At 57.9% G+C, this 57,671-nt stretch carries 54 protein-coding genes (1 of these 54 running past the window's edge); 30 read left to right on the top strand and 24 right to left on the bottom strand.

The window, feature by feature from the left end:
• Together F1529_RS04390 and F1529_RS04385 are read left to right on the top strand one after the other, a co-directional pair.
• On the top strand, positions 1–846 hold the 3' portion of the coding sequence (locus F1529_RS04390) for an alpha/beta hydrolase (RefSeq protein ID WP_155132395.1). 105 nt of this gene lie to the left of the window's left edge; only the last 846 of its 951 coding nucleotides appear in the window; its start codon lies beyond the left edge, outside the window; its stop codon occupies positions 844–846.
• A complete protein-coding gene (locus tag F1529_RS04385) occupies positions 843–1,601 on the top strand; it encodes an SDR family oxidoreductase (protein ID WP_155132393.1) in 759 nt (252 codons plus the stop codon). The genes F1529_RS04390 and F1529_RS04385 overlap by 4 nt, the downstream gene beginning before the upstream one ends.
• Before the next feature lie 6 nt (positions 1,602–1,607).
• Here F1529_RS04385 and F1529_RS04380 read toward each other — a convergent pair whose 3' ends face one another.
• Positions 1,608–2,054 (bottom strand): 3D domain-containing protein, encoded by a 447-nt coding sequence (locus F1529_RS04380; RefSeq protein ID WP_039926365.1) that lies wholly within the window; start codon positions 2,052–2,054, stop codon positions 1,608–1,610.
• Between the two features lie 54 nt (positions 2,055–2,108).
• Between F1529_RS04380 and F1529_RS04375 the strand changes: the two genes are divergently transcribed.
• Both F1529_RS04375 and F1529_RS04370 read left to right on the top strand, forming a co-directional pair.
• Positions 2,109–3,020 (top strand): alpha/beta fold hydrolase, encoded by a 912-nt coding sequence (locus F1529_RS04375; RefSeq protein WP_230457705.1) that lies wholly within the window; start codon positions 2,109–2,111, stop codon positions 3,018–3,020.
• Positions 3,021–3,060: 40 nt separating this feature from the next.
• Positions 3,061–3,894, top strand: coding sequence for an SDR family oxidoreductase (locus F1529_RS04370; protein WP_155132389.1), 834 nt, complete (start codon positions 3,061–3,063; stop codon positions 3,892–3,894).
• A gap of 178 nt (positions 3,895–4,072) precedes the next feature.
• On the opposite strand, the gene F1529_RS04365 is transcribed toward F1529_RS04370, so the two are convergent.
• From F1529_RS04365 to F1529_RS04355, 3 genes are read right to left on the bottom strand one after another with little or no spacing between them, the layout of a single operon-like run.
• Entirely contained in the window at positions 4,073–4,654 is a 582-nt protein-coding gene (locus F1529_RS04365; RefSeq protein WP_370456954.1) for an ACP phosphodiesterase, read from the bottom strand.
• Complete coding sequence (locus tag F1529_RS04360; RefSeq protein WP_230457704.1) at positions 4,651–5,277, bottom strand: GNAT family N-acetyltransferase; 627 nt, start codon at positions 5,275–5,277, stop codon at positions 4,651–4,653. Before F1529_RS04360 ends, F1529_RS04365 begins: the two co-directional genes overlap by 4 nt.
• A 49-nt stretch (positions 5,278–5,326) precedes the next feature.
• On the bottom strand, positions 5,327–5,665 hold the full coding sequence (locus F1529_RS04355) for a histidine triad nucleotide-binding protein (RefSeq protein ID WP_007151572.1): 339 nt from the start codon (positions 5,663–5,665) through the stop codon (positions 5,327–5,329).
• 216 nt (positions 5,666–5,881) lie between these two features.
• On the opposite strand from F1529_RS04355, the gene F1529_RS04350 reads away from it, so the two are divergent.
• Positions 5,882–6,790, top strand: a complete 909-nt coding sequence (locus tag F1529_RS04350; RefSeq protein ID WP_007151130.1) for a 6-carboxytetrahydropterin synthase — start codon at positions 5,882–5,884, stop codon at positions 6,788–6,790.
• Positions 6,791–7,057: 267 nt separating this feature from the next.
• Here F1529_RS04350 and F1529_RS04345 read toward each other — a convergent pair whose 3' ends face one another.
• The gene (locus tag F1529_RS04345) at positions 7,058–8,005 is read right to left on the bottom strand and encodes a LysR family transcriptional regulator (RefSeq protein ID WP_007150028.1); all 948 of its coding nucleotides are present in this window, start codon (positions 8,003–8,005) and stop codon (positions 7,058–7,060) included.
• Positions 8,006–8,311: 306 nt separating this feature from the next.
• Here F1529_RS04345 and F1529_RS04340 point away from each other — a divergent pair, with 306 nt between their 5' ends.
• Both F1529_RS04340 and F1529_RS04335 read left to right on the top strand, forming a co-directional pair.
• Positions 8,312–8,584 (top strand): Arc family DNA-binding protein, encoded by a 273-nt coding sequence (locus tag F1529_RS04340; RefSeq protein ID WP_155132385.1) that lies wholly within the window; start codon positions 8,312–8,314, stop codon positions 8,582–8,584.
• A gap of 160 nt (positions 8,585–8,744) precedes the next feature.
• Positions 8,745–9,974 (top strand): diguanylate cyclase, encoded by a 1,230-nt coding sequence (locus tag F1529_RS04335; RefSeq protein WP_290517857.1) that lies wholly within the window; start codon positions 8,745–8,747, stop codon positions 9,972–9,974.
• Positions 9,975–10,094: 120 nt separating this feature from the next.
• Here F1529_RS04335 and hmpA read toward each other — a convergent pair whose 3' ends face one another.
• Entirely contained in the window at positions 10,095–11,318 is a 1,224-nt protein-coding gene (hmpA, locus tag F1529_RS04330; protein ID WP_370456953.1) for an NO-inducible flavohemoprotein, read from the bottom strand.
• A gap of 90 nt (positions 11,319–11,408) precedes the next feature.
• Here hmpA and F1529_RS04325 point away from each other — a divergent pair, with 90 nt between their 5' ends.
• On the top strand, positions 11,409–11,840 hold the full coding sequence (locus F1529_RS04325; RefSeq protein WP_155132379.1) for an Rrf2 family transcriptional regulator: 432 nt from the start codon (positions 11,409–11,411) through the stop codon (positions 11,838–11,840).
• A gap of 197 nt (positions 11,841–12,037) precedes the next feature.
• Here F1529_RS04325 and F1529_RS04320 read toward each other — a convergent pair whose 3' ends face one another.
• Together F1529_RS04320 and F1529_RS04315 are read right to left on the bottom strand one after the other, a co-directional pair.
• Positions 12,038–12,424, bottom strand: coding sequence for a GreA/GreB family elongation factor (locus tag F1529_RS04320; RefSeq protein ID WP_007148972.1), 387 nt, complete (start codon positions 12,422–12,424; stop codon positions 12,038–12,040).
• Positions 12,425–12,891: 467 nt separating this feature from the next.
• Entirely contained in the window at positions 12,892–13,731 is an 840-nt protein-coding gene (locus tag F1529_RS04315) for a LysR family transcriptional regulator (RefSeq protein WP_155132377.1), read from the bottom strand.
• A 135-nt stretch (positions 13,732–13,866) separates the two neighbouring features.
• On the opposite strand from F1529_RS04315, the gene F1529_RS04310 reads away from it, so the two are divergent.
• The 8 genes from F1529_RS04310 to F1529_RS04275 are packed head-to-tail and all read left to right on the top strand — an operon-like array spanning position 13,867 to position 20,140.
• Positions 13,867–15,603, top strand: a complete 1,737-nt coding sequence (locus F1529_RS04310) for a sulfite reductase flavoprotein subunit alpha (RefSeq protein WP_196220368.1) — start codon at positions 13,867–13,869, stop codon at positions 15,601–15,603.
• Positions 15,604–15,617: 14 nt separating this feature from the next.
• Positions 15,618–17,357, top strand: a complete 1,740-nt coding sequence (locus tag F1529_RS04305; RefSeq protein WP_155132373.1) for an NADPH-dependent assimilatory sulfite reductase hemoprotein subunit — start codon at positions 15,618–15,620, stop codon at positions 17,355–17,357.
• A 13-nt stretch (positions 17,358–17,370) separates the two neighbouring features.
• A complete protein-coding gene (locus F1529_RS04300) occupies positions 17,371–17,697 on the top strand; it encodes a DsrE family protein (RefSeq protein WP_155132371.1) in 327 nt (108 codons plus the stop codon).
• A 15-nt stretch (positions 17,698–17,712) separates the two neighbouring features.
• Positions 17,713–18,126 (top strand): DsrE/DsrF/TusD sulfur relay family protein, encoded by a 414-nt coding sequence (locus F1529_RS04295; protein ID WP_155132369.1) that lies wholly within the window; start codon positions 17,713–17,715, stop codon positions 18,124–18,126.
• Between the two features lie 3 nt (positions 18,127–18,129).
• Positions 18,130–18,510: a DsrE family protein gene (locus F1529_RS04290; protein ID WP_155132367.1), complete on the top strand. Its 381-nt coding sequence runs from the start codon at positions 18,130–18,132 to the stop codon at positions 18,508–18,510.
• Complete coding sequence (locus F1529_RS04285; protein WP_155132365.1) at positions 18,504–19,505, top strand: nitronate monooxygenase family protein; 1,002 nt, start codon at positions 18,504–18,506, stop codon at positions 19,503–19,505. Before F1529_RS04290 ends, F1529_RS04285 begins: the two co-directional genes overlap by 7 nt.
• Positions 19,506–19,516: 11 nt before the next feature.
• Positions 19,517–19,711, top strand: a complete 195-nt coding sequence (locus F1529_RS04280) for a hypothetical protein (protein WP_155132363.1) — start codon at positions 19,517–19,519, stop codon at positions 19,709–19,711.
• A gap of 51 nt (positions 19,712–19,762) precedes the next feature.
• Complete coding sequence (locus F1529_RS04275; RefSeq protein ID WP_155132361.1) at positions 19,763–20,140, top strand: DUF488 domain-containing protein; 378 nt, start codon at positions 19,763–19,765, stop codon at positions 20,138–20,140.
• 49 nt (positions 20,141–20,189) lie between these two features.
• Here F1529_RS04275 and F1529_RS04270 read toward each other — a convergent pair whose 3' ends face one another.
• Both F1529_RS04270 and F1529_RS04265 read right to left on the bottom strand, forming a co-directional pair.
• The gene (locus tag F1529_RS04270) at positions 20,190–21,002 is read right to left on the bottom strand and encodes a M23 family metallopeptidase (RefSeq protein WP_370456952.1); all 813 of its coding nucleotides are present in this window, start codon (positions 21,000–21,002) and stop codon (positions 20,190–20,192) included.
• 63 nt (positions 21,003–21,065) lie between these two features.
• Positions 21,066–22,652 (bottom strand): HD domain-containing phosphohydrolase, encoded by a 1,587-nt coding sequence (locus F1529_RS04265; RefSeq protein ID WP_155132359.1) that lies wholly within the window; start codon positions 22,650–22,652, stop codon positions 21,066–21,068.
• A 253-nt stretch (positions 22,653–22,905) separates the two neighbouring features.
• On the opposite strand from F1529_RS04265, the gene thrS reads away from it, so the two are divergent.
• The 3 genes from thrS (at position 22,906) to cysS (ending at position 26,711) form a co-directional block, all read left to right on the top strand.
• Complete coding sequence (gene thrS, locus F1529_RS04260) at positions 22,906–24,822, top strand: threonine--tRNA ligase (protein WP_155132357.1); 1,917 nt, start codon at positions 22,906–22,908, stop codon at positions 24,820–24,822.
• A gap of 81 nt (positions 24,823–24,903) precedes the next feature.
• On the top strand, positions 24,904–25,332 hold the full coding sequence (gene hisI / locus F1529_RS04255; RefSeq protein WP_155132355.1) for a phosphoribosyl-AMP cyclohydrolase: 429 nt from the start codon (positions 24,904–24,906) through the stop codon (positions 25,330–25,332).
• Positions 25,329–26,711: a cysteine--tRNA ligase gene (gene cysS, locus F1529_RS04250; RefSeq protein WP_155132353.1), complete on the top strand. Its 1,383-nt coding sequence runs from the start codon at positions 25,329–25,331 to the stop codon at positions 26,709–26,711. Before hisI ends, cysS begins: the two co-directional genes overlap by 4 nt.
• Positions 26,712–26,921: 210 nt before the next feature.
• Here the strand turns inward: cysS and F1529_RS04245 are convergent, their stop codons facing one another.
• The 5 genes from F1529_RS04245 to F1529_RS04225 form a co-directional block, all read right to left on the bottom strand.
• Positions 26,922–27,905, bottom strand: a complete 984-nt coding sequence (locus F1529_RS04245; RefSeq protein WP_196220367.1) for a bile acid:sodium symporter family protein — start codon at positions 27,903–27,905, stop codon at positions 26,922–26,924.
• Complete coding sequence (locus tag F1529_RS04240; RefSeq protein ID WP_155132351.1) at positions 27,905–28,579, bottom strand: FadR/GntR family transcriptional regulator; 675 nt, start codon at positions 28,577–28,579, stop codon at positions 27,905–27,907. Before F1529_RS04240 ends, F1529_RS04245 begins: the two co-directional genes overlap by 1 nt.
• 78 nt (positions 28,580–28,657) lie before the next feature.
• Entirely contained in the window at positions 28,658–29,974 is a 1,317-nt protein-coding gene (locus F1529_RS04235; RefSeq protein WP_155132349.1) for a DUF2254 domain-containing protein, read from the bottom strand.
• A 65-nt stretch (positions 29,975–30,039) separates the two neighbouring features.
• Positions 30,040–30,711 carry an START domain-containing protein gene (locus tag F1529_RS04230; RefSeq protein ID WP_155136982.1) on the bottom strand — a complete coding sequence of 224 codons (672 nt, stop codon included), beginning with the start codon at positions 30,709–30,711 and terminating at the stop codon, positions 30,040–30,042.
• Positions 30,712–30,871: 160 nt separating this feature from the next.
• Positions 30,872–31,576, bottom strand: a complete 705-nt coding sequence (locus tag F1529_RS04225) for an START domain-containing protein (RefSeq protein WP_155132347.1) — start codon at positions 31,574–31,576, stop codon at positions 30,872–30,874.
• Positions 31,577–31,741: 165 nt separating this feature from the next.
• On the opposite strand from F1529_RS04225, the gene yidD reads away from it, so the two are divergent.
• From yidD to F1529_RS04200, 5 genes are all read left to right on the top strand, one after another.
• On the top strand, positions 31,742–32,023 hold the full coding sequence (gene yidD / locus F1529_RS04220) for a membrane protein insertion efficiency factor YidD (RefSeq protein WP_370456951.1): 282 nt from the start codon (positions 31,742–31,744) through the stop codon (positions 32,021–32,023).
• Positions 32,020–32,340, top strand: coding sequence for a DUF2946 family protein (locus tag F1529_RS04215; RefSeq protein WP_155132343.1), 321 nt, complete (start codon positions 32,020–32,022; stop codon positions 32,338–32,340). Before yidD ends, F1529_RS04215 begins: the two co-directional genes overlap by 4 nt.
• 198 nt (positions 32,341–32,538) lie before the next feature.
• Positions 32,539–34,605, top strand: coding sequence for a TonB-dependent receptor domain-containing protein (locus F1529_RS04210; protein ID WP_155132341.1), 2,067 nt, complete (start codon positions 32,539–32,541; stop codon positions 34,603–34,605).
• 58 nt (positions 34,606–34,663) lie between these two features.
• On the top strand, positions 34,664–36,010 hold the full coding sequence (locus tag F1529_RS04205; protein WP_155132339.1) for a hypothetical protein: 1,347 nt from the start codon (positions 34,664–34,666) through the stop codon (positions 36,008–36,010).
• Between the two features lie 165 nt (positions 36,011–36,175).
• On the top strand, positions 36,176–36,694 hold the full coding sequence (locus F1529_RS04200) for an outer membrane beta-barrel protein (protein WP_039926371.1): 519 nt from the start codon (positions 36,176–36,178) through the stop codon (positions 36,692–36,694).
• A 164-nt stretch (positions 36,695–36,858) separates the two neighbouring features.
• Here F1529_RS04200 and F1529_RS04195 read toward each other — a convergent pair whose 3' ends face one another.
• The 6 genes from F1529_RS04195 to F1529_RS04170 all read right to left on the bottom strand — a co-directional run bounded on the left by F1529_RS04195 (position 36,859) and on the right by F1529_RS04170 (position 47,364).
• Complete coding sequence (locus F1529_RS04195; RefSeq protein WP_155132337.1) at positions 36,859–38,439, bottom strand: P-loop ATPase, Sll1717 family; 1,581 nt, start codon at positions 38,437–38,439, stop codon at positions 36,859–36,861.
• A gap of 74 nt (positions 38,440–38,513) precedes the next feature.
• Positions 38,514–38,831 carry a hypothetical protein gene (locus F1529_RS04190; RefSeq protein ID WP_155132335.1) on the bottom strand — a complete coding sequence of 106 codons (318 nt, stop codon included), beginning with the start codon at positions 38,829–38,831 and terminating at the stop codon, positions 38,514–38,516.
• A gap of 366 nt (positions 38,832–39,197) precedes the next feature.
• Complete coding sequence (locus F1529_RS04185) at positions 39,198–41,945, bottom strand: peroxidase family protein (protein ID WP_196220366.1); 2,748 nt, start codon at positions 41,943–41,945, stop codon at positions 39,198–39,200.
• Between the two features lie 306 nt (positions 41,946–42,251).
• Positions 42,252–44,882, bottom strand: coding sequence for a LuxR C-terminal-related transcriptional regulator (locus F1529_RS04180; protein WP_196220365.1), 2,631 nt, complete (start codon positions 44,880–44,882; stop codon positions 42,252–42,254).
• 435 nt (positions 44,883–45,317) lie between these two features.
• A complete protein-coding gene (gene folE2 / locus F1529_RS04175; RefSeq protein ID WP_230457703.1) occupies positions 45,318–46,277 on the bottom strand; it encodes a GTP cyclohydrolase FolE2 in 960 nt (319 codons plus the stop codon).
• 175 nt (positions 46,278–46,452) lie between these two features.
• On the bottom strand, positions 46,453–47,364 hold the full coding sequence (locus tag F1529_RS04170; RefSeq protein ID WP_039926383.1) for a tetratricopeptide repeat protein: 912 nt from the start codon (positions 47,362–47,364) through the stop codon (positions 46,453–46,455).
• 205 nt (positions 47,365–47,569) lie between these two features.
• Between F1529_RS04170 and dctP the strand changes: the two genes are divergently transcribed.
• Positions 47,570–48,592: a TRAP transporter substrate-binding protein DctP gene (dctP, locus tag F1529_RS04165; RefSeq protein ID WP_039926384.1), complete on the top strand. Its 1,023-nt coding sequence runs from the start codon at positions 47,570–47,572 to the stop codon at positions 48,590–48,592.
• Positions 48,593–48,693: 101 nt separating this feature from the next.
• Here dctP and F1529_RS04160 read toward each other — a convergent pair whose 3' ends face one another.
• Positions 48,694–49,974 carry a TRAP transporter large permease gene (locus F1529_RS04160; protein WP_370456950.1) on the bottom strand — a complete coding sequence of 427 codons (1,281 nt, stop codon included), beginning with the start codon at positions 49,972–49,974 and terminating at the stop codon, positions 48,694–48,696.
• Between the two features lie 51 nt (positions 49,975–50,025).
• Complete coding sequence (locus F1529_RS04155; RefSeq protein WP_155132333.1) at positions 50,026–50,610, bottom strand: TRAP transporter small permease; 585 nt, start codon at positions 50,608–50,610, stop codon at positions 50,026–50,028.
• A 358-nt stretch (positions 50,611–50,968) separates the two neighbouring features.
• Between F1529_RS04155 and F1529_RS04150 the strand changes: the two genes are divergently transcribed.
• The 4 genes from F1529_RS04150 (at position 50,969) to F1529_RS04135 (ending at position 53,915) form a co-directional block, all read left to right on the top strand.
• Positions 50,969–51,505: a MarR family winged helix-turn-helix transcriptional regulator gene (locus tag F1529_RS04150; RefSeq protein WP_063519882.1), complete on the top strand. Its 537-nt coding sequence runs from the start codon at positions 50,969–50,971 to the stop codon at positions 51,503–51,505.
• Positions 51,506–51,509: 4 nt separating this feature from the next.
• On the top strand, positions 51,510–52,052 hold the full coding sequence (gene ectA, locus F1529_RS04145) for a diaminobutyrate acetyltransferase (protein WP_007150912.1): 543 nt from the start codon (positions 51,510–51,512) through the stop codon (positions 52,050–52,052).
• Positions 52,053–52,119: 67 nt separating this feature from the next.
• Positions 52,120–53,424, top strand: a complete 1,305-nt coding sequence (gene ectB / locus F1529_RS04140; RefSeq protein WP_155136971.1) for a diaminobutyrate--2-oxoglutarate transaminase — start codon at positions 52,120–52,122, stop codon at positions 53,422–53,424.
• A gap of 92 nt (positions 53,425–53,516) precedes the next feature.
• Positions 53,517–53,915 (top strand): ectoine synthase, encoded by a 399-nt coding sequence (locus F1529_RS04135; protein WP_007149683.1) that lies wholly within the window; start codon positions 53,517–53,519, stop codon positions 53,913–53,915.
• Positions 53,916–54,108: 193 nt separating this feature from the next.
• Here F1529_RS04135 and F1529_RS04130 read toward each other — a convergent pair whose 3' ends face one another.
• Positions 54,109–55,308, bottom strand: a complete 1,200-nt coding sequence (locus F1529_RS04130) for a DcaP family trimeric outer membrane transporter (RefSeq protein ID WP_007149794.1) — start codon at positions 55,306–55,308, stop codon at positions 54,109–54,111.
• Between the two features lie 382 nt (positions 55,309–55,690).
• Between F1529_RS04130 and acs the strand changes: the two genes are divergently transcribed.
• Positions 55,691–57,640 (top strand): acetate--CoA ligase, encoded by a 1,950-nt coding sequence (gene acs / locus F1529_RS04125; protein ID WP_155132331.1) that lies wholly within the window; start codon positions 55,691–55,693, stop codon positions 57,638–57,640.
• Positions 57,641–57,671: the final 31 nt, after the last annotated feature.

The following is a 57,671-nucleotide window of genomic DNA, read 5'->3' as shown; positions in this document are numbered from 1 at the left end:
AACCCCCGTTTCAGCTTTGCCGCGCAACGGCGCTGGCTGGACATCATGGCCTACAGCACCCTCAAGGCCGGCGGCATCGGCAGCCATGACAAAGCCATTGCCAATGTGCCCTGCCGCCACTACCAGCCACTGCATGCGCAGAGCACCGTGCTCTACCTGCATGGCGGCGGCTACGTGGCCGGCAGCCCGGACAGCCACAAGGCAATCACCTCGCACCTGGCCAAGTTTGCCAATGCCCACGTGGTGGTGCCGGATTACCGGCTCGCCCCGGAGCACCCCTGCCCCGCCGCCATCGAAGATGCGGTGGCGGTTTATCAGGCCCTGCTGGACGACGGCGTCAGCCCCGCATCGCTGACATTAATGGGAGACTCCGCCGGAGGCGGCCTGGCCCTGGCCACACTGCAAGCCCTTAAAGCCGCCGGCACGCCGCTACCCAGCGCGACCATCCTGTTTTCCCCCTGGGTCGACCTGACACTGGGGCAGCTCTTCGACACCGACCGGGACATCATGCTCAGCCATGCCTGGCTGGATAGCGCAGCCAGTGCCTACGCCGGTGATGACACCCGCAACGCACAATGCTCTCCCCTGTTCGGCGATTTAACGGGCTTGCCTCCGATTCTGATCCAGGCCGGCGGCGATGAAATTCTGCTCAATGACAGCCATCGCCTGTGCACCGCACTGAACGAAGCCGGCACCCCGACACGGCTACAGATTCACCCCCAGCGCTGGCACGACTTCCAATTGCATGCCGGGGTACTGGCGGATTCGGATCAGGCCCTGATGACCTGTGCCCGCTTTATCCACCAACACGCGGTCCCTCAACACGAGAAAGGTGGCAACCCATGAAACGCATTCTGATTACCGGCGCCGCCAGCGGCATCGGGCTGGCCACTGCCACGCTGTTTCATAACAAAGGCTGGCAGGTGGGCCTCACCGACATCAATGAAACCGCCCTCGCCAGGCTGGCAAAAACGCTGGGTGGCAGTTGGTATCAACGGCTGGACGTCACCGATGCAGAGGCCTGCCAGCAGGCCTGCGAGGCCTTTGCCCAGGGCAAGGGTTTCGACGTACTGTTCAACTGCGCCGGCATCCTGCGCATGGGGCACTTCGAAGACATCAGCGCCGCCCAACACAAGCAGATCATCGATATCAATGTCACCGGGTTGATCAACATGACCCTGGCGGCACAATCGCATCTGCAACTGAGCACCGAGCCCGCCGTCATCAACATGAGCTCAGCGTCTGCGCTCTACGGGGTGCCGCACCTGGCCTCTTATTCCGCCAGCAAGTTTGCCGTGCGCGCGCTCACCGAAGCACTCAATATCGAGTGGGCCCGCCAGGGCATTCGGGTAGTGGATATCATGCCGCCGTTTGTGAAAACGCCGATGCTGGATGACGCTGAATTCCGCGCCCCGGTGGTGGACCGTTTGGGGGTCAATCTGACCGCCGACGACATTGCAGCCAAAGCCTGGCAGGCCGCCAATGAAAACGTCGCGGTGCATAATCCGGTCGGCGGGGTGTTCAAATTCATCAAGTTGATGGACAAGGTACTGCCCAGCGCCTCCACCAGGATGACCATGACATTTCTCAGCCGGGAATAGCCCGCGTCAGGGTTTCTCCGGCGGCCGGGGAAAACGGATTTTGACCTTACGGCGGCCCCATTCACGGGCCGCCTGCACATCCTCCCCCATATAGATATCAATCTTGCGTTTCCAGCGCCGGTGCATCTTGTCCTTCACCACCCAGACACCCGGCAAGCCCTCCACGGTAACCTCGGTATTGTGGGTCAGCCCCAGCCGGATCAGGTCGCGGGACACTGCGATGGCCTGCATTCCCGGCACCAGACGATCACCCCAGGCGGCGAGCGCATGGTCGCTGCCCGCCCCCTGCCCGTGCAGTGAGTTGTAAGCCGAAGCCGTCACCGTCAGTTCCATCATCGGCACCGCCGGGGCTTTTTCCGCCTCACAACGGGACACCAGCCCGGTCGTCCCCACCAGCACCAGGGAAAAAACCGCCGCATTCACTCGCCGTTGCAACGACACTGCTACGCTCATGGCATGACTCTCCGTACGTTGCGCTTTTCTCTTATTCTTTTTACCGGGGTGCTGATGGCCGCATGCAGCCTTTTTTCCGGCAAACAATCAGACACCACCAGTATACCTGAGCCTCTCACCCAGACTGTGCGGGAGTGGGCGCCTGATGACACCCCACGGGGCGTCATCCTGGGCTTGCACAGTTTCGGGGATTTCGGCGCCGCGTTTGAACAGCTGGGCCCCTGGTTCGCCGAGGCCGGCTATGTGTTTGTGGCCTACGATCAGGCCGGCTTTGGCGACCGGCTGGAGCAAGGCCGCTGGGCCGGTGAGAAGCAACTGGTCGATGAAGCGGTGACGCAGATCCGGCGCCTGCACCAGACCCATGCCGCCCCCCTGTTTGTGCTCGGCGAAAGCCTGGGTGGCGCCGTGGCCATACTGGCCGCCCAGCAGGAACCGGACAAGGTCGCCGGGTTGATGCTGGCCGGGCCTGCGGTGCGCGAAGGGATTCGCTTTCGTTATGGCTGGAACGCCGCCATCGCCACCGCCGCCACCCTGGCCCCCGGCTACCGCCTCACCGTTGAACGCAACGCCGATGATCCCACCCTCGCTCCAACCAGCGCTCAACGCCTGGCCGAGGATCCGCGCGTCATGCGTGAGGTTCGGATGGACGCCTACTGGGGGCTGATCAAGCTGGCGGACAGCGCCAGCGATTCGGCCAACAACCTGAACATCCCTACCCTGCTGCTGTACGGAGGCAAGGACCATTCCGTGCCGGAAGCAGGCATTCGCCACCTGCGGGCACATTTATCCGCCAACGACCGGGGGGAATACCGTTTCTATCCGAATGCGCCGCACCTGTTGCTGCAAAGCCGGCAGTGGCAGCAGGTCAGCCAGGACATTTCCCAGTGGCTTGCCATGACCCAACTGCCACAGAAAAACGCAGAAAATGGCCCCACCGGCCCCACTCCCACCTGTGAGGCCTGTTAAGCTGACGACACACAAACAGGGAAGCGGGGCAAGGACCATCATGAGCAAACGCGTACTGATCACCGGCGGCAATTCCGGCATTGGTTTCTGCACGGCAGAGCAACTGGCCGGCCGCGGCGCGGAGGTTATCCTCGCCTGCCGCGACCAGACCAAGGGGCAGGCCGCCGTCGCCAAAATCAAGAACGCCCATCCACAGGCAAAAGTGCGCCTGTTTGCCCTGGATCTGGCAGACCTTGAACAGGTACGCGATTGCGCCGCTGAGCTCTATCAGGAACTGGGCCACATTGATGTGTTGATCAACAACGCCGGCGTGGTGCCCACCCAGCAGGAGTTCACCAAAGACGGTTACGAAATGCAGTTCGGGGTAAATTACCTGGCCCCGGTGCTGTTCACGCACCTGATGTTGCCCCTGCTACAGAAAGGCACCCAGCCCCGGATTCTACACCTGGCTTCGGTGGCTCACTGGCTGGGCCGTATCAACAAGAAGACCTGGAAAGGTCGCAAGCCCTACCTGGTCATGGACGCCTACGGTCAGTCCAAGCTCGCCAACATTCTGTTCAGCAACGTACTGGCCGACCGCCTGAAAGACACCGGCATCACCAGTAATGCCCTGCATCCCGGCGGCGTGGACACGCCGATTTTCCGTCATGTGCCCAGCGCCGTCATGGCACTGATTCGCCCCACGCTCACCACCCCGGAAAAAGCCGCATCGCTTCCCGTGAGCCTGGCACTGGACGAACAGTATGCGCAGATCAGCGGAGAGTATTTCGCCAACCACAAACCGGCCCTGCGCTCCCCCCGGGCCCGCAACAACAACCTGGCCGATGAGCTGTATTACGACACCATGGCTGAATTGAATATGCCGGCATTGTGAGCAAGAGACAGCAGCAAACGACAAGCCACACGCGGCAACACGCCGGAAAGCAAGAAAGGCTCTGAAACAGCAGGGGCCGCGGCCCGAAGGTCAGAACGCGGCCTCTGCTGTTGGAGAAATGCCGCCCTCTATGGCGCTGCAGTGTACGGAGGGCAGCCTGGAGCGTGTAGCCAACCCGTCACTCCAGTGCGGCCTCCCTGACCGCCGCTTGTAGCTCGGGATAGAATCCCAGGAACCCGGCCTCCAGTGCCTGATAGCGCGGCTCAATTTCCTGGATGATGCCGGCAAAGTCATTGGCAAAGCGGATACGCCCGGCGATCACATCCAGCGCCTGCCCAACCCGCTCCAACTCCCCGTATTGGTTCAGCAGATCATGCTCAATCAGACGCTCCACCCGCTCACGCATGGGGAGATGCATCAACGGCAGGCCCGCTTGCAGATGTTGGTAATGGCGGATAATGGCGGCGTCCCGGTCATGTCCGTAGAAGGTGGCCCAGTGCTGCCACAGAAAATGATCGAACAACACGTCCAGCGCCACTCCGGCAAAACGACGCCGGCGGACCGAAAACCCACGGCGTTGCGCCATGACCCAGGGGTGGTGGTCGGTGAACCGGTCCACCAGGCGATGATTATCCAATCCCCGGCGCAGCGGCTCACTCAGCTCGCTGACCACCGCACCGCGCATAAAATCCCCCAGTACATTACCTACCTTGGAAGGCACCGACGGTTGCGCCAGGGTCAAATGGGCCAGGTAATTCACGATGCACCACGGTCCAGTCGGTAACGCAGGTTCTGACGTACGGCCAGCCATTCCTGCTCAAGAATGGAAAACACCACCGTGTCGCGGTACACCCCGTCGGCTGAACGCGTGTGGTGGCGCAGCACGCCATCCTGCTTGGCGCCCAGGCGGGCAATGGCCGTGCGTGAGGCGTGGTTATGCCAGTGGGTTCGCAACTCCACCGCAACGGCATTCAACGTTTCGAAGGCATGGCCCAGCAATAGCAGCTTGCACTCGCTATTCACCGCGCTGCGCTGAAAACGGCGGGCATACCAGGTGTGGCCGAGCTCCAGGCGCGCATTATTCTCGTCGACACGAAAAAAGCGGGTGCTACCGATCACCTTGCCGCTGGCACGGTGGCGCACCGCGAAGGGCATATCGCCCTGTGCCCGCCCTTGCAAAGCCGTATCAATATAATCCGCCACCGTTGCCGGGGCCGGCACCGTGGTATACCAGAGTCGCCACAACTCGCCATCGGCCGTAGCCTCGGCCAGATCCTCCGCATGGTTCACACACAAAGGCTCCAGCACCACATGCTCGCCTTTCAGTGTGACCGGTTTTATCCATCGCTCCATTTGCCACCCCTGTACGTCAGGCAATTCCATGCGCTCTCCTGCCGGCGCCCGTCTTGCCTGTACCCCGGCGGCGAGAGGATCAGCCCGGCGGCCAGCTGAAGGAGCGACCACCCAGCACATGCACATGCAGGTGGAACACGGTCTGGCTGGCGCCAGCGCCGTTATTCACGTTCAGGCGGAAATCCTCCAGCCCCTCCTGTCTGGCGACCTGACTGGCCACCAGCAACAGATGCCCAAGCAATGCCTGATCGGCCTCTTCAGCATCGGACAGCTTGGCAATCGGCTTCTTGGGGATCACCAGAAAATGGGTCGGCGCCTGGGGATTGATATCCCGGAAGGCCAGGCACTGGTCGTCTTCGAAGATGATATCGGCAGGAATTTCCCGGTCGATGATCTTGGAGAAAAGCGTTTCAGCCATAACTGGTCTCGGTTGGGTCAGCGAAAAAGCCACGGCGGAACCCCGTAGCCACGTCACAGGATGTGCACTTTACTGTGCAACCGGTGTGCCCCGGTTCACAGCTACTACGATAACTGCTCGTAAAATGTCCGCAGCAAGCGCTGTGCACCTTAGCGGCAGCCCAGAATAATGGCATTATAGCACCTGTCGAAACCCATCATTATCAACCGGAACAGCATGGCCACTCTTTTTGTCGAAAATTTAACCGTCGCCGATTTCTCCTACCTGCACCCCAAGCGCGGCATGGTGGGCGAATCCTGGCTAGTGGACCTGGAACTGAGCGGCGATCTGGATGATCAGGGCATGGTCTTCGACTTTGGCCACATCAAAAAGCGCATCAAGCAGATCATTGATGACAGCGTGGATCACCGTCTGCTGGTTCCCGTGGACAATGACCAGGCCACCATCGCCGAACGCGATAACGACACCAGCCTGGAATGGGTATACCGGGGTGGCACCATCCGCATGGTGGCGCCCAGCCAGAGCCTGTTGCTGATGCCCGGTCCGGAAGTGTCCAAGGCCAGCCTGACCCTGTATTTGATGGATCTGATCCAGACCGTGGTACCGGCGAATGTAGCGGAAGTGCGCGTGGTACTGCGCGAAGAAGATACCGGCACCGCGCCGTTCTATCACTATTCCCATGGCCTGAAAAAGCACGACGGCAACTGCCAGCGCATTGCCCACGGACATCGTTCCAATATTCACATCTTCGAGAATGGCCGACGCAGCCGTTACTGGGAAAAGCTCTGGGCAGACCGCTGGGAAGACATCTACCTGGGTACCGAGGAAGATCTGGAAGGCACTTACTACATCGACGAAATTCCCCACCACCGGTTCCGTTACGATGCCGAGCAGGGACATTTCGAGCTGGTGATCCCGGAAGACCATTGCTACATGGTCGATACGGACACCACTGTAGAACAGCTGGCCGCCCACATTGCTGCGCAACTGGCCGATGAAGCTCCCGGCAAGCACTTTCGGGTCCGCGCCTTCGAAGGTGTCGGCAAGGGCGCCATCGCCGAAGCCGGCGAGAACCTGCCCGGCAAGACCCACAGCAGCTGGCTCAGCGGCACCTCAGTAATCTGAGGACCAGCTGTTAGCGACTAGCCTCGAGAAAAACCCGCAAGCGGGCTTCGCCACATTCCTACAGCAGCTGCGAAGAAAGATCGGTATTGGGGAACTATCCCGGCTTTTCCTATCGAATCGAGCGTAGCTCGTAGCTCGTAGCTCGTAGCTCGTAGCTCGTAGCTCGTAGCTCGTAGCTCGTAGCTCGTAGCTCGTAGCTCGTAGCTCGTAGCTCGTAGCTTGTAGCTTGTAGCTCGTAGCTCGTAGCTCGTAGCTTGTAGCTTGTAGCTATTCCTCCGCCAGAATTCGCTCCGCCTCTTCCTGAATCAGCCGCCGCAGCCAACGGTGTGCCACGTTGTGGTGCAACAGCGAGGACCAGGCCATTTTCAGCTCGAACTCGGGGATATCGAACGGCGGCTGCTTGATCAGCAAGCGCTCATTCTGGGCCTGCATGCGCGCCACCCGGCTTGGTAGCGTGGCCACCAGGTCGTTATTCATGGCCAGCAGGGCCGGCATTTGATAGTGGCGAGTAAAGATACTGATCTTGCGGCTCTTGCCCAACTGTTCCAGGGCATGGTCAATCCACCCCAGCCCGCCGAGCTTTTCCGGATTCATGCCGAATCCCACGCCAAAACCGGTTTTTGATACCCAGATATGTTGGGCGGACAAATAGCTGTCCAGATCAAAGCCTTCGGCAATGGGGTTATCCCGGTTGAGCAAGCAGGAAAAGGAGTCTTTCCAGAGGCTTACCTGGTGAAATGAGCCCGGAATTTCGTTAAAGCGATTCACCGCCATATCCACCCGGCCCTGCTCCATGTCCTGGTAGCTCACATCCGACGGGGTCAGGAAATCCAGCACCACATTGGGGGCCTCGGCGCGCAGGCGACGAACAATATGGGGCACCAGAGTCGCTTCCGCATAATCACTGGTCATGATCCGAAACACCCGGCGACTGTCCGCCGGCTGGAACACGTCCTCAGGGGTGAACAATTGCTCCGCCTGGGACAGAATTTGCCGCACCAAGGGCCGCAACTCCTGTGCGCGTTCCGTCGCCGTCATGCCGTCACTGGTACGAATCAACAACGGATCACCAAATAACTCGCGCAACCGTTTCAGCGAATTACTCATCGCCGGCTGGGTAATCCCCAGTTGCTCCGCCGCTCGGGTCACATTCTGCTCACGCAGAAGCACATCCAGATACTTGAGCAGATTCAGATCTGCCGCACCAATATTCATTTTATGAATAGCCACTCATGCCCACATCAACAGGATCAATTCTAGCACTGCCTGATCCTCACTGGCACCGTGCACCAGATCACAGGGTCATGACGATTCTCTGTGTAAAAAAAACTTTTACGCATTTGAGTGTTAACCGTGTCTCTATTTCGCCATTACTGGCATGTTGCCAGTATCGCCTGGAGGCAAAAAAATGCGTAAGGTCTGAAGCTTGTGTCCAGATAACAGCACAGCCTGCTCTGTTGTCATAGGCCGGCAAGCCTTTCTCGCCAGCCCCATGTAAGCAGGCGTGATTCAGAGGTTACTATGACAAGCAACGCAACCACGCGAACCGAGAAGTTCGTGGTTCGTTTTCCCTGCGGTATGCGAAACGAGGTCGCAGAAGCGGCCAATCACAGCCATCGCAGCATGAACGCGGAAATTATTGCCCGGCTGGAACATAGCCTGAAGAACTGGCCGCATACCCTGCCCCACGGCGAAGCAGCGGTGCCGCAAGGCAACGAAGAAGCCTTCCTGCTGGAACGCTTTCGCCAACTCCCCCAGGCGAAACAACAGGCACTGTTAGCGCTTTTGGATTAGATTAATTCTGCCGGGCTAACCACAACTGCCCTTTTGTCCTTACAATACACCGCTGGCCACGTGCCCATTATCGAAATGACAGTACTTTGCACTATGATGTAGTGCATGCTGCTCACGCACGCAGTCACCGATTCATGGACTGAAAGGAGCCTTTACGGCCGTGACCGCAAACCAGAACCATACCCCACTGCCAACCGGCAACGATATTACGTTACCGTGGCACCTGCGCCTGCCCAAACCGCTGGAAAAGGATTTTCGCCTCTATTTCCGGGCAAGCGTGGCCAAAGTCATGCCCTGGGCGCTGGCACTGGTGGCGTTCCTGATTGTCTCCGCCATGTTTATCGAGTCACGAATTTCTCCCGACGTTCTCAACCTTTCCTGGCGCCCGCGGCTTTTCACCTTGATGCTCACCGGCGGCTGTCTGGTATTAATCCGCAAGCCCCAATGGCGCAACTGGCTTCATGAAGCCACGCTGATACTGGCATTCGCCATTGCCCTTACCGGCAATTATCTAGGGGCCATTGTCGAGCACCCCCTAGCCTACACCTTCTTCTTCCACACCCCTCTGGCCATCCTGATGATCTGCATCCTGATACGGGTGCCATTCTACTCCGCACTGGTTAGTTCAGTGATCATGATTGGCTGCATGGTTTTCAGCCTGCAGCTCAGTTCCGGCCGCCATCCCTTTGAACCATCCACACTGGTACTAGTATCACTGGCCTTTGCGAGCATGAGCCTGTTTGGCCAGTACGTGTACGAACGACTGTTGCGACAGCACTTCCTCTCCGAACATGTACTGTTCCAGCACAGAAACGAATTACACTCCGCCAATCTGGTACTGGAAAACCAGGCCACCGTCGACGGCATGACCGGCTGTATCAACCGCCGGGGAATGGAAAGCCGCCTGAGCCACCTCTATCACAAGCTGAATCAGAACAACCCGGATGCGCCTGAGCGTATCACCCTGATGTTGTTCGACATCGATTTTTTCAAACAGTACAACGATACCTATGGCCACCCGGCCGGCGATGAGTGCCTGAAAAAAGTGGCCGGTGTCCCTCTGGGAATGGTGCAAAGCGATACCGATTTCGTGGCTCGCTACGGTGGCGAGGAATTTGTCATTACCCTGACTGACTCCAGCTTCAACGATGCGCTGGTTTTCGCCGAGCGCATGCGTAACCGGGTCGAGCAGCTGGGCCTTCCCCACAGCGGTTCCCGGGTCAGCCAGGTGGTGACCATCAGTGTCGGGGTCGCCTGTTCGGACGGTACCGCCGCAGACGGCGCGCAGCTATTGAAAATGGCCGATGAAGCACTCTATCAAGCAAAAGGCGCCGGGCGAAACCGGGTAGCAATGATGAGCAACCAAGGCGTAGTGGAGATGCTGAATTAGTGGATAGTTGAATTAACTATGGCATCCCCGTCCCCGTGCCATTAACGGCTGTTGGCGAACAGAAAGAGGCCGCGCTCGATGAGCGCGGCCTCTTTCGTTAGCAGTCCGTCGGGCGGACACTCAAGCGGCAAGCCCTTCTGCCGGACCGAAGAACTCATAATGGATGTCGGCATCATCCACACCTTTTTCCTGCAGTACGCCATACAGCGCTTTCAGCATGGGCACCGGACCGCAGAAGTAATACTCCGCGCGACGCTCGCCCACCAGTTTATCCAGCAGTGCACGATCGAGGAAACCAGTACTATCAAAACCACCCTGCGCTTTATCCAGGGCTGACGGCTCACTGTAACGAACATGACAATGCAGATTGTCATGGGTATCCGCCAGCTTCTGCAGTTCCGAGGCAAAAGGCCGAACCGCTCCATTCAGGGCACACTGAATAAGGATCACTTCACGCCCCTGTTGGCGAGCCAGCGCCCCATGCAGCATGGAAAGCAGCGGCGTAATTCCCACACCGCCAGCCACCAGCACCAACGGAACGCCGTCACCGGCGGCATCGGCCAGGGTAAAGTCTCCACAGGGCGGCGCCACCTCCAGCACATCGCCTTCCTGAATATGCTCATGAATATAACCAGAGCACACACCATGGTGGGCTTCGTCAGCTGTTGCCAGCTCCCGTTTCACACTGATTCGATAATGGCTGTCACCCGGTGCACAAGACAGGCTGTAGTTGCGCATTACCGGCTGTCCACCCGGTGGCGTCACCCGCACGGTAATGTACTGGCCGGGCTGGTGCGGCTGCAGCGCCTCACCGTCCTGACGAGCAAGGTACAGGGAAACGATGTTCTTACTTTCCTTTTCGCGGCGGGCAACGACCAAGGGCTTGAAACCCTGCCAGCCAAACACATCCTGCTGATGCTGGTATAGCACCCCCTCACGGCCAATAAAAATGTCCGCCAACGCCCCGTAAGCCGCCGCCCAAGCGTCAATGACCTCCGACGTTTCATCAACTCCAAGCACTTCCTGAATAGAAGCCAGCAGGTTTGCGCCAACAATAGGATAGTGCTGCGGCTGGATGCCCAGGGAAACGTGCTTCTGGGCAATCAACTCCACCGCATCCGCCAGTGCCGCCGGGTTATCCACGTGCTGTGCATAGGCACAAATAGCCCCTGCCAGAGCGCGCTGCTGGGTTCCAGCCTGCTGATGGGCCGGATTAAAAAAGGGCCGCACCTCCGGATTCTCCCGGAACATACGTGCGTAGAAATGCCGGGTGAGTGCCTCACCGTTTTCCTGAAGTACAGGAACGGTTTGTTTAATAACGGTCAGTTGATTCTGGGTAAGCACGGCGTGACTCCTGTTAGCGACCATTAATAGGTATTTTACATGCCTCTTTTAAATAGGCATATTAGATACTCATTTTATGCGGGTCAAGCCATGCAACTCACAACACATACGGATTACGCCCTGCGGGCCCTAATCTATCTCACCCTACGGCGTAACGAGCACCCGGCCACTGTCCAGGAAATCGCCGATGCGTATCACATCTCCAACAACCACGTGGCCAAGGTCGCACAGACACTGGTGCAGTTGGGTTATGTGCAAAGTTTGAGAGGGCGAGGAGGCGGTCTGGTGATGGCGAAATCTGCAAAAGAGATCAATGTGGGGGCGCTGGTGCGGCAAACAGAAAACCTCAAACTGCTGGACTGTTTTGGCACGGAATCGTCATGCCCGATAGATCCCGCCTGCAAACTGAAGCAGGCACTGGGACAAGCGCAGACAGCTTTTCTGCAGGCGCTGGATCAATACACCCTGGCAGACTTGACTGGTAACACTGATGAGCTTCGAATCCTGCTAAAACAAGCTTAAGTCAGGGCGCGCAAGGCGCCCTGTCGCCATTATTTACTGGCTCTTTTTTCCCGTCGTTTCTCTTTCAGGGTTTTTTGCGGCTTTTTCTTCACTTTTTCCTTACTCATAACGCTTTCCTTTCAAACAGGCTTCATATTTTCCGTCTTGTCTTACGGTAAAACATGCAAGGCATGACCCTCCCTCTTTATTGGAAACACTCATTTTTCTGCTGTTTTGTTCACCTTCAGCAACAGATATCGGTGCCCATGACCAAGGAAATTCACATTGACCACTGCTCCAGGCAAGGCTCCCAGCAAAGCAGCGCCCAATGGAGAAAGCACAGAAATATCCTTGTCCCCCAGAGATCGCTTTCCCGCTTCTGCCAAAGTGAAGGACATCTGCTCTTCATCTTCAAAACTGAACAAGGAAACACGATCGCCCACCGCTGCCGCAGCAAGCTCACGCTCCACTCCACGCAACATTTCTATTTTCTCCATCACGATCATCAGCCGGACCGGCGACAGGAAAAACAGGGGATTTTTTGCTAAATAGCGTTTTCCATAGCCATAGCGACACAACGACAAACGCTCCATAAGCGCAGCCATAACCGTTCACCAGATTGATATAAAAAAGGGATATCGAACGATGTCGACAACGGGAAATAAGCCGGACGGGTTCCGCCCGGCTTAAACCGGAAAGGTGGGGAGAAAATCCATCCAGAGGGAGAAAAGATAAAACACAGCAGCGTTCCTACATTGATACTGAAGCGGTCATAGAGGCAACCATAGCCGGAATAATAAATTTAGCAAGTATCCGGAAGGATGCGCGGTTCTCTCATTCTTCAGAATGATCAACCCGGCGATTCTTCTCGAAAACCGGTCATGGGAAAATACTCATACACGCCATGAGTTTTTCACCACATTCGGGGCTCACTTCGGTTCATCGCGGATCGGGGGGGGGGGTACGTCAAGCATCCGGCGTCGAGCGCTTGGCAAAATGCCGGGTATTCGCGATAACCAATCAGACGGTGAGTAGCGTGTTATTCACTCCAATCCGCGAAGAACCTTATTTTCTACCACTCCGACTGGTTCGCCAGTGTGGTATGCAGCACAGAGAATGCGCTCTCCAGTGGCGCACTTTTTCTGGCGCGGGAATACACCAGAAACACTGGATAACTGAACTCCGGAGCGTCGGCTTCGCGAATCAGTGCCCCGTTTTCGAGATAGGGCTGAGCAACACGGGTTCGGAAATAACCACTACCGCCATTGGCCACCAGGTATTGAATCGCCAACGGCCCTAAATCCATGGTCAGCCCGGCACGGGCTTTTTCCGGCAGCGCCGCATCGTGCTGCTGGCGAAAATGCGCGCCCCAATCCACATAGACATAGGGCTCCGCCGTGTGAGGGGTGCGAACCAGAATCAGCTTTTCTTCCAGCAACTGCTCCACCTGCATGCCAGGCCAGTAATCCGGTTGGTGAACCAACACCGCATCCAGCACCCCCTGCTCCAGGCGCTCGTGCAAAGATCGAGGCTCCCCCACCTCAATACGCAAAGCCACGTCCGGCAATACATCGCGCAACGCCGATAGCCAGTTAAGTAGCAGCGGGTTCCACAGGCTGATCTCCGCCCCCAATGTCAGCACGGATTCAGCCCCCTGCGGCAATGGCAGCTCCCGACGGGCCGCCTCCCAGGTCTGAACCAGCTGGCTGGCATGACTAGCAAACCGCTCTCCGTGATCCGTCAGCGTCGCCCCGCTACGGTTACGCACAAACAGCCGGCAACCCAGCTGCCCTTCCAGGTTTTGCACCCGCGCCGTCACGGTAGTCTGAGTAATGTGTAGCCGGTCCGCCGCCGCCATGAAACTGCCAGTACGGACGATTTCCAGAAAGGTACGGGCCAGATCGATATCCAATGGGGGCTCCTCATACAGGTTCAAACCTGACTTATATCAACATCTTCGATATTAAACTCTCTTATATTTCATTATTGCCTATAAAAAGGAGTCTTCATACTCACTGTCATGGTAATAACCGGAGCGCCCCATTCCATGACGCCCCCGCAAACGGCAACCCCCTTTTCCGAACCCCAGTGGCAGCAGGTTCAACAATTACTTGGCTTACTGGATGAACGTCAGGCCCTCTGGCTCAGTGGCTATTTGGCTGCTGGCGCGCCTGCGCAAGTGGCCGCCCCACAGGCTGCGCCCAGCCCGGGCAATTCCGTACTGATCGCCTACGGCGGAGAAACCGGTAACGGCGAAAGCATCGCCCGCGCCTTGGCCGAACAGGCTCGCCAGCAAGGCATTAGCGTGGACGTGGAAGATCTGGCCAAACTGCGGGTGCGACAACTCAGCAAACGCAAACACCTGTTGCTTATCTGCAGTACCCACGGCGATGGAGATCCTCCCGAACCGGTGGTGCCTTTTTATGACGCTATCATGGCCGACAGTGCACCGCGGCTGGAGGGTCTGCAGTTCTCTGTACTGGCACTGGGCGACAGCAGCTACGAGCACTTTTGTGTCACCGGCCAACAGCTGGATGAGCGACTCGAAGCGTTGGGCGGCACTCGCTTGCACCCACGTCAGGAATGCGATGTGGACTTTGACGAGCCCGCCGCCCGCTGGGGTAAAGCGGTTCGCGAACGGTTGCCCCGTAGCGATCAGCGCGAGGGCTCACCGACGATGCCAGCGGTGTCCACCGACACCACCCCGGCGTACAGCAAAAAACATCCGCTCAGTGTCGAGGTGCTGGAAAACCTAAATTTAAGCCATCCGCAGCGGACCTCGCCGATCCACCATCTGGAGTTGGCACTGGAAACCCCGGATTTCACCCTTACCCCCGGGGATGCGGTTGGGGTACTCGCCGATAACCCACCGGCATTGGTCGCCGCCGTATTGGATGCCTGCCATCTATCCGGCGAGGCCCCGGTTACCCTTCAGGGCGAATCCATGCCATTAGTGCAAGCGCTCCGCCAGCATCAGGACCTGACCATTCCCAGCACCCGCTTTTTGGAACAGTGGGCACAGCTGAGTGATAGCCCGATTCTGAAACAGCAACTGGATGCTCCCAGCAAGGACCAGCGGCAATATCTGAAAACCGTCCAGGTACTGGATCTGCTACGCCAGGCGCCCGCCACACCAGACGCACAAGCCCTGGTCGATGCCCTGCGCCCGCTGCAGCCGCGCTTGTACGATGTGGCCAACAGCCTGGATTACATCGACGATGAGCTGCACCTGAACGTGAAAGCGTATCGCTACGGCATCGCCGACCGACAGGAAAACGGCATTGCCTCCCAATACCTGCTCACCCTGGAACCCGGTGACAACGTGCGTATTTACCCGCACCGTAACGCCCGCTTCCATTTGCCTGACGACCCAACAACCCCGGTCATCCTGATTGCCGAAGGCACCGGCATTGCCCCCTACCGCGCCTTTGTTCAAACGCTGGCTCAGACCCGTCCGCAGCAACCCTGCTGGCTGGTGTTTGCCGAACAACAGTTTGAGCAGGACTTCCTTTATCAAACCGAATTCCAGCAAGCCCGGCAGGATGGCGTGCTAGATAAAGTCGATACCGTTTTCTATCAAGACGAGCCGAACAAGGCACTGGCCAGCCCGCTACTGGAGCAGGCTAAGCGCCTGCAAGAGTGGATCGAATCCGGTGCCCATCTGTATTTCTGTGGCGACAAGCAACGCCTTACCGACTGTGAAAAATCCCTGTCCACGCTGTTTGACGCGGACACATGGAAACAGCTGGGTAAAGACAAACGCTTGCACCGAAACCTGTATTAACTGCGAGGCAGAGCATGACTGACCGAAGCTGCGATTTGAGCCAGGACATCAGCGAGCTGCACGCCAACGAGCAGCTCAAAGCCAACAGCCAATATCTGCGTGGCACCATTTCCGAAAGTCTGGAAAACGCCATCACCGGAGCCGTCTCCGGTGACGACTCCCTGTTGATGAAATTCCATGGCATTTATCAGCAAGACGACCGCGACCTGCGCGCTGGCCGAGCCCGCCGCAAGCTGGAGCCCAATTACCAGTTCATGGTGCGCATGCGTATTCCCGGCGGCACCCTAAGCAAAGCCCAATGGCAAGGCATCGATCGCCTGTCGCGGCGCTTTGCCGATCGCGGCATTCGCATTACCACGCGGCAAACGATTCAGCTCCATGGCATCCGCAAACCGTATTTACGGGCGCTGATGCAAGGCATCCGCGATCTGGGGTTGGACACCATTGCCGCCTGCGGCGATGACAGCCGTGGAGTGGTGTGTGGCAGTAACCCGTCGCAATCCACCATCCATCAGCAAGTTGCCAATCTGGCCCGGGAAACCAGCCAGCGATTGATTCCCAAAACCGGGGCCTACCCGCAAATCTGGTATCAGGAAGATCGCCCGGTCAAGGCCGACGAAGACCCGCAATACGGGCCGCTCTACCTGCCCCGAAAATTTAAGGTGGGCTACGTGATTCCGCCCATCAATGACATTGATGTGTATGGCCAGGATCTGGGACTGATTGCCATCGTGGAAAACGGCGCACTGCAAGGCTTCAATATCTGTGTCGGTGGCGGCATGGGGCAACTGGATACCCGTGCAGACAGCTACCCCCGCGCCGCCGAAGTGCTCGGTTTCATTCCCCCGGATGAAGCCCCGGCCTTTGCAGAAACCGTCATGGCCATTCAGCGAGACTTCGGTGACCGCAAAGATCGCCATCGAGCTCGCTTCAAATACACCCTCGACCGGCTGGGCAATGACTGGTTCTTGCAGGAACTTGCCAAACGGCGCGGCGAACCGCTGGCCCCGTCACGCCCCTTCACGCTGACCCAAAACGGTGATGCACTGGGGTGGCAGCAAGGTGATGACGGCCTGTGGACCGCGACACTGCATATTGAAAATGGCCGAGTCGACGGTGCCCTGCGTGATCAACTGGAAGGATTTTTCCAACAGTACGGTGGCCGCATCCGCATGACCACCAACCAGAACCTGCAACTGACCCACGTGGAAGAACACGAACGGGAACAGATCGGCTGGCGGCTGGATGACTTGGGACTAAGCCACCGACTCAAACCCGATCTGCAAGCGGCGCACACACTCAGCTGCGTAGCCTTTCCCACCTGCGGCCTGGCCATGGCCGAAGCGGAACGTTACATGCCTGACCTGCTGGATCTGTTTAACCGCCTCAAACACCAGTACGGCCTCAGCCAAGTACCGATAACCTTGCGCGTCACCGGTTGCCCAAACGGCTGTGCTCGCCCCTATCTGGCAGAAATCGCCCTCACTGGGCGCGCTCCGGGTCTCTACAACTTGTACCTGGGCGGCAGTTTTAATGGCGACAGGCTCAACCGTCTGTACGCCAGTAACGTCAACGAAAGCCGTTTCATTGATCTGATCGCTCCGTTATTCGAAGCCTTTGCGGAGCAAAGAGAACGTGACGAATCGTTCGGTGACTTCCTGATAAGAAGCCAGCGACTCGACTCTGAACACGACAACAGCCCACTCAATAACAACTCGGCAGATGCGCAACCCGTTGCCATCCAGCCCCATTGAATCAGGAGTCACCATGTCGGATTACCTGTTTATCCAAAGCCAGGACCCGTTCACAGAGGCCCGCACCGAACACCAGTTTGCCCTCGCCGGCCAACTCTACGATGCCGGCCATAACGTGCGCCTGCTGCTGGTACAAAACGGGGTAACCCCGGCCCGCAAAGGCGCACGCAGCGAGCATTTCGACAAGCTGTTGAAATGGGGCGTGCCAATCATGGCCGACGACTTTTCTCTGCAACAACGGCAAATGCGGGATCAGGACCTGAAGGACAACATTGCCAGCAGCAGTCTCGACACCGTTATCGACGCCCTGCTCGACGGCGAAAAAGTTATCTGGAATTAAGCCATTGGAGTCATCATGAGTGATAGCAAAACACTGACCTTTGCGTTTATGGATCCACCGTTCGAGAGTGAGCGCACGGTAACGTTTTTTCGGCTGCTGGACGCCGCCCTGGAAAAAAACGCCAACGTTCGCGTGTTTGCCTACGAAGGCGCTGTAGCACTGTCTTTTTCCAAACAGGCCCCCCATGGCAACGCCGTACACGGCCACAACTGTGAAGAAGAAGCCCACCCGTTGAGCAAAGACTGGGTCGCCGCCTTGCAACAAAAAGCCACTGACAAAGGGCTGACCTTCGAGTGGATTAACTGCGGACTGTGTGTAGACGAACGTGGCGTCAACGAAGTGATCGACGGCTGCGGGCGAGGCGGCCCACCGGACTTATGGCGCTACGCCAACGAGGCCTTCAACACTCTCACCATCGGCACGAGGTAAGCCATGAAAGCCCTACAAGTTATTGATCAGGCATTTCGTACCACTACCGAAGAGCAGGACGACACCATTCTCTGGCTCACCCAATCCATGCGCGGGGCCGGTGGTCATCTAACCGTTCTACTCAGCGGCCATGGCGTGTATTACGCCACTCAGCAACAAACACAACCGATCTTGAAGGTTGCCGGCTGGGCACAAACCCAACCCGCTAACCTGCCTCGGGATTTGAGCAACTTGCTGGAAAGCGGTGTACCTGTTTATGCCGTTACCGAAGACCTGGAAGAGCGCGGTCTGGATCGTCGAGCCCTGTTAAACGGCATAAAAGCCGTTAGCCGCCAGGGTCTGGTTAACCTGTATGAAAGCGTAGATCAGATCTGGCAATGGTGATTCTTCCTCAGCCATTACGCACCCCGCTACTGCATACTCTGGGCTGCGAACTGCCCATCATGCTGGCAGGCATGGGTGGCGTATCCCGCCATCAACTGGTGGCGGCGGTAAACCAGTCGGGTGGTTTCGGCGTACTGGGCATGGTCCGCGAACCCGTGGAGCGCATTCGCAAGGAAGTGGAGGCGCTACGCGCCATCAACGATGGCCCTTTTGCCGTTAACCTGATTCCCGCCGCCACCGAACGACGCCTGCTGATGGATCAAATTGCCACTTGCCTGGCACTACAGGTAGACGCATTTGTGTTCTTCTGGGATGTAGATACCGGCCTGGTGCAATACCTGAAACAAGAAGGCAAGCAGGTGATCTGTCAGGTAGGCAACCAGCATGATGCCGACCTGGCCCAATCCGCCGGAGCCGATGTATTGATCGTGCAAGGGCACGAAGCCGGTGGTCATGTTCGAGGCACCACTGCCACCTTGTCATTACTCCCACAGGTAGTCGCCAATAGCGACGTACCGGTGGTGGCCTCCGGCGGTATTGCCAGCGGCGACGCCATGCTGGCGGCTTTCTCCATGGGCGCGCAGGGCGTCAGCCTCGGCAGCGCCTTTCTTGCCACCCATGAAGCCAATGCGCACTCACACCATAAACAACGCGTGATTGATGCTCACGCCGAAGACACCGTCTACACCGCCCGCTTTTCTCGTAACTGGCATGAAGCGGCACCGGTCCGCCTGCTCAGCAACGCTGTCACTCGGGGTGATTACGATCACGCCGACCCGGATACCTGTATCGGTGAACAGGACGGCCAACCGGTTTACCTATTCTCCACCGATTCACCGTTGGCGGGCGCCCAGGGGAAACTCGACGACATGGCACTGTTCTGTGGACAATCGTGCAGCCAGATACACGCAGTCACCAGTGTTCAGCAGCGCATCGATTCCCTGCTCAACGAAGTACAGATTCGCATTGCCAAACTGTGCAGGGATTCACGCTGACCGGAGCCCCCATGTCACCACCGATCAAGCCAGAAACACCGCAACGGGAACGGATTCGTCCGCTGCCAAGCCTTCTTGTGCTTATCGTGGTTACCGCATCACTGTGGGGCTTCGTCTATATACTGGCCAAACATGTCCACCCTCACGGCTCCAGTGTCTGTCCACAGCAATGTCAGTCCAGCGAGCAACACCGCAGCAAAACCTGATACCGTTATTTCAGAAACAGAACACACGCTATCCGATCAGGGAGATCAGACATGTCTTCTCAGGAGTTCCACATTCGCTGCAAGCGCGCCTACGAAAACCCGTCATCCAATGATGGCTACCGGCTGCTCATTGACAGACTGTGGCCGCGGGGTCTCAGTAAAGAAGATCTGAAAATCGACGAATGGAACAAGGAACTCGCACCGTCAGATGACTTGCGAAAAGGGTTCGGTCACGACCCCAAAAAATGGGCCGCTTTTTATCAGAAATATCACCATGAATTACGCGAAAAAATGCCGAAAGAAACACGACAGGCGTTACAGAAAAAAGCGAATAATGGCGGCCTTACGCTGGTCTACGGCGCTAAAGACGAAGCACACAACAATGCTGTCGCGCTGAAGATGTATCTGCAGGATTCGTCAAATTCGTAAAGAAAAATTAACGCGTGCAGATACAGCCTCGACTGTTTTAACAGGATAATTACTTCATCGGCGGCACCACGGTGACCGGGTCCAGCTTGACCTCGAACCAGTTCAGACGCCAATCAAGGTGTGGCCCGGTTGCACGGCCAGAAGCACCCACCTTCGCCACGCGGTCACCCTGCTTCACCGTCTGCCCGTCTTTCACCAGCACCTCGCTAAGGTGGATCATGGTGGATGACACCCCATAACCGTGGTCCATGATCAGGGTACCGCCAGAGTAATAGTTATTTTGCTGCACCAGCGTCACCACCGCATCCGCTGGCGCCACGACCACCGTGCCCGTGGGCCGGGCCACATCCACGCCATAGTGCGGCCGGCCAGGCTTGCCGTTATAGACTCGCTGACTGCCATACACGCCACTGATACGCCCGGTAAGCGGCCACTGAAAATCGCTGAGAAAGGCCATCAGGTCGGAATTCGTATCCCGCGCAGTCTTGATTTCGGCCACTTCTCGGCGAATGCGTTTCAGCACCGCTTCCGGCGGCGGCTCGACCGTGCGCTTGGGCACGCCCTCAATACGCTGAATCGCATACTCACGCTTTTCCAGCGTCACCGGCACCGATTGCTGTTCACCGTTTTTTTCCAGCACCAGTGTCTGTTGCAGATCGGCGTCACGCCCTACACCCACAACGAAAAAACCCGCATCGGTGGTGCGCACTGCCCGGTCGCCCAGCTTGACGGCCACCCCATTTTCCACCTGCCCACGCAACAAGGAACCCTGGGTACGCGGCCCTTCCAACGACAGCAACCAATCGCTGGCCATGGACAACGAAGACAACAGGCAAAGCAGGACAACAAAAGGAATACGCACAGGAAACCTCAAAGACGAATGGGGCAATGGTTCTGCAGGAGCAACGCGCCTGCAGAAGAACCGTCACAAAAACGCGCTGCCATCTTCCACATCCAGCTGCACCGGGTCCAGGTGCTTCTCACCGTACTGGCGCCACACCCGTGAGCGGATGAACAGTTGGTAGAGGTCCGGGTCCAGATGGTCGTTGTTGCGCATGCGCTGCATGATGCCCAGCGCTTCGCTGAGTTTGAGCGGCGTTTTATAGGGGCGCTCCTTGGCGGTAAGCGCTTCGAACACATCGGCGATAGCCATGATCCGTGCAGGAATCGACATCTGATCACGGGTGAGGCCAAGCGGGAAACCCGTGCCATCCATTTTCTCATGGTGGCCACCGGCGTATTCCGGCACCCGCTGCAATTTACGCGGAAATGGCAAGGAACCCAGCATGTCCAGGGTCACATCCATATGGCCATTAATGATCTGTCGCTCCTCAGGCGTCAGCGTGCCACGAGGGATGCACAGGTTGTACACCTCGTCATCGCTGAGCAGTGGTTTTTCCTGCCCCCAGGCGTCCGTCCAGGTACGCGCCGCAATGTCCTTTACCCGCTGCTGATCCACCGCCGCCATGGCCTCTCCGCCACGGTTAATCCGCTCCAGAAAGGCCAACTCTTCTTTCAGGGCGCCAATGTCCTCTTCCATGCGTTGCCGGCAGACCGGCTCATCAGCGGGATTAAGCAGACAGGCTTTTTCATAAGCAAACTGAATCTCCGCCCGCAGCGTCGCAAAGCGGCTGGCCACTTCATCAATCCGGTCGTGCAATGTGTGCAGCTTGGTGGACTTGTCCAACACCGAATCCGGGGTCGCCAGCTTGCCGCAGTCATGCAGCCAGGCGGCCACGTGCAGCTCGTACCAGCCTTCTTCATCCAGCGAAAAATCCGGGAACAACGCCTGATCATCACAGGTGGCCTGGGCCAGCATTTCGGTGATGACCGGCACCCGCTGACAATGGGCGCTGGTGTGAGGGCTTTTCGCATCAATGGCCTGGGCCAGCACCTTGATAAACGCGTCCAGCAAGTCCTTGAGTTCCTGCACCTGGCTGAGATTGCTCAGGGCAATGCCGCCGTAGGTCAGCAGGGACTGGAAAATCAGGTGTCCATGCTCACCCAGACGTTGCAGGTTGCGGGGCACCGGTTTGTCGTAAGCCAGTTGCAGCACACCGGTGACCAGGCCTTCGTGGTTGTACAGCGGCCAGAGCTGGAGCCCTTTGGCCTGCGGGGCCAGTGCCGCCAGCAACGCCTTATCCACCTCATTGAGGGGTGTTTGCGTCAATGCCACGGTGAGGGGCTCACCGGCGGCGAAACACTGCTCCACAATACCCCCGGCGCCATCAGCCTCATCCGCTAATGGCCGGAACCACTGCGGTGCCTCCTTGACGGCATCGCTTTCACCGGCCCCATCGCGACACAGGCAGTTCAGCCCGGCCCGGGGGCGGCCATCGGTATACAGCCATACCCAGCCCGTATCTGCATGGCACAGGTAGAGCACTTCCTTGAGCAGCGCATCAAGCAGACGGGGTACATCCTTCTGCTCACTCAGATGCTGCGCTACCCGCAACAGCCTGGGCAACTGCGCGTTGTCTGCCATCTGTTGCGTCTGTGAGGGTGTCATCATGGGCTATCCCGCTCCATCGGGTTCATCCTTGGGCTCTCATTGTCAGCTATCCCTGCATCCCCGCCCCAAGCATAGGCGGGCGCCCGGAAACAGGCAAAATTCTGTGCCATACGTCGGTTAATCCACGACAGGCGTACTAAAGGCCGCAAAATCGCACCCCGAAAGGCGCTTAACCGCCCCCGCACCTTGAAGCGGGGGGCCTGATTGCCTACCATCTGCCGGTTCTGAGCCAATCACCTGGATCCCTTGTCTCATGAGTGTGAGCTATCAACTGCCCGATGGGGCAAGCATGGAGTTTGAGCAGCCGGCCTCCGCCTTCGAGATCGCCGGACGTATCAGCAAAAAACTCGCCAAACAGGCCCTGGCCGCCAAGGCCAACGGCAACCTGATCGACGTCTATCTGCCCATCGACGACGGCGCCACGGTGGAAATCATCACCCGGGAGACCGACGAGGCCCTGGAGCTGATTCGCCACGATGCCGCCCATGTCATGGCCGAAGCCGTACAGGAGCTGTTCCCGGATACCCAGGTGACCATTGGCCCGACCATTACCAACGGCTTCTATTATGACTTCCACCGGGACACCCCGTTCACACCGGATGACCTGAAAACCATTGAAAAGCGCATGCAGGACATTGTGCGCCGCAATGAGGAAATTCGGCGTGAAGTCTGGGATCGCGATGAAGCCGTGGCGTTTTTCCTGGAGAAAGGCGAGGAATTCAAGGCCGAAATCATCCGCGAGCTGCCCGCCGACCAGGAAGTGAGCCTCTACCGCCAGGGCGAGTTCATCGACCTGTGCCGGGGTCCGCACCTGCCCAGCACCAGCAAGCTGGGCGACGGTTTCAAGCTGATGAAAGTCGCCGGGGCCTACTGGCGTGGCGATGCCAACAACGCCCAGCTACAACGCATTTACGGCACCGCCTGGCGCGACAAGAAAGAATTGAATGCCCACCTCAAACAGATTGAGGAAGCGGAAAAGCGTGATCACCGTAAACTTGCCAGGGAAATGGGCCTGTTCCATATCCAGCAGGAAGCGGTGGGCAGCATGTTCTGGCACCCGAAGGGCTGGCGCATGCGCCAGAACCTGGAAAACTATATCCGCGGCAAGATGGAAAAAGGCGGCTATCAGGAAGTCTCCACCCCGCAGATGATGGACCGCATCCTCTGGGAACAGTCCGGCCACTGGGACAAGTACGGCGAAGACATGTTCACCGTCTGCACCCACGACCACAAAGAAATGGCCGTGAAGCCGATGAACTGCCCGGGCCACGTGCAGATTTTCAAGCAAGGCATCACCAGCTACCGGGACCTGCCCATTCGTCTGGGCGAATTCACCACCCTGTTCCGTAACGAAGCCCATGGCGCCCTGCACGGCCTGATGCGTGCCCGTTCGTTCAGCCAGGACGACGCCCACATCTTCTGTACCGAAGAGCAGATCAACGAAGAAACCGCCGGTTTCATCAAGATGCTGCGCGAAGTCTACGAAGACTTCGGCTTCGACAGCTTCCGCATCAAGTTTTCCGATCGCCCGGATAACCGTGCCGGCTCCGACGAAACCTGGGACAAGGCCGAAGGCGCGCTGCGCTCTGCGGTGGAATCCCTGGGGCTGGAATGCGAACTGAACCCGGGCGAAGGCGCTTTCTATGGCCCGAAACTGGAATTCGTACTGCGTGACGCCATCGGCCGTGATTGGCAGTGCGGCACCCTGCAGGTGGACTTTGTGCTGCCTGATCGTCTGGATGCGGAATACGTGGCCGAAGACGGCTCCCGCCAGCGTCCGGTGATGCTGCACCGCGCGGTGCTGGGTTCCCTGGAGCGCTTCCTGGGTATCCTGATCGAATCCACCGCCGGCCACCTGCCCCTGTGGCTGGCGCCGCGCCCGGTGGCGATCTGTACCATTACCAACTCCGCCGACGAGTACGCCACCGCCGTGCAGCAGAAACTGGTTGCCGCCGGGGTACCGGCGGAGCTGGATATTCGCAACGAGAAGATCGGTTTCAAGGTCCGCGAACACTCCCGCGCCAAGACCCCGCGCATCTGGGTCATCGGCGAACAGGAAGCCCAGCAGAACCAGGTGGCCATTCGCACCCTGGGCTCCCAGGCTACCGAGACCATGGATCTGGACGAAGCCGTCGCGGCCCTGGCCGCAGCGACTCGTTTGCCGATTTAAGAGACGCCACACGCCGGCACGCATCACGCCACACGCAAAATCTGCCGCGTGTTGCGTGCAGCGTGCAGCAGCGGAGCACTTATGTTCAAACACAACGAACAACAGCCCGAAGGTTTTCAGGCTTCACTCAAGGAAGCCCTCGATAACCTGGCATTCAACGATGCCGGGCTGGTGGCCGCCATTGCCCAACAGCATGACAGCGGCGAAGTGCTGATGATGGCCTGGATGAATCGCGAAGCCATCGAAGAAACCCTGGCCACGGGCCGTGTTTGTTATTTTTCCCGCTCGCGGGGAAAACTATGGCGCAAGGGCGAATCCTCCGGCCAGGTACAGATGCTCAAAGAGCTGCGCATTGATTGCGATGGCGATGCCCTGCTGGTGAAAGTGGACCAGACCGGCCCCGCCTGCCACACCGGCCGGCGCGACTGCTTTTACTGGAAAGCCGACGCGAACAGCGTGACCATCGACAAAGCCCCCATCAAAGACCCCAAAGAGTTGTACGGCAAATGACCCTACGATTGCAGAACACCCTCACCGGGAAAAAGGACGACTTCATTCCGCTGGACCCAGACCGCATCACCCTCTACGTGTGCGGCCCCACGGTTTACAACTTCGTCCACATTGGCAACGCCCGCCCGGTGGTGGTGTTTGATGTGCTGTATCGCCTGCTGCAACGGCTCTACCCGAACGTGGTCTACGCCCGCAACATTACCGACATTGATGACAAGATCATCAAGGCAGCAGCGGAAAACGGCGAGGACATCAGCGCCCTCACCGAACGTTTCACCGCGGCGTTTGCCGAAGACATGGCATCACTCAACGCGAGAACCCCGAACATCATCCCCAAGGCCACCGATCACATCCCCGAGATGATCCAGATGATCGCCACCCTGGTGGAAAAAGGCCACGCCTACGAGGCCGACGGCCAGGTGCTGTTCGCGGTGGAATCCATGCCCGACTACGGCAAGCTCTCCGGCCGCAAACTGGAAGACATGCTCGCCGGTGCCCGGGTGGAAGTGGCTGACTACAAGCGCCACCCCGGCGACTTTATTCTCTGGAAGCCGTCCAGCGACGAACAACCGGGCTGGGAGTCTCCCTGGGGCCGTGGTCGTCCCGGCTGGCACATCGAGTGCTCCGCCATGATTCACAAGCACCTGGGTGACGTGATCGACATCCACGGTGGCGGTCAGGACCTGATCTTCCCGCACCACGAAAACGAGATCGCCCAGGGCTGCTGCGCCCACGGCACCGACTACGTGCGCTACTGGCTGCACAACGGCTACATCAATATCGACGGCGAAAAAATGTCCAAGTCTTTGGGCAACTTCCGTCTGGTGCGCGATCTGCTCACCCAGTACCACGGCGAAATTCTGCGTTTCGCCCTGCTTTCCAGCCACTACCGCTCGCCGCTGAATTTCTCCGCCGACGTACTGGAGAATGCTGAGAAGGGGCTGGATACGCTCTACTACGCCCTGCTGGGGCGCGGCGAAACCGTGGCGCCGGAAGCGGACTACCAACTGCCGGACAACCACCCGGTACTGGAAGCGCTCAAGGACGACCTGAACACCTCCGAAGCGGTCAGCGCCCTGCACGCCATCGCCGGTGAACTGAACAAGGCCGAACTGGCGGACAAGCCAACACTGAAAGCGGAATTGCTGGCTGCCGCCGACCTGCTCGGCCTGCTCACCGTGGAACCCACCGCCTGGTTCCAGAACAAGAACGTGAGCGAAGATGGCCTCAGCAACGACGACATCGACGCCCTGGTCGCCGAGCGCACCCAGGCCAAGAAAGACAAGAACTTCGCCCGCGCCGATGAAATCCGCCAGCAGCTCACCGACGCCGGCATTCAACTGGAAGACACCCGCGAAGGCACCCGCTGGAGTCGATAGCAAGAGACGCGGTACGCAGCACGCTTTCACGCAACAGCGCGGCCTGGTGCAGTAGCCGCTCGAGCCCAAGAGGCCGCGCCCAGGCTACCTGGAGCGGCCTTTTGCATTTATCGAGAAGCAAATAACGAGTTGCGCACGTGTAGGTCGTATTAGGCCGAAGGCCGTAATCCGACAAACCCAAGCTCAGGATGCCCCATCAAGGCTCTCAGGTTACGCCGCCTGCGCTTCAACCTTGCGCCGGTAATACCCGGCCAGAAAGGCCCCGCAAAGAATCTGGATCTGGTTGTAGCACATGATCGGCAACACGATCATGCCGAAGCCGGGATTCGCCACGAACAGTACCTTCGCCATGGGCAAGCCGGACGCCAGGCTTTTCTTCGAACCACAAAACACCGCCGCAATTTCATCCGCCAGGCTCAACCCCAAACGCCGCGCCAACAGCATGGACAAGCCGATCACCAGTGCCAGCAACAACAGGCACAAACCCACCGCCAGCAACAACGACGCCACCGGCAACTGCTGCCACAGGCCTTCGTTCACCGACTCCGAAAAGGCCACGTACACGATCAACATAATCACGCCCTGATCATAGCGCCCAACAAAGCCGGGCCAACGCGACAGCAGCCCCACCAGCTTCGGGCGTAGCAATTGCCCCAGGGCAAACGGCAGCAACAACTGCAGCACGATGCCTTTCAGCGCACCGGTCACATCAAAGGCACCGTCACCACTGGCGGACACCATCAGCATCAACAGGAAGGGCGTGAGCATCATGCCGAACACATTGGAGGCGGCAGCGCTGCATACCGCAGCGGGCACATTGCCCCGCGCCATGGCTGTAAACGCAATGGACGACGACACTGCGGATGGCAACACCCCCAGATACAGAAACCCCAGCGCCAGCTCTGGCGGAATCCATTGCGGCGCCAGCAACGACACCGGCAGCACCGCCAGCGGAAAGACCAGGAAGGTCAGCGAAGAAATAAACAGGTGCAGCCGCCAATGCATCGCCCCGGCCAGCACCTGTTTCCGGGACAGCGCCGCCCCATGCACAAAGAACAGCACCGCCACCGCCAGCGTGGACAGCTGCGAGAGCCCCTCCGCCAAACCACCACCAGCCGGCCACACCGTGGCGGCGACAATCACCGTCAACAACAGCAGCGTAAAGCCATCCAGCCGGCGCAGCAGGCCCATCATCAGGACGCCTGCAACGCCGCCAGCGCAGGCGCCAGCATGGCCCGAACCTGGCGCTCTGCGGCATCTGCATCGCCCCGCTCCATGGCAGCCAGCAGGGTTTCATGGTCCTGCTGGCTAGGCTCCGGCAGGGAGTCATCGTATTCCGTGCGCGCAATGGTGCGAGCCACCGCTTCACTGAAATAGCGGTACAGTTCCGCCAGCGCACGATTATGGGCCGCCGCAATCATGGCCTGGTGAAAATCACGGTCATGCTGAATGCGCAGGGGCAGGTTCTGTCCCGCCGCGCCGCGAGCCGCCAGCGCGGAATGCATGGTATCCAGATCCGCACCATCACGGCGCTGGGCCGCCAGCCGGGCGGCCTCTGCTTCCAGCGCCACCCGCATTTCCAGCTGGTCGAGCAGGGTGCTGCGCTCCACCCGCCGTAATGCTTCGGCGGGGTCCAGCCGGGCACGCACATAGGTGCCGTCGCCCTGCCGGGTTTCCAGCAGCCCCGCATGCACCAGCACCCGCACGGCTTCACGCACCGTGTTGCGCCCCACACCGAATTGCTCGCTGAGCCGGGGCTCGGTGGGGATACGCTCACCCACCGGCCACTCACCGCGCGCCACGGCGCTGCGCAACTCAGCCACCGCGCTATCCACCAGGGAGAGACGGGGTAATTTCGCTTTATTCATGTAGTCATCCTATGAATTTAACGAAATCATCCCACGAATATAGCGAGCGCTCAAGCCGACCTTTTGAGCGCGGCCCTTTCAAATCTTCAGGGTCAGCTGGTCCTCCCGCGACAGACTGTCACGCACCTGCATGGCCCAGTGGCGCCGCTGCTGCTGTATGGGCCCCAACCGCTCTGCCGGCACGGTACGCTCCAGCATCGCCAGCGAGCTGCCCAATGTTGCCAGCACCGCCAGATTCCCCCGGGCATCGCGGGCAATCTGCGCAAACGCCGCCTCCACATAGTCGGCAAAATCCCGCTGCTGACATTGCAACCGCAGCTGCCCGTTCACTCGCCGAAACGGTTCCGGCATATGCCGCCCGGACAGGTCGGCAATCACCGCGCCCAGATACAGCACACACTGCTCAGCGGTGGTGGAATCGTTAATCCCCGGCGACAACGCCTTGATGGCAATATCCACCAGCTGCCGAATGCCGAAAGCCGGATCCTGCTCAATCGTGCGGTGACGGTTGATCACATAGCAACGCAACAACGCCGCACAGCGCTCCTCGTCCCAGCCCGGCCCATGCAGGTACAGCAATGGCTGCCCCTGGACCACAAACTCGCCCACCGCCACACCCATGGTAACGACCTGCCCCTGGGCATCGGCTTCCTTGACCAGGCCGTTCAGGTACACCTGCTGCACAAACCCGGTGAGCGGCGCTGCCAGCGTGTGGCCGGCCGGTTGACGGCCTGAGCTACCGCCATCTTCCCCCGGCGTCACCGCCCCGGCCCGCAACGCCGCCGGGTTCTCGGCGACACGCCCGAATGCCTGATCGTAGCGCTGGGCGATCGCCGCCTGCGTATCTTCGGTAATTTTCGCCACCACCTGGGACACCTGGATCGAACTGGCAATGTGGTGAATAAAATAGATCAACAGCGCCAGGCCCACGAAAGCCCCCAGCAACGCCACCATCACGGCAATGCCGTGCCCCAGCAGCAGGGAACCGGCGGGCAGGCTACGCAGCACCAACAGGCAATAGGCGAACACCCCCACAATCACCGCCAGGGTTAACTGGTTGGTGCGATCGGCCATGTAATCGCGTAGCAGGCGGGGGGAATACTGGCTGGCCGCCTGGGCCAGTACCAGCATGGTAATGGAGAAGGTCACCCCGGCCACGGTAATCATGGACCCGGCGATGGTGGTCAGCACCGCGCTAGCGCCTTCCGGATTCACCGCGAGCAGGTAAGCCCACCAGTGTTGTTCGGCATCCGGCAACTCACCGGGGATGGCGGTGATGATAAAGGCCAGTAGCGATGCCCCAACCAAAAAACAGGCCGGCAGCAACCACATGCTGGAACGTAACTGGGTATACCACTGCTGAAACCGCGCCAGCACCATGGCTCGCCCTCGCATCCTTGCCCGGGCGGATTACCCGAGTGCACCACGTCCATGAACACCCCCGGGCAGATACCGGGGAATCAGTCTTCCAGTGACAGTTTGTCTATCCCTGGCAGTGGCGGCAAATCTTTCCGGGTGGCATTGGCGAAGCGCGGCTTTTCCAGCTGGACCTTCAACCCCTGCAGGGTTTCCAGCGGCGCCTTGGTCGCTACCAGGTTCGCCAGCCACACCGGCACGCTGCCGCCCGGATCCACAAAGGTTTCAAACTGCACCCGCACCCAGCCATCGTCCATGGGAGTAATGATGAACTGGTTATCCAGCGCGGGAATACGTACAAAACCATCCTGCTTTCCCAGCACATTGTCGGCGTTCACGCTGTGCAGGGTGATCGAGCCGGAGTCTTCGTTCTGGCTCAGTGTATTGGCCAGCACCACGTCCCGGTCCGATACCGGCCAGATACCGTGAAAGCGCATGTGAATTTCTTCACGGTCTTCCACCGACAGCCGCTTGGCCCCCTGGTTCTGGAAGATCCATTCCGGGAAGGTGTCCACGGCGGTAATCACCGCCAGCACCGAGGTGGCGGATGCCTTCACTTCGACAATGCCCTTGAAGGCTTTTACCGGGCTATTGGAAACATCCCGCACATACGTGGTGACATCTCCCCGGGCCTCACCCTCATGGTTGGTTTTCCAGTTTGCCGCCCAGGCCGGGTTCACCAGCACCAGAGGGGCCAACAACAACGCCACAAACATCGCTCGCAAAGGTCTTCTCCTTACTCTTCTCGTCAACAGGAATACATCATCCAAAACGCTGGCCGCAGTATGCTGCCCGCGCACGGGGAAGCAACCGCCGGCCGGGGTATTGGCCCCAATTACCGGCGCTGCCGAGGGCAACTCAAGGCTGATATTTTTCTCACTCAGGCTGATGGCTCTGCGGCAGGTCCATCCCTTTCAATCCCGGGTAACGCTTCACCGCCTGCTCCAGCGTGGCCTTCTGGTAGGAGTCACTGCTGGCCATCTCGCGTAGCCCCTGCAGGGTTTCCTGGGGCGCCTTGTGGGAAATCACGTTGGCCACCGAAGACACATTGCCACCCGGATCGATAAAGGTTTCGAATTCGATGCGAGTCCAGCCATTATCCAACGGCGTCAGCACGAACTGATCTTCCAGCGCAGCAACGCGCACATACCCTTCGTGCTCCGGCTCGCCATCCACGGCCTGGGAGGCCAGGGTAATAGCACCGGTTTCCTCGTTCTGGGTGGCCTGAGTCTTGATCAGCGCATCACGGTCCTTGGCCGGCCAGATGCCCTTGAAACGGATATAGGCCTGATCGTTATCGCGTAACTCCAGTGACTGACACTGATACAACCAGTCCGCGCAGGCACTGCTATCCGCCATCACCGCCAGCACGCTCAGCACCGGCGCCTGCACTTCGGTGACACCCCGAAACGCTTTCACCGGGCTGTCTTTCATGGCCTTCTCGTAGGTATTGATGTCCGTGCGGGCCTTGCCTTCATTCACCGTTTCCCAGTCTGCCGCCATGGAACCGGCAGACAACATCAAGCTCACGGCCAATGCCGATACGCGTACCGGGCGGGTCCATCCTGTCACTTTGCTCATGGTCTCTCCTTGTTACCCTGAGGCTGCTTTACCGTTGCATCATCATGAAATCGCAACACTTTCTTATCACGCTGCTTATTACGACCATGGAACAGCACTGGTATCTCCCCACGCGATGGCTATATCATGCTTTTTTTACAACTTACGACAGGCAGTGCTAGTCACGTGAAATCGCTTCTGCTTGGCGCCATCTGGCTGTACCAGAAGGTGCTGAGCCCCTGGATAGGCAATCAATGCCGCTTCTACCCCACCTGCTCGGAATATGCCCGGCAGGCGGTAGTTGCCCATGGCAGCCTGCGCGGCAGCGCACTGGCGGCGAAGCGACTGTGCAAGTGTCACCCCTGGCACCCGGGCGGTTTTGACTATGTGCCCGGCACCGAGCCCGACCCGGAACAGCACCAATGCACATCGCCATGCGGTGACAACAGCGGGGGGACATCACCATGATCCCCGCCATGCTGAACCGCTACCATCGCGGCCTGTCACTGTCTCTGGTACTCGGCCTGTTCTGTGCCCAGCTGCTGCTGGCATGGCACGCCCCGGCCCACATCGACGCCGGCCAACACAGCCCCACCAAGGAGCTGCTGGCTTCCGCTGATTGCCAGGTGTGTACCCACGGCCATGGCATGCTGGCACTGCCCAGCGTCTACAGTGCACCGGTCGCAAAACGCACCGAACCCGTTCCGCTCGCGCCCGCCACCGCCGTGGTGCTCCGCAGCAAGCGCAATCCCTACCCGCCCCGCGGCCCCCCTGTTTCTGCCTGATTCCCGTTACTGATCCCTGATCATACTGGCGCATCACCTTTTGCCCCTCTCCTTGAGAGCCGGGCCTGTTGCGCCTGCCTGCGATCAGCAACAAACGTGTTTCCGGCACGAGTCCGGCCAGCCGCTTTCTTTTCGGCTGCGCCCTTTTACTCGCGCCCTCATTCATGCCCTGCATGAACGCTAGAGACAGAGGTAGTTATGATATTTCGACGCCAGACCCTGACCGGGTGCGTCGCCGTGGCCCTGTTGGCGCCCACGGCAGTATTGGCCGAAGCGGAAAGCAACAGCGCAGCCGCAGACCAGGCCCACGAGCTAAAGCAAGTGGACGTGTCCGCCCTGCCGCTGGGCAGTAACAGCCCCAGCACGCCCTATTCGGTGATGGACCAGCAAACCCTCACCCAGAAGAGCCAGAATACCCTTGGGGAAACCCTGAAAGACCAACCCGGTGTCCACAGTGACACCTTTGGCGGCGGCGCCAGCCGGCCAGTCATTCGTGGCCTGGGCGGCCCACGTGTAGGGGTGCTCAATGATGGCTCCCAGGTACTGGATGCCTCCAGTATTTCCCCGGATCACGCGGTTACCGTGGACCCCATGCTGGCGCGCCAGATCGAAGTCCTGCGCGGCCCGTCCACCCTGCTCTATGGCAGTGGTGCCAGCGGTGGTGTGGTGAACGTGCTCGACACCCGCATCCCCACCCAGCGCCCCCGCGAAGAGGTGGAAGGTTTCGTGGCAGCCCGGGCCAATACCGTGGCCGATGAGAACGCCACTGCCGCCGGCCTCACCTTCTCGGCCACCGACAATCTGGTGTTCCGGGTGGAAGGCAGTCGCCGTGATGCGGACGACTACGAAGTGAATGGCTTCGAAGAACTCACCGTGCCCGGCACCTATGCGGAAAGCGACAATGGCAGCATTGGCGCCTCCTGGATCGGTGATCAAGGCTACTTCGGCATGGCCTACAGCTATCGTCGCGACAACTATGGCCTGCCCGGCCACAGCCACGAATTCGAGGAGTGCGGGGCCAACGGCTCCAGCCTGGATTGCCCCACCGGCGGCCATGATCACGACCATGGCGAAATCGTCCCCTATGTGGACCTGGCCAGCCGCCGGGTGGATGCCCGTGGTGAATACCGCGAACCCTTCGCCGGGGTTACCGCCATTCGTTTCCGCGGCAATCACACCGATTATCGCCACCATGAAATTGAGGAAGGCACCATCGGCAGCACCTTCACCAACAGGGGCGGCGATGCGCGGCTGGAAGTGGAACACAAACCGCTGGGTAACTGGCGCGGCGTTGTGGGCATGCAATACACCCACTTCGACTTCAGCTCACTGGGCGGTGAAGCCTTCGTACCGAAGACGGAGACCGAATCCATTGCCGTCTTTGCGGTAGAGGAATATACCCTCAATGAGCAATGGTCCTTCGAACTGGGGGCCCGCCAGGAGCACCTCACCCAGACGCCGGACGATCGCAACGGCCAGGCCCTGGCCAAAGTCACCGCCGATAACGCGTCGTTCTCGGGCGCGGCCAACTGGCGCTTTGTGCCCGGCTACGAGCTGGTGCTGTCCGTGGGCCACTCTGGCCGCGCACCCAGCGCCCAGGAGCTTTATGCGGAAGGTGTTCACCTGGCCACCAACACCTATGAATGCGGCCTGCTCAGCGACTGTGGTGGCGGGCAGCGCGATCTGGATGACGAAGTCAGCCTCAACGCCAACCTGAACCTGCGCAAGACCCAGGGCGACTGGTTGTTTGATCTGGGCATCTTCGAAAACCGCATCAACAACTACATCTATGCCCGCACCCTCGACCAGATCGAGGACTTCCGCCTGATCAAGTACAGCCAGCGTGACGCCACCTTCACCGGTGCCGAAGCATCACTGAGCTACTACGGCATCGACCCGGTGGGCATCACGGTCTTTGGTGATACGGTGCGCGCCACCTTCGATGATGGCGGCTACCTGCCCCGCATTCCCGCCAAACGGTTAGGGACACGCCTCAACAGCTACCTGGGCAACTTCGACGGAGAACTGGAGTTCTACCGCAGCTTTGCCCAGGACCAGATCGCGGGCTTTGAGGACACCACCCCGTCCTACGACATGGTCAACGCGACCCTCAGCTACCGGCTACGTGGCGACCAGCGCTACACCTTCTATGTGCGCGGCAACAACCTGCTGGGCGAAGAGGTATTCAACCACTCTTCCTTCCTCGCCAGCACCGTGCCGGAGCCAGGTCGCAATGTCACCGTGGGTACCCGCATTGAATTTTGATAAGCCGCAACGTTAACGGCATCTGTGCCGGCGCCTTTACTCCGCCGGACACAACAACATGAATATGGAGAACACCATGCAACGCATGATGAAAAACCTGAAACAAAACGCAGCCCTGCCCCTGTCCTTGCTTGCCGCCCTCACCATGGCCGGCTGTAACGAAACCGGCACCAGCTCGCTGGGCAGCAGTGAAGACGAACACGACCATGCCGAGAGTGATCATCCCGGCCGCCTGGTTATTGCCGCTGATGACGACGGCACCCAACTGTATATGTACGACCTGGAGGCCGGCGCCCTGCTACCCGGCACCTTGTCTCTCGACCATGACGCCAGTGCGCTCTACACCAGCCCGGGCAAGCGCTTTGTTCTGGCCGTGCAGCGAGATGACAACCAGGTTCAGATCGTTGATGGCGGCCTCTACCTGCATGACGACCATGTGGACGAAGTGATCCCCTCCTTTGCGGGCACGCTCACAGGCCCGGCGCCCACCCACTTCCGGGTTCATGGTGAACAGGCCGCCCTGTTCTATGACGGCGATGCCGCCAACGCCATCATGGCCCAAGTGGAACTGCTCACAGATGAATCGCTGGAAACCGCCTCCAGCGTAGCCAGCCAGACCCTCGCCAGCGCCCATCATGGCGTGGCCGAACCACGAGGTGATGTACTGCTGGCCACCTTCCGCACTGCCGCCTCCGGCCTCCCGGAAACCGTTGATGTCTACCACCAGCACGGCGATCACTATCACAAGGAAGACACCATCGTTCCGACCTGTCCGGACCTTCATGGCGCCGGCTCCAACGAAGACTACTCGGTGTTCGGCTGTAGCGATGGCATCCTGATCGTCCATCAGGACGGAGAGGATTTCACCGCCGAAAAGATCACCAACGCCACCCTTGGCCTGGCTGCCGGCGAGCGTATCGGCAGCTTCGACAGTCATCACGAGCTGAGCCACTTCGTGGGTTATGCCGGTGACAGCATCTATATCATCCACCCGGAAGACGGTGATGCCGAAGCACTGGACTGGACAGAAGGCGCAGCCGTGTCACTGGAAAGCCACCGCCTGGATCCCCGCGGGGAGCATCTCGTGCTGCTGGATGATGCCGGTGACCTGCGTATTTTCGACACCGCTGACTGGAGTGAGCACGCCCACGTGGAAGATGCCATCGCACCGGGCAATACCCAGATGGCCGTGGCCGGCGAGCCCGCGCATGTCTTCCTTTCGGATACCGACAACAACGCCATCGTTGTCGTGCATCTTGAAGAGGGCAGCCTGGAATCCCCTCTCAGCCTGACCTTCCCGCCCGCAGCACTGGCCTGGGCCGGTCTTGATAGCGACCATGAAGAAGAACATAGCGACGAAGACGAGCACGATCATGACGACGATGACCATGATCACGACCACTAAGCTCTGAACCACAGGAGGCTGCCTGCAGGCGATGCTCTTTGCATCCCCTGCAGGCGTTCCTGTCCCCCTAACATCCCCTCAAACGCCCCCGGTCGCCGTCGCCCCCACTTTTCACTACAATCACTCTATTATTGCGTCGAGACTTCACATCCAGTGGGAGAACCCATGAAAAAAGTATTGTTTGCCGCTGCTTTGGCAATGCCCCTTTTCGCCAACGCCGGCGGTTTTGCCGGTATCGATTTCATCAGCAGCGACATCGAGCCGGATAACACCACCGCCAGCGCCAAACCCGAAGCCCTGCAATTCAAGTTCGGTAGCTGGATCAACCGCGACGAGACCCTCGGTGGCGAAGTACGCCTGGGTCTGGGCGTCGGTGAAGATGAATTGAGCAACAACGTAGACGTGGAAATCGACCGTTACTACGGCGCCTACTTCCGCGGCCAGTTCCCCAACACCATGCCCGTGCGCCCCTACGGCCTGATCGGTGCCACCTACATGGAAACCACCGAGAAGAATGCGTTCGGTGGCTCCGACGGGGAAAACTACAAAGACCTGTCTTTGGGCCTGGGCGTGGACTTCACCATCACCAAAACCCTGTTCATCAACCTGGAATACATGCGGCTGGTGGATCGCAGCGGTGACGAAGTGACCAACCTGGGGCTGGGCCTGAACGGCCGGTTCTGATTAGGACACGCAGCACGCTTCAAGCATCATGCTGAACGCAAAACGCCCACCGGAAGGTGGGCGTTTTTTATTGTGGGGTTTGTCGGAGAGGCGGGGCAGGTTCTTTGATCAGGAGAAGGCGGCCACTAAAGCGGGGGAACTACAGCGTCCGCTGCCTTTACTTTTTATGTTTTTTTAAACTGCTTTCCTACATTGAGAGACTTCCCTAGCCCATAAAATATCTCGTATCGGCAATCTGTTTTTACTCTAGGGTTAATATTTGAAACACTTCTATCTCTAAAACACCAGAAAAAATACCGTTTCCCATCACCTGCATTCTCTATACAAAATATAATATTCAGTTCGTACAAGAATTGTAGAAATTCAGCGTCATTACCTACAAACTCAGGCCGTGCTATAGCATTCCTATCCAGAAAGTCTAAGTAATTAGAAAAGCATGTCTTATACTCTGCATATGAAAATGCATAGTCACCTTTAAGAAACTCAAAAAACTTGAGGAAGGCCTCGTAGTCTTTTTCTGAATAATAAAATGAAAGGTGGTCTTTAGCCTCTCCCAATAGGTATTCGGAATAACGACGCCTAAACTGCGGATCCCTGAAATCCTCTTCAATAAAATAATTCCTGCTTCTTCCATGTTCAATATGGAGTTCTTTCAAGAGGTTTATCATCGTTACGATATCTCTTGGCCTAAAATAGGAAAATCTAAGGAACGAAATAAATGAGTGCTCCTTCTTCCCTTGCACATCTACAGTATAAGGAAAGTACTGCTCCCAATAATTATCATCTTTGTCACCATATTGACCCAGAGATAGCAAACGGTTTGGTAGTTTGAATAATTCTGAGCTTTCAAACCGATCATATGGAATGCGCCAGTCAAGGTATACGGAATTGTCTCTAATCCTATTGTTTGCGTTTTGAAGTCCAATGGAGTTAAAAATGTCTGGCCTCAATAGGATAACAACCTTGATTCTACCTTTGGAATCTTTAATAGGTGCAAAAAGATCATTATTCAAACTCCAGACCGCATTGGCGAGACCTTTCACGCACTCAAGATAGTCGGGATAATCTATTCCAGCAGGTCTTAAATCTATACCATCAATGAACAGAGTATGATTTTTATCTAGTTTTAGTGATTTAAGGGCGTCTTCAAACTTCCTTTGGATATACAATAGATTTGTTTGATACTTTTGTTCAGTAAACGTCTTTGTATTTGATGTAATCCCTTCGGCCACCGCATATTCAGACATTAATTTTGCGGAAGCTGAAGAGTGTTCAACAAACTCCATTGCATTCATTATTTCAGGCGAGAAGGCTCCTTCGTAGTAATCATCAATTGCTTTATTTATCGCTCTAAACCGAATGTATTTATTCAGCAGGCTCTCTTGGCCCTCGGTTTCGTAAATATTCTTTGACAAAAGCAAAAGAATGATGACTTTCCATATATTTGTATAGTCTGAAAGACTTAGGTTTTTTTCTTTCTTTAATGTAACGAATTTTTGATATTCAGTTTCTCGAATATAGTTTACTGATGACAGTGTGTTTTCATATGCATTATTGGCCAACCAAACCGCATACGCTGTTTTACCTGTACCTTTGTCGCCGATTAAGAAGTAATTTTGAGGCAACATGAGCTCTTCTAGTTTGTTATTTTTTATAAACAGCTGATTGAAGTCATTCTTATTTTCGCGACGTCTATAATTTACAGCATCGTTGAAGCCTAAATTTAGCTTTTCAATTGGTAACATGGACCTTCCCTTGAAAGATGATTGGTATTTTTTAAACATAACGCCTAGCACAGCCGCCGAAGGTCGGCATGCTGCTACTTGTTAGAGGAATCAGCAAAGCTTACATCACCTGGCTCAGTAGGTTCGCTGAACTCACCACTCAAAACACCGAGCTTATAGAACTTCTTTGCTAGCCATTTATATGGAATGAACCCAATCAGCGCAGAAACACCAAACCCTAAGGCATTAAAAAAAATCACTGTAGGAATCGCCAGGATTCCCCCAACAAAATCCGCCTCCCAAAGCGCGGCCAATGCCCCAAATACACCAATAGGAATACCGCTCGCCACACCAATAGTCACTCCTATTGTGACAAACGCCCAAAACGAGAAAATCACCCTTTTCTCTTCCATACCCCCTCCTCTAACAGCGTATTCAGTCGAACCGTTCGACATATCTTTTTTCGACATAACTCTTAATCAACCACCGCCCGCCTCCGCCAGAAGATCCAGTCAATACAATAGGATGGAGAAAAGTTGATAACCTTTCTCACCTGGAAAAACTCGAAGCAGCGGGTTATTTCCTGAGTTATCCCGAATTCCCCTTTCCCTGAAAATCACTTTATATCAACTGTTTAGCTTTTTCTGTAAGCCATATCCTACAAGCAAGACACCCTCGTCCGGTGAGCACGAGGCAGGGACCGCCCGCGCAGACACAAAAAAGCCCGGGGACTTGCGTCGCCCGGGCTTGAGGAGTGTAACCCTGGTTATCGCTCTCCCTTAGCGATCTTCGTACCGTTGGTGCTTGAAGAAGATGCCGGTGTCGCCGAACTGGGACAGGGTGAACGGGGACGCCATGACCAGCTCACCGACTTTGGTGGCGCTGTTGCGGCGTTCACGGGCGTAGCGTGCGGTGACCCAGGGCCAGATGGACGTTTTGATGGACTTGGAGGTCGCGTAAACGTCATACACCTTGGTGCCGGGGTTCAGGGCGGTCAGGTCGTCACGGAAGTCGTGGGGCGCGGTGCTGATAGTGTTCTTCAAATCACCGTTGGGCACGAAATAAACCTGAGACGGGGTGTTGGCATTGCTCACTGACGAACCATCCTGATTCACCTTGGCCATGTCACTCATGACTACCAGCGTCGGCTTTCTGGACACCAGCGAGAACAGCGTCGTTGTGCCGAGGGTTTCGTTCACTTCCGGCTGGACATAGTTGGACAGCTCGTTGGCAAAGATATTGTGGTTATCGCCCTGCCCGCTAAGGGTATAGAGCGCGGACACGTTTTCAGAACGCTTGCCATCCACCATCAATTTCAGCGCCAGCCCCGGTGCAAAGCCACGGTCCGACGGATCGCCAGTTACCGACAGGCGCAGCAGGCCATGGTCTGCTCCCTGGAACAGGCCGGTGTAGCCATGGCCTGCCGTCGGCACGAACTGCACCTTGGCCAGCGCACCGCGAGGGTGAATCGGCTTGCTGTAGCCCGGCGGGCTCACGTCGGTGACATCCTGCACTTTCTTCCACAGGACGGAGTTGATCAGGCCGCCAATATCGATGGGTTCGATGGCCGGCACTTCACCGTCTTCGTAGCTGGTACGCAGGGCACCGTTGACCCACAGGTGGTCCTGTTTCGCCTGGGCAGACCAGGACTGGTAGTCCTCGGGAATTTTCAGGCCCCAGGGCTTGAAGGCGTTATCCATGCCCACTAGGCTGCTGGCCAGGTTCGGGTAGTGGCGACGGATGATGTCGACCATGGTGTTCTCTTCTACCCAGTCGATCCCTTCAGCGGTGTAAACCTCGTCAGTGTAATCGGTGGTGAAGAAGCGGTCGGTCATCAGGCGACGTGACGCATTGAGGATAAAGATCTGGAAAGACGTTTCGCCGAAGCCGAAGCCTTCCGGGCGCGTCTCTTCTGCCAGCTGGCCCACCAGGGTATCGATCATTTCGATATCGTTGTTGTACAGCGCCTTCAGGTCAGCCACCAGCTGCGGATCACTGGATAACTGCTCGAAGCTGGTAATCGGCTTGAGGCCGATTTGGCGACGGAACTCGTTGTAACGGGGCACGCCACGTTCACGGTCACGCAGCACGTCGATGGCCGCCATATCAATGTCGCCAATCATCGGCATGGACAGGTTACGCAGGAAGTCCGGGTAGTTGTTCAGTGTCAGCGCACCCGGGTGGGTGATACCGAAGGAATACCACAGACGATCCTGACCCACGTCGGTGAGCAGATCTTCCGCATCACCGTTACGGGTGTCCTGCAGCAGAATTTCTTCGTCCACCACGTTGGAGCCGATGTCGTAGACCTTGATCTCGTCACGCAGCAACGGGTGCATGCGATACACGGAAACAAATTCTTCGGTGAGGGTGTAGGGCACGCCGTAGTTGTTCGGGGTGCGCGAGCCCACCAGGCCAGCCAGGGCGTGTTCGATAGAGCTGGTATCGCCCTGCCCCAGATCGTTATCGATGCCGAGCAGGTTGAAGATGCCGCCCAGTTCACCCAGATTGTTGTTCAGCTCGTCCAGGTCATCCTGGAATTTGTCGCGCTTGTCACGGTCACCGCCCAAGCCCCACCAGTTGGCGTACATGGCACGCTCGAGCACCGGGTTGGCAAGAATCGCCGGGGTCCATTCCACGGTGTGGATTTTGGCCATCAAGGCAGCGTTGATCAGCCGGGCATGGTCGTAGAGCCACTGATCGGAAGCACCGGGGTTGTTCGCCTTGAGCATGTCGGCAATGGCGTTGTGCTCCTGGGTGAACAGGTGATGCAGCATGCTCAGCCCCACCCACCAGTTTTCGCTGAAGCCGGTAACCGGTTTGCCGCTGAGGAATTCCGTAGGCAGGCGGCCATTGCTGTCGACTTTCAGCTTACCGTCCACAAAGGAACGCACTTCGTCGTTGGTTTCCTTGTCGCTGCCGTATAGCTGCGAGCCATCCCACCAGTGGGTGTTGATGTTTTCGTAGGTCACCAGGGATTCATCGCCGCTGACATTCGGGTCCGGGCGGGTACGCTGCACGGACATGGTGCCGGAGCCCAGCACGTCGCCAGCCGGCAGCGGAAATTCAATCGGGTTGGCGTCGGTACGCGGGCCATGATCGAACCAGTCATGGACCATGAACTGGATCCAGGAGGTGGCGATGAAGTTCAGGGTGGTGGCGGGTTTGAAATCGCCGCCCCGGGACATGATCAGGTTACTGACTTCCCGCGGGTTCGGGGTCAGCAGATTGCCGCTTTCCGATTCCGCAAAGGACGAGGCCGGATCCACGTTGCGGCCGAAGTTCACATTGGCGGAGCCTTCCGCCGGATTGTCCAGGATATTACAGGTACCGTCTTCGGTACGGGCCACATGGCTGCGCTCATCGCAGACGATGCTGGCGTTTTTTTCACCCCAGCTTTCCATGTCGAACATATTGTTTTCGAGCAGATCTTCCCGTTGACCGGCAAGAACCAGCAGGGCGCCCATTACGCCAAGTGAACCGAACTTGGTCAGGGCTGGCCAGGTAACCCAGGGGGACATAGCCATGATAAACCTCCGTCGTTTTTATTCTCGGGGTATGTCTGATGACAACGACGGCACTCTAGCAATGGGGTCACCCCCTCCACCCCCTCCCCCGGGAGGGGGTGGAGGGGGAAAACGAAAAAGCGCGAACGGGTTCAAGGTTTGGGGAGCAGTTGAAAGTTCAAAGTTTAAAGTTTAAAAGCGCGAGAGGCGGCGGGGGACGATTTGCTGGATCGAGCCCGCGCCCAGAAGCCGGGTTTCGCAGGAGCGCTGCAGAGACAAGCACGGATTTCAGCTTTCCTTTTCAACTTTAAACTTTGAACTTTCAACTCATCTAGGCGTGGCGCGCAGCACGGCTTCGGTACGATTGGAGACACCCAGCTTGCTGTAGATGTTTTTCAGGTGCCATTTGGTGGTGGTGACAGAAACGCCAGTGCATTCACTGATCTGAGCATTGGTCATGCCGCTTTGCAGCAACTCGAAAATTTCGTTTTCCTTGGGGGTAAGGACGGAATCCGGATCCACTTCCAGGGGATCACTGGCCGGGGTGGCGTTGAATACCGCCGGAAACAGCCCGGTATAGAAATCCGGCAACAGCAACTGCCCTGCCGACCACAGCCGATTCATCAACCCCGCCAGGCCTGGCGCTTCATCAAACACGGAGCGATTGATGTTGAGCAGACCATAGCGGGTGATCAACGCATCCACCTTGCGGCTTTGTTCGGTGGCCGTGGCGGCTTTTGAGGTAAGCACCAGCAGGTTGGCCTCAATGATGGAAGCCCGGGTCTTGATGCCCGCCCCTTTCACCACCGCCAACAACCGGCGCAACAGTGTTTCTGCCTCCGCATTACGGCCATGAGCCATCAGCCAGTACACTGCGGCCAGCCCGCGCCGCTCCCAGCTCTGGCTATACATGGACGCCTCACCCTCGAGGTTTTCTTCCACCCAGGCCGCCAACTCAAAACGGTCCACTACCACATCCAGCCGCTGCCAGTTGCCGGTGAGTAACGCCTGGCGCGTCATCTCCAGCACTGCCATGCTGACAAAACGTTCGTAATTCCCCAGCTGCAAAATGCCCAACAGTTTCTCCAGCATCCGCTCGGCGCTTTTCTGCTTTCCCTGCAGATGCTGCAGCCGTGACAGGGTGAGATAAACCGTGGATATCACTTCTGTGGCGGAAGCAGACGAGACCATGGGCAGCAGGTCCTCACAGACCTGTTGCGCTTCTTCCAGACGATTCTGGTCGTATAACACCACCACCATTCCGGTGGCCCACAACGACCAGGTGGGGCAATCCCTGCGGGTGTTGTTAAAGTTCTCGACGATGAAGGCCACCGCTTCACCAATGTGGCCAAGCTGCTGGTTGGCCAACGCAGTGATCAACCCGGCATAACCCGCCGTAAAACGCTGCCCCAGCCGCAACAACACGTCCCGGGCCTGGGAGGAAAAGGCCAGCGCGGACTCCAGGCGACCATGCTGCAAGTGGTAATAAGCCACCATGGCCAGCGAGAAGGCACGGATATCCCGGTGGCCGCTGCTTTCCATAAGCAACGAAAGATTAGCCCCTTCCATGAAGTCGGTATCGTGCTGAAATAACTGCAAATGCAGCTCCAGAAAATCCACCGTCTGACTGTGATGGTATCGAGCCTCCTTGCCGGAAAAGTCCTGCTCCTTGAGAGCATCAAGATAATAGCGGGCGCGAAAGAATCGCCGTGACAGGGTCAGCGTGCTGATCAGGGGAGCCGCCAGCTCAAGGCGGCCCAGTATGGTTTCATCGTCCAGGGTTTCCGCCCATTCAAGAATGTGGCTGGAATACCCTTCCTGCAGCCAGAACTCGAAACTTTTTTCCAGGCAGTTACCGAACAGCGCAGCATCACCGGTGCGCCAGGCATGCCAGACAGCCTGTTCGAAATTGCCGGTCTTGATGAAGTAACGGGTCGCCCGCCGGTGAATCGGCACAATGCAGTCGGGCATCTCGATTTTCAGCCGTGCCTGCAGAAAATCCCGCAGCAAGGCGTGATAGCGATAGCTGGCCGGCTTGCCAGGCACCGGCACCAGAAAAAGCTCCCGGCTGGTGAGTTCATCAATCAACCGTGCGGACTGGCGGGTTTGCAGAATTTCATCGCCAAGCTCGGCGTTGACGGTGTCCAGCAGGGCACTTTGCATGAACAAGGTGCGCGCAGAATCCGGCAACCCCTTGAGCACCGCATGCCCGAAATAATCCATGATTTCCGGCTGGCTGGCGTTAAAGTCCTGCAGGGTTTGCATCCCCGATCGAATCCCCGCCAGCAGGGCAATTTTCACCCCGGCCACCCAGCCTTCGGTAATCGCCATCAGGTGATCCAGGGCCTGCTCTTCCAGGGCCTCGCCGCCCAGCCGTTGATTCAGTTCGCTCACCTCGCTGCGCCGCACTTTCAGGTCGACGGCGCTGATCTCCAGCACCTGGTCGTCCAACCGCAGCCGGCTGACGTCAAACAATGGCTGGGTGCGGCTGGCAATAATCAGGTGCACATTATCGGGCGGGTCTGCCAACAAGGTAGCGATCACACTGAGCGTTTCTTCGCTCTGGATATGCTGAAAGTCGTCGAACACGATAAACAGCGGCAATGCCACTTGCTGCAGGGCGTCATACAGTGAGTCGGCAATGGACGACGGCGGCAGCTCGGACACGTCGAACGGCATAAACCAGGAGGTATCAAACGCCGGCACCGCGGCCCGGGTCTTCTCGGCGAAACGGCGCAAGAACCGCACCGGGTCATCATCGGCGCGCTGTAATCCCATCTGCACCACATGGCGCTCGCCGGGCTGCGCCTGCCACTGGTTCAACAAGGTGGACTTGCCGGCGCCAGCCGGGGCCAGTAACAAGGTTAACGGCACCCGGTTCGACTGGTTCAGAAGGGTGACAAGGTCTGCACGATAAAACCGGCCACTCAGGGGCCGGGGCGTCTCCGAGCTGGGCATAGCAATCGCTTCCTGGCGTCTTTTTATTATTTTTCAGTGAGTTAGTGCATTCCCGCACGCACTCTGGGTGTTTCTTCAATAGGCAATTTAGCGGATAGCGGCACGGTATACACGTACCGGGTTCGCATTTCACTTGGACTGCCGTGCAATATTTTAGCCTCGTAGTGACGACAATAAGCAGCCTGACGCCCGGTGCCGGACAATTGAAACCGGGCTTCACCACGAAGCACTGGATCAGGGGCAGGCGCCCTTCGCGGTGGAACCATCACGCCCACAAAAAGCGGAGTGAGCCCCATCTACCAACAAACACAAAAAAGCCCTCTTCCCGACCAAGGGAAGAGGGCTTTGGTGTTATCACCCGCGATAACGGTAATCGTCACGGGAATACGTTCTTTTCCGTGCTGCGTGAAGCGTGTCGCGTGCAGCGTCTCCTAATCAAGGAATCGGCAGGTAACCACCATCCACTTCCTTGGTCACAATCGCCACCGCGTTGTGGGCGTGCAGGCTTTCCAGGTGGTTCACACGCAACCAAAAATCCTTGTAACAGGACTGCGGGTCCAGCGCGGTTTTCAGGCGGCGGGCCGCATCTTCGCAGAACATCAGGTTTTGCCCGTTCAACAGCGCAAATTCCTGTTCATCTACCCGTTTTACCGCGGTTTGTACCGGGGTTTTCAGGGCGCCTTCGATGGAATCGATCAGCGCCGTGATCGGGAAGGCGTCGCCTTCGGTGTGATCCAGCAGCACGCGCACCTGAGCGATGGAACGCTGGCTGTGCGGAGTGGCCAATACACCCTCTTCGGTGCCCAGCCATTCGAACACTGCGTCCGCATCCACTTTGCCTTCGGCGAAGTCCTTGCGGAACTGCTCCTGAATCAGCTGGCGGGACAACGCGGCCGAGCAGGGGCAGGTGGACGAGTACGGTACTTCCACCGACAGCTCAATACGCATGCCGTCTTCACACAGGGTGCCCTTGATGCTAACCGGGTAGCTCTTCCAGCCGGAATAGCTGCTCTTCAGTGCCGCACGGCGCATGGAATATTCAAAGTCGAGCTGCACGAAGCCACGGGTACTGAGGCCTTCATGGGTCTGCAGGAAGTTACGCAGCAGTTGCTCGATGGAGCCGGCACTGACCGAGTGATCACCAAAGGTTTCTTCCAGCATCAGGAACAGGCGCGACATGTGAATGCCCTTGGCATCCGCATTGGCCAGGTTCACATAGGCCTGGATAGAGGTGCTCACCGGGCGCTCGCCAGCCAGGGTATCGCTGACGCGGGCTGGCAAGTGGATCTCACTCATGCCCACCCAATCCAGGGTCGTGTGGATATGATCCACCATGGAGTTGGACGCCACATCCGGCATCTGTTTGGTGCTACCGGCACCGTTGTCACGAGTCATGGGATTCTCCATAGGGGCACTGAAAACAGCCAGGATAAGGCTGCCCAGGTGAACGAAACGGTAATCCGTTCGTCATCGCCCGCTCATACAAGGGGGGCAAGTCTAGCAGAAAGTTACCCGCAAATTGACCATTTACGGGCGCAGGTTTCGCTATAACCGCAACAGAAAGGGGCTATCAGGCAGAAAAGCCCGAATCTTCGTCGCTTCCGACCAATTCCAGGAAGCGGGGCAGCTCGCGCAGGGGCTCGAACATTTCTTCGCTACGGGCGTGGCGGCGCAGGGTTTCCGAGGTCTGGATGGCGGCGGCCAGGTCGGTCAGGGCGTTCTCGATTTCTCCCAGCCCGGACCAGGCGCAGGCACGCTGGTACAGGGCATGCGAGTTCTCCTCGTCCACTTCCAGCACCCGGTCGCACAGGCTCAGCGCCCAGCGCTGCTCGCCCAGCTCCAGAGCCGCATCGGCTTTCCAGGCCAGCGCTTCCGGATCATCCGGGCGCAATTCCAGAATCCGGTCATAGAGCTCGATCTTGGCCTGGGCGCTGGGCTCCTTGGTGGCCTTGAGCCACAGGCTGTGAATGTCGTTGGTTCGCTCGATTTCTTCCTGGTTCTCGGCGATGGACAGGGATTTGCGGCGCAGCTCGCGCTCCAGGTCTGCCAGGCGGGATTCGTACTCGCTGGTCAGACGCGCCATTTCCTTTTCCGCATACACCCGCACGTTGTCTTTCAGGTCACGAATGGTGGACCAGCCGACCAGGGCGAGAATCGAAGCGGCACCGGCAATCAGGTAGAAAAAGTAGGTCACCGTGTTGGTGGCATACCCCATGGCCTTGTCGGCCACTTCCAGCTCCCGGTCGGTGACCAGCAGGTTCATCTGGTTGCGGTATTCCATCATGTCCTGGCGCAGGGCACGCAGCTCACCGAGGATCCAGTTTTCCCGGAACTGGGAAATCACCGGCCCTTTTTCGATCTCGCTCTGGGCCTCCGCTCTCGGCGCTTGCTCAGGCGAAGCGGGCTCCTGTTCTGCCCAGAGACTGCCAGCCAGCGCCAACAACATGCCCAATAGACCGGTACGCAGAATGTGTCTGATCAATGCCTTGCCCTCTCAATACACCCAATCGCCTTTTGCCTGTGCCTTTCCCGCCAGGAAAACTCGCGCAGACGGGAACACACCGGGAAACATTGCCTATGGTCGCATCAAGCCTGCCGAGGTACCAGCGTTGCAGGCTGCTCCCTTGACAGCCTAGCCCCGATGCAATGTAGTGAATGCCACCCACAAGCAATATCAAGGTAAAGGCATGCGACTTAATCGATTTATTTGCGCCGCTACTTTTGGCTTTCTTGCCGCCACGACCACCACCGTCAACGCCGACACTTGGCGTTTTGGCCTGGAGGAAATTGAAGGCAGTGTTCAGCACAGTTACGCCGAACGTTTCAAAGCGCTGGTGGAAGAAAAAAGTGACGGGGAGATTGACGTTCAACTGCTCCCCTATGGCAAATGGGGCTCCAGCTACTCCGCGCTGTATGACGCGATCCAGGGCGGCGCCATTCAGCTTGGTTTTGGTTCCGGCGCCCTGGGCGGCACCGTACCGGAAAGCCAGCTGCTCAACCTGAACTACATCATGCCCAGCGATCAATGGGTAACCGCACAAGGCCTGAACAGCGACACCTTCCTGAAGAGCAAGGCGTGGCAGGAATCGTTCCGCAAGCGCAGCCTGGTGCCGCTGGCGGCATTGCCGGAAGGCTATCAGGTGTGGACCACCAACAAGGCCATCAACACCCCGGAGGACATCGAGAATCTGGGCATTCGCGTGATGGACAACAGCCTGCTGCGGGCCACCTACAAGGCCTATGGCGCCTCCCCCACCTCCATTGCCTACGGCGAACTGTACAGCGCGCTGCAGCAGGGCCAGGCGGAAGGCAACATCCAGCCGGTGTTTGCCCACGAGGAAATGGCGTTCTATGAAGTGCAGGACTACATGATCTTTGCGCAGCAATCCCAGTTCGTCGCCACCCTGATCGGTAACGCCGACTGGTACGACGGCCTGTCTGCGGACCAGCAGAAGATGATCGACGGCATCACCAAGACCCTGGTGCGCGAAGGCCATGATATCCAGACCCAGTACAACGAAGAGCGGCTGGAAACCATCAAGGAAAAGAGCGACATCAATATTGTTGAACTGACCGAGGCCCAGCGTGACGCCTTCCGCAAGAAAGCCAAGCCGGTACGTCAGATCTACATCGATGAAGTGGGCGCACGGGGTGAACAGTCACTCAATGCCCTGCTGTCCGCCTTCGACGAGGCCGCCAAAGGGCAGTAACCCCCCTGGTAGCCGAACATGAAAAAGCCCGGCCAACTGGCCGGGCTTTTTTGTGCCGCTCTGCGGCCACAGCACGGGGCTCGCAGCAGGTTAAGCGCTAATCAGCCACCCAACCCCGGCAACCACAATGACAACTGCGGGAACAAAATCAGAACGAAGGTCGCTATCAACAGCATGAAGATAAACGGCGGCGTGCCGCGTATCACCTCCAGATAGGGGCGACGAAATACCGCGATGGCGGTGAAGATATCGCACCCGAACGGCGGCGTGGCCGAGCCGATGGCCGCCTGCAAGGTGACAATAACGCCCACGTGGATCGGGTCCAGGTTGGCGGATTCAATCAATGGCTTGAAGATCGGCACCAGAATCAGGATCACCACGATAGGGTCCACGAACATGCAGCCAATAAAGAATGCCACAGCGATCAACGCCAGCGCCGCCACCTGATTCTGGCCAATGGATTCAATGGCCGGCCCCAGCAGCTTCTCGGGAATCCCGGCAGTACCCAGGGTGTGGGAAAACGCCGCACCAATGGCCACCAGGATAAAGACCACCGCGGTGATCATCCCGGAGGACAACGCCAGCCCGCCCAGGTCCTTCACGCTGACCTTGCGGAAAATCACCACTTCCAGCAGCAAGGCATACGCCACCGCGATGGCCGACGCCTCCACCGCACTGAACAGCCCGCCATAAATGCCGCCGACCACCAGAATCGGGAAGCCCAGTGGCAAGATCGCGCCGCGCATGGTCTTGAAGCGTACCCCCCAGCTGGCGCGCTCCTCTGGCTCAATCCCTTTGACCCGGGCGCCAATCCAGCAGTAGACGGAAAACATCAGCAACACCAGCAGGCCCGGGATAATACCGGCCAAAAACAGGTCGCCAATGGAGGTTTTCATCACCACGCCATAGACAATGAAACCAATGCTGGGCGGGATCAGCAGGGCGATATCACTGGCATTGATAATTAGCGCCAGCGCAAAGCTATCGGAATAACCCTTGGCCAGCAGACGTGGCCGCATGGGACCACCCATGGCCACCACCGTGGCCTGGGTGGAACCGGATACCGCGCCAAACACCGCGCAAGACATGGCCGTCGTAATGGGCAAACCGCCGCGCAGATGCCGGGTAAAGGCATCCACCACATCCAGCAACCGATTGGCGGTATGGCCCTTGGTGAGAATATCCGCGGCGAAGATAAACATGGGCACGGCCGCCAGCACCCAACTGCCAACCCCATTGACCATCCAGGTGATGGCCTGGTCCGGGCCGAAGAAAGTCAGCCCGGTGAACATCATGAACAATGTCCCCACCGCCAGCGGCACCATCATGGGATACCCCATCATCAGCAACACCAGCATGATCACAGCCAGAATGATTAACACAGCGACAACCCCCTCATTCAGCAGCACTCACAGCAAAAAACCGGCTACGCATCAGCGCTGGCCATCCTGATCATCCACCGCTGCCGCGCCCAGCGGCACCGCTTCATAGCTTTCTTCTTCGTTGAACGACCGCCAGACACCCGGCGATACCGCATTGCGGGTAAAGGTCAGCAGGTACTGGATGCCGGCCATGCTGAACCCCGCAGGCAGTGACAGGTAGACCAGCCACATGGGCACCTGCAGCGACGCACTCACCCGGCCACGCTCCTGAATATCAAAGACGTACTGACCGGATTTCCAGGCGAAATAAAACATCAGCGTCGCCGTCCCCAGGCAGATCAACATCTGCAGCCCCTTGCGGGCCTTGCCATTGAGCTGTTCATAGATGGCGGACATACGGATGTGGCGGGCGTGACGAGCCGCATAGCCCAGCCCTACGAAGGTCAGTATCACGATCAGCATTTTCACCACTTCATAGGTGCCGGGAATCCCTTCATCAAACAGGGTCTGCCCCACCACATGGCCACTCATCAGCAGGGCCATGGCCAGAATGCAGCCGCCGATAATGACGCGCTCAATCACCCCCAGGGTGCGATCCAGCCAGGAAAGTACGAGAAGAAAGGAATCAATCATCATGGCAACGCCTATAAACACGACGACGAAAAACAGCCCCCGGATTCGGGAACTTGAGAAGTCCTTTGTGACACAAAGCATGTGCGATTGTCGAAACTGCGAGCCTTTCCCCCTGGCAGGTCGTAAACCCCCGCAGAGCAAGGAATGCAGACGATATAGCCGGTCACAACACCGTCACTGCCCGGTATTTATTTTGACATCTAAATGTTTTATCTCTAAGATAGCCTACCACTTATCGCAAGGGATTACTCGCCATTGCCCTGTTTTGATGGAGATAGAATCTTTACATCTCAAAGGTGATTGCAGACAAACCATGTCTAATTTCGGTCACATTACTTTGTTATCAAGAGAATTTTCGGCAATGGCCAGACACGAAGACGTGCTAATCGCATTACGACAGATCATTCGCGCCACGGACCTCTACTCACGAAAGCTGAGCAAGGTATCCGGCCTGACATCGCCCCAGCTTCTCATCATGCAGGCGATTGCGGCGCACGGTGAGATGACCATGGGGGATCTGGCCAACGAGGTATCGCTGAGCCAGGCCACCGTCACCACCATTCTCGACCGTCTGGAAAAGCGGGAGCTACTGGGCCGCAAGCGTGGTGAGCAGGATAAACGCCGTGTTTATGCCCACCTGACCTCCGCCGGCCTGGATATCATCGAGAAGGCCCCCACCCCGCTCCAGGACGAATTCATCGAACGCTTTGACCGCCTTGAGGATTGGGAGCAATCTTTAATTCTTAGCTCCCTGCAGCGGGTTGCGGCAATGATGAATGCCGGCGATATCGACGCCTCGCCGGTGCTGGATCTGGGGGCCATTGATCGCGCGCAACCGGCGGTAGAAATGAACAGCCGCCGGGACGCAAACTCTTTCTCCAAAACGGACCATAAGTGAAACCATGTCAGCAGACGATGCGAAAAAAACGGATTCATCCACCGACAAATCGGATGACATCACCTTTCGTAAACCTGAAAGCCAGGACGGTAGCCGGGTTCACAAACTGATCAGCGAGTGCAAGCCGCTGGACGAGAACTCCGTCTACTGTAACTTGCTGCAGTGCACCCACTTTGCCGACACCTCCGTGGCGGCAGAGATGGACGGCGACCTGGTCGGCTTTATTTCCGGCTACATCCCGCCCAAGCAGCAAAATGTCCTGTTTGTCTGGCAGGTAGCGGTGCACGAAAAAGCCCGGGGCAAGGGCCTGGCCAAGCGCATGCTGGCCGAACTGATCGAGCGCGAAGAAAGCACCGATGTTCAGTTCATTGAGACCACCATCACCCCGGACAACGAAGCCTCCTGGGGCATGTTCCGCAGCTTCGCCTACCAGCGCAGCATGCCCACGGAAGAATTTATTCTGTTCGATTCGCGCATTCACTTTGCCGGCGAACATAACGACGAATACCTGCTGCGGATCGGCCCGTTTAATCGCGACGAAGCGTAAACGCAGCCCGCAACGCACCAGCAAACCCTAATTCAAGCGAGGACCAGGAATCATGAGTACAGAAACCATGGATACAGACATTTTTGAAAGCCACGAATCGGAAGTAATGAGCTATGCACGTAGCTTTCCGGTGGTATTCGATCAGGCCAAAGGCAGCTATCTGTACGACGAAAATGGCAAGGAATACATCGACTTCCTGGCCGGCGCAGGCACCTTGAACTACGGCCACAACAACCCTGTCCTGAAAGAAAAGCTGCTGGAATATATCCAGCGCGACGGCATCGTTCACGGCCTGGACATGCATACCGCTGCCAAACGTGAGTTCATGGATGCCTTCTATGAAACCATCCTGAAACCTCGCGACATGGACCACGTGATGCAGTTCACCGGCCCCACCGGCACCAACGCGGTGGAAGCGGCACTGAAAATTGCCCGTAACATCAAAGGCCGCGAGAACATCATCAGCTTCACCAACGGCTTCCACGGTGTAAGCCTGGGCGCGTTGGCCGCTACCGGTAACAGCCACCACCGTGGCGTCGCTGGCGTTACCATGGGCGGTGTCACCCCCATGCCGTACGACGGCTACCTGGGCGATGCCTTCGACACCACCGAATACCTGGACAAGGTACTGGGCGATTCCTCCAGCGGCGTTGACCATCCTGCCGCCGTCATCGTGGAAACCGTACAGGGCGAAGGCGGCATCAACGCGGCCAGCTTCGACTGGTTGCGTAACCTGGAAAAAGTCTGCCGCAAGCACGACATGCTGCTGATTCTGGATGACATCCAGGCTGGCTGTGGTCGTACCGGTTCTTTCTTCAGCTTTGATGACATCGGCATCAGCCCGGACATCATCACCCTGTCCAAGTCCCTGAGCGGCTATGGCCTGCCCTTCGCCATGGTACTCATGAAGCCGGAACTGGATCTGTGGAAGCCGGGCGAGCATAACGGCACCTTCCGTGGCCACAACCTGGCTTTCGTGACTGCCGCTGCAGCGTTGAACCACTACTGGCGCGATGACAAGTTCGCCAAGGAAGTGCAGAAGAAAGCGGACATCATTACCGACCACTTCCGCGCTATCGCCGCCAGCTACGATGATCACTGGTTCTACCTGAACGGCCGCGGCATGATGCAGGGCCTGGTCGCCCGCGATGGCGAAGTCGCTGGCGAAATCACCAAAGCCTGCTTCAAGCGTCAGCTGGTGATTGAAACCTCCGGCGCCGATGATCAGGTGATCAAGACACTGTGCCCGTTGACCATCAGCGAAGAAGATCTGGTTCGCGCCCTTGAGATCGTCAAGGAAAGCGTGGACGAAGTGATGACCGACCGCATCAAGCGCGGCGAAGCTCACTCCGTGGCCAGCATCACTGCCTAACACGGCGGTTCACGCTCCCCCACCTCCTTTCTCGGGAGAATGGGGGAGCGTTATTTCTCCCTCCCCCCGATTTTTTAGCTCAGGAGTTATCCATGATCGTTCGCACTCTGGCTGAAGCCGAGAAGTCTGACCGCTGTGTTAAAGCCGAAAACGGTAACTGGCAGTCTGTCCGCCTGTCTCTGAAAGAAGACAAGATGGGGCACTCGTTCAACATCACCACCATCTTCAAAGGCACCAAGACCCACATCAAATACGCCAACCACTGGGAATCCGTCTACGTGATTTCCGGTAGTGGCAAGATCGAAACCCTGGATGACGGCAAGGTCTATGACCTGACCCCGGGCACCATCTATCTGCTCGACGAGCACGATGAGCATTACCTCTACGGTGGCGAAAACGAAGACATGGTCGTCGCCTGTGCCTTTACCCCGCCCCTGAGCGGCAAGGAAGTGCACGACGAGAACGGCGTGTACCCGGCAGATGTGGATTAAGAGACGCATCATGCTGCATGCAACAGGCTTGCACGCAAAAAAGGGACGCTTCGGCGTCCTTTTTTATGTCTCTTCGCGGCCGCAACATCCACCATGCTTCACGCAACACGCCAAACCCGCAATTAAAAGGAGCGCCGAAGCGCCCCTTTCTTTTGCGTGTGACGTGCTGCATGTTGCGTGCAGCGCCTCTTATTCAGAACGCATACTTGGCAGTGAACTGCACGCGCTTGAGATTGCCGTCGTCCCCATTCTCGATTTCCCGATCACCATAGATCAGCTCGCCACCAAGAGAGAGCGGTTTCGCGACCTGCCAGATCAGGTTGGCGTGGGCGCTTTGCACCCGCTTGCTGGTGGTCACCGCCACGGTATCGGGGTTATCCGCTTCACTTACTGAAACCGCAAAGTTGGAACGCCAGCGATCACTCCAGTGATGACGCAACGCCAGCACACCGCTCCATTGATCAATCAGCTCGATACTGCCATCCGCCTCGATCTGTCCTGAGCGGAACGCGTTGAGCGTGGTGTAACGGCCCAGCGCATTACCATAGTTCGCCTGGAAACGAATATCGTCCATGGCCCCCAGCATCATGCGGCCCGCCAGCGACAGGCCGTAGCCGTACTCGCTTTCATCCTGATCCACACCACCAATCGTATCCTGATAAGCCAGTTCACGCCCCATGGCAGAGACACTGACATTGCCCCAGTCACCAGCAATGTTATAGCGCGCCACCAGGTCCGGCATGGCATTGTCGTCATAGGGGTTCTGCGCACCGCCGTAGAGCGTCGTGGACGGGTTCTCAACCGCGAGCATCAGACCACCGCTGGTATAACGAATCTGGGGCTGACGCTCAAACACCGTCCCCGCTGCACCAACAAAATCCAGCGTTTCCGGTAGCGCGCTCACATTAAAGAAGGTGGACCAGGTCTGCCCGAACAACCACTTGTCCCATGTGAGATAGGCATGGCGAATACGCGGTGCATAGCTGTTACTGATGCGCTCGTCACCGATATCGTTGGTCTGGAAATCAATTTCGATATGCCCCCGCACCATGCCGGCAGAGGTCATGGTTTCACTTTTCAGCCAGAAGCGGCTTTGCTTGGCAATAAAGTCCAACTCTTCCGAGCTGGCCTCTCCCCCAACAGGGATCGTGGACGGCACCATGAAATCGCGCCCGACCGAGCCGCCAGCCAGGTCGCCATCGCTGTATTTACTCAACATGGTATCGGCTTTGATAAAGCCGCCGAAATCGATTTGGGTATTACCGCTCTTTACACCATCCATCCGCTCTTCAAGCACGATGATACGTTCCTCCAGCGTGGTATCGGCGCTGGCAATGCCTGCCTGCGCCAGCACCAGAGCGCCGCACAGGTACGTGGCTTTTTTTACTGTCATGGCCCTGTCCTCTTATTGTCATCAACACGAAAGTGACTCCGATTGACAGCTTGCTGAGCGTTGTACCAACACTCTATTAGCCATAGGTCGAAGGTGATTAAACACCAGAGGCCCGACGCGAAATGCCTGACCAGGGAAACGTGAGTGATGACAAGGTTTCTGCCTACTGAATAACCGCACGATGCCAGCATCGCCTCCCACAAACAGAGAGATAAACCCGGAGCAGTGCCTTGACGGCTTTTCCTTGTTGCGTGAAGCGTGTCGCCTGTGGCGTCATTAAGACCAAGGTCTAATTCAGCCCGGCCTCCTGTTTTTGCACACTCTTGGCATTCATTTCTGCTCCACTTTTCTGGTGAGCACTTTTTCGAGTGAGGGAAGTCCCATGGAAACGGGCCTGCGTATGCCGGTTAAAGAGGCATTGAAAGATCGCTGCTGGATTGACGGCAATGATTACCATGCGTTGTACCAACACAGTCTGGATGACAGTGTTGGCTTCTGGCGCCGACAGGCACAGCGGATCGACTGGCAGCACTTCCCCCAACAGATTCGCGACACCCATTTCAGCCCCGATGATCTGCACATTCGCTGGTTTCATGATGGTGAGCTGAATGCCGCAGAAAACTGTATTGACCGCCACCTGGCCACCAACAGAGACGGCATAGCACTACTGTGGGAACCGGACTCTCCGGACCAGGATCGCCGGCAGATCACCTATCAGCAGTTACACCAACACGTCTGCAAGCTGGCCAACACCCTCAAACAGCAGGGCATTGGCAAAGGTGACCGGGTGATGATTTACATGCCCATGATTCCCGAAGCGGTATTCGCCATGCTCGCCTGCGCCCGCATCGGCGCCATTCATTCAGTGGTGTTCGCCGGCTTTTCTCCGGACGCCCTGGCGGGCCGCATCGCCGATTGCGGTGCCAAAATGGTAATCACCGCAGACGGCGGGCGTCGCGGCGGCAAGATCGTACCGCTAAAAGACAACGTGGATGCCGCACTGGAACAGGCCGGCACCGATAGCGTCGACAAGGTATTAGTGGTGAACCATGTGGGCTGTGACAGTCGCTGGTTTGCGCAACGCGATCTGGATTTTCATGAGCAGCTGGCACTCAGTGACGGCGACTGCCCAGCGGAGCCCATGAATGCGGAAGACCCGCTATTCATCCTCTATACCTCCGGCTCCACCGGGCAGCCAAAGGGTGTGCTGCATACCACCGGCGGCTACATGGTCTATGCCTCGCTGACCCACCAGCTGGCCTTCGATTACCACCCGGGGCAAGTGTACTGGTGCACCGCCGATGTGGGCTGGATTACCGGGCATACTTATCTGGTCTACGGTCCGTTGGCCAACGGCGCCACCTGCGTGATGTTCGAAGGGGTGCCCAACTACCCGGACGATCAACGGGTCGGCGATATTATTGACCGCTACAATATCGACATTCTTTATACCGCTCCCACCGCCATCCGCGCGCTGATGGCCGGCGGCGATCATTGCTGTGCCAACAGTCGACGCGACAGCCTGCGCATCCTGGCCACGGCCGGGGAGCCCATCAACCCGGCCGCCTGGCAATGGTTCCATGACCAGCTGGGTAACAGCCAGGCCGCTGTGGTCGACACCTGGTGGCAGACAGAAACCGGCGGCATCATGATCTGCCCTCTGCCCGGTGCCATTGAAGCCAAACCCGGCGCTGCCACGTTGCCCTTTTTCGGTGTCCAGCCGGCGCTGGTGGATAACGACGGCAAGCTGCTGCACGGCGTTGCAGAAGGCAATCTGGTCATCGCCGATAGCTGGCCCGGCCAGGCCCGCACCCTGTGGGGCGATCACCAGCGGTTTGTGCAAACTTACTTCACCAGCTTCCCCGGTTATTACTGCACCGGTGACGGAGCACGCCGTGACGAAGACGGCTACTACTGGATTACCGGGCGCGTGGACGATGTCATCAATGTGTCCGGTCATCGCATGGGCACCGCGGAAGTGGAAAGCGCCCTGGTCTCACACCCCAAGGTGTGCGAAGCCGCCGTCGTCGGTTATCCCCATACCATCAAGGGCCAGGGCATTTATGTCTATGTGACCCTGAATGATGGCGAGCACACCAGCGATGCGCTGCATGACGAATTACGCCAGTGGGTGCGCCGGGAAATCGGCCCCATTGCCACCCCTGACCTGATCCATTTTACCCATGGGCTGCCGAAAACCCGCTCCGGCAAAATCATGCGCCGCATCCTGCGCAAGGTGGCGGCCAACGAACACGACAGCCTGGGCGACATCTCCACCCTGGCCGACCCGGCGGTGGTCGCCAACCTGGTTGAAACCCGGCTGAACCGTTGATACAGACGCCACTTGAAACCGCATACGCTGA

Source organism: Alcanivorax sp. VBW004 (assembly GCF_009718865.1).
GTDB lineage: Bacteria > Pseudomonadota > Gammaproteobacteria > Pseudomonadales > Alcanivoracaceae > Alcanivorax.
Note: the sequence above shows the minus strand (reverse complement) of the source record. Positions and strands in the feature narration are given on the sequence as shown.

What these genes read in the sequence shown, in the direction of transcription:
- F1529_RS04385 (WP_155132393.1), top strand. Translation starts at nt 843, where the DNA reads ATGAAACGCATTCTGATTACCGGCGCCGCCAGCGGCATCGGGCTGGCC.
- F1529_RS04380 (WP_039926365.1), bottom strand. Translation starts at nt 2,054, where the DNA reads ATGAGCGTAGCAGTGTCGTTGCAACGGCGAGTGAATGCGGCGGTTTTT.
- F1529_RS04375 (WP_230457705.1), top strand. Translation starts at nt 2,109, where the DNA reads ATGGCCGCATGCAGCCTTTTTTCCGGCAAACAATCAGACACCACCAGT.
- F1529_RS04370 (WP_155132389.1), top strand. Translation starts at nt 3,061, where the DNA reads ATGAGCAAACGCGTACTGATCACCGGCGGCAATTCCGGCATTGGTTTC.
- F1529_RS04360 (WP_230457704.1), bottom strand. Translation starts at nt 5,277, where the DNA reads ATGGAATTGCCTGACGTACAGGGGTGGCAAATGGAGCGATGGATAAAA.
- F1529_RS04355 (WP_007151572.1), bottom strand. Translation starts at nt 5,665, where the DNA reads ATGGCTGAAACGCTTTTCTCCAAGATCATCGACCGGGAAATTCCTGCC.
- F1529_RS04350 (WP_007151130.1), top strand. Translation starts at nt 5,882, where the DNA reads ATGGCCACTCTTTTTGTCGAAAATTTAACCGTCGCCGATTTCTCCTAC.
- F1529_RS04345 (WP_007150028.1), bottom strand. Translation starts at nt 8,005, where the DNA reads ATGAATATTGGTGCGGCAGATCTGAATCTGCTCAAGTATCTGGATGTG.
- F1529_RS04340 (WP_155132385.1), top strand. Translation starts at nt 8,312, where the DNA reads ATGACAAGCAACGCAACCACGCGAACCGAGAAGTTCGTGGTTCGTTTT.
- F1529_RS04325 (WP_155132379.1), top strand. Translation starts at nt 11,409, where the DNA reads ATGCAACTCACAACACATACGGATTACGCCCTGCGGGCCCTAATCTAT.
- F1529_RS04320 (WP_007148972.1), bottom strand. Translation starts at nt 12,424, where the DNA reads ATGGCTGCGCTTATGGAGCGTTTGTCGTTGTGTCGCTATGGCTATGGA.
- F1529_RS04310 (WP_196220368.1), top strand. Translation starts at nt 13,867, where the DNA reads ATGACGCCCCCGCAAACGGCAACCCCCTTTTCCGAACCCCAGTGGCAG.
- F1529_RS04305 (WP_155132373.1), top strand. Translation starts at nt 15,618, where the DNA reads ATGACTGACCGAAGCTGCGATTTGAGCCAGGACATCAGCGAGCTGCAC.
- F1529_RS04300 (WP_155132371.1), top strand. Translation starts at nt 17,371, where the DNA reads ATGTCGGATTACCTGTTTATCCAAAGCCAGGACCCGTTCACAGAGGCC.
- F1529_RS04295 (WP_155132369.1), top strand. Translation starts at nt 17,713, where the DNA reads ATGAGTGATAGCAAAACACTGACCTTTGCGTTTATGGATCCACCGTTC.
- F1529_RS04290 (WP_155132367.1), top strand. Translation starts at nt 18,130, where the DNA reads ATGAAAGCCCTACAAGTTATTGATCAGGCATTTCGTACCACTACCGAA.
- F1529_RS04285 (WP_155132365.1), top strand. Translation starts at nt 18,504, where the DNA reads ATGGTGATTCTTCCTCAGCCATTACGCACCCCGCTACTGCATACTCTG.
- F1529_RS04280 (WP_155132363.1), top strand. Translation starts at nt 19,517, where the DNA reads ATGTCACCACCGATCAAGCCAGAAACACCGCAACGGGAACGGATTCGT.
- F1529_RS04275 (WP_155132361.1), top strand. Translation starts at nt 19,763, where the DNA reads ATGTCTTCTCAGGAGTTCCACATTCGCTGCAAGCGCGCCTACGAAAAC.
- F1529_RS04265 (WP_155132359.1), bottom strand. Translation starts at nt 22,652, where the DNA reads ATGATGACACCCTCACAGACGCAACAGATGGCAGACAACGCGCAGTTG.
- thrS (WP_155132357.1), top strand. Translation starts at nt 22,906, where the DNA reads ATGAGTGTGAGCTATCAACTGCCCGATGGGGCAAGCATGGAGTTTGAG.
- hisI (WP_155132355.1), top strand. Translation starts at nt 24,904, where the DNA reads ATGTTCAAACACAACGAACAACAGCCCGAAGGTTTTCAGGCTTCACTC.
- cysS (WP_155132353.1), top strand. Translation starts at nt 25,329, where the DNA reads ATGACCCTACGATTGCAGAACACCCTCACCGGGAAAAAGGACGACTTC.
- F1529_RS04245 (WP_196220367.1), bottom strand. Translation starts at nt 27,905, where the DNA reads ATGATGGGCCTGCTGCGCCGGCTGGATGGCTTTACGCTGCTGTTGTTG.
- F1529_RS04240 (WP_155132351.1), bottom strand. Translation starts at nt 28,579, where the DNA reads ATGAATAAAGCGAAATTACCCCGTCTCTCCCTGGTGGATAGCGCGGTG.
- F1529_RS04235 (WP_155132349.1), bottom strand. Translation starts at nt 29,974, where the DNA reads ATGCGAGGGCGAGCCATGGTGCTGGCGCGGTTTCAGCAGTGGTATACC.
- F1529_RS04230 (WP_155136982.1), bottom strand. Translation starts at nt 30,711, where the DNA reads ATGTTTGTGGCGTTGTTGTTGGCCCCTCTGGTGCTGGTGAACCCGGCC.
- F1529_RS04225 (WP_155132347.1), bottom strand. Translation starts at nt 31,576, where the DNA reads ATGAGCAAAGTGACAGGATGGACCCGCCCGGTACGCGTATCGGCATTG.
- F1529_RS04215 (WP_155132343.1), top strand. Translation starts at nt 32,020, where the DNA reads ATGATCCCCGCCATGCTGAACCGCTACCATCGCGGCCTGTCACTGTCT.
- F1529_RS04210 (WP_155132341.1), top strand. Translation starts at nt 32,539, where the DNA reads ATGATATTTCGACGCCAGACCCTGACCGGGTGCGTCGCCGTGGCCCTG.
- F1529_RS04205 (WP_155132339.1), top strand. Translation starts at nt 34,664, where the DNA reads ATGAATATGGAGAACACCATGCAACGCATGATGAAAAACCTGAAACAA.
- F1529_RS04200 (WP_039926371.1), top strand. Translation starts at nt 36,176, where the DNA reads ATGAAAAAAGTATTGTTTGCCGCTGCTTTGGCAATGCCCCTTTTCGCC.
- F1529_RS04195 (WP_155132337.1), bottom strand. Translation starts at nt 38,439, where the DNA reads ATGTTACCAATTGAAAAGCTAAATTTAGGCTTCAACGATGCTGTAAAT.
- F1529_RS04190 (WP_155132335.1), bottom strand. Translation starts at nt 38,831, where the DNA reads ATGGAAGAGAAAAGGGTGATTTTCTCGTTTTGGGCGTTTGTCACAATA.
- F1529_RS04185 (WP_196220366.1), bottom strand. Translation starts at nt 41,945, where the DNA reads ATGGCTATGTCCCCCTGGGTTACCTGGCCAGCCCTGACCAAGTTCGGT.
- F1529_RS04180 (WP_196220365.1), bottom strand. Translation starts at nt 44,882, where the DNA reads ATGCCCAGCTCGGAGACGCCCCGGCCCCTGAGTGGCCGGTTTTATCGT.
- folE2 (WP_230457703.1), bottom strand. Translation starts at nt 46,277, where the DNA reads ATGACTCGTGACAACGGTGCCGGTAGCACCAAACAGATGCCGGATGTG.
- dctP (WP_039926384.1), top strand. Translation starts at nt 47,570, where the DNA reads ATGCGACTTAATCGATTTATTTGCGCCGCTACTTTTGGCTTTCTTGCC.
- F1529_RS04155 (WP_155132333.1), bottom strand. Translation starts at nt 50,610, where the DNA reads ATGATGATTGATTCCTTTCTTCTCGTACTTTCCTGGCTGGATCGCACC.
- F1529_RS04150 (WP_063519882.1), top strand. Translation starts at nt 50,969, where the DNA reads ATGGCCAGACACGAAGACGTGCTAATCGCATTACGACAGATCATTCGC.
- ectA (WP_007150912.1), top strand. Translation starts at nt 51,510, where the DNA reads ATGTCAGCAGACGATGCGAAAAAAACGGATTCATCCACCGACAAATCG.
- ectB (WP_155136971.1), top strand. Translation starts at nt 52,120, where the DNA reads ATGGATACAGACATTTTTGAAAGCCACGAATCGGAAGTAATGAGCTAT.
- F1529_RS04135 (WP_007149683.1), top strand. Translation starts at nt 53,517, where the DNA reads ATGATCGTTCGCACTCTGGCTGAAGCCGAGAAGTCTGACCGCTGTGTT.
- F1529_RS04130 (WP_007149794.1), bottom strand. Translation starts at nt 55,308, where the DNA reads ATGACAGTAAAAAAAGCCACGTACCTGTGCGGCGCTCTGGTGCTGGCG.
- acs (WP_155132331.1), top strand. Translation starts at nt 55,691, where the DNA reads ATGGAAACGGGCCTGCGTATGCCGGTTAAAGAGGCATTGAAAGATCGC.